At 44.5% G+C, this 57,671-nt stretch carries 45 protein-coding genes and 1 pseudogene (1 of these 46 running past the window's edge); 36 read left to right on the top strand and 10 right to left on the bottom strand.

What is annotated here, in order from left to right; translation table 11 throughout:
- The 14 genes from O3621_RS09300 to O3621_RS09365 form a co-directional block, all read left to right on the top strand.
- The coding region (locus O3621_RS09300; RefSeq protein WP_371514105.1) for an LPXTG cell wall anchor domain-containing protein at nt 1-2,295 on the top strand (2,295 nt) is incomplete at its 5' end.
- Between the two features lie 344 nt (nt 2,296-2,639).
- Nucleotides 2,640-5,864, top strand: a complete 3,225-nt coding sequence (locus tag O3621_RS09305) for an SP_1767 family glycosyltransferase (protein ID WP_371514080.1) — start codon at nt 2,640-2,642, stop codon at nt 5,862-5,864.
- A 16-nt stretch (nt 5,865-5,880) separates the two neighbouring features.
- Nucleotides 5,881-6,885, top strand: a complete 1,005-nt coding sequence (locus tag O3621_RS09310; RefSeq protein ID WP_371514081.1) for a sugar transferase — start codon at nt 5,881-5,883, stop codon at nt 6,883-6,885.
- Nucleotides 6,886-6,917: 32 nt separating this feature from the next.
- Nucleotides 6,918-8,141, top strand: coding sequence for an accessory Sec system protein translocase subunit SecY2 (gene secY2, locus O3621_RS09315; protein ID WP_371514082.1), 1,224 nt, complete (start codon nt 6,918-6,920; stop codon nt 8,139-8,141).
- Nucleotides 8,142-8,149: 8 nt separating this feature from the next.
- Entirely contained in the window at nt 8,150-9,730 is a 1,581-nt protein-coding gene (gene asp1 / locus O3621_RS09320) for an accessory Sec system protein Asp1 (protein ID WP_371514083.1), read from the top strand.
- Nucleotides 9,720-11,249: an accessory Sec system protein Asp2 gene (gene asp2, locus O3621_RS09325; protein WP_371514084.1), complete on the top strand. Its 1,530-nt coding sequence runs from the start codon at nt 9,720-9,722 to the stop codon at nt 11,247-11,249. Before asp1 ends, asp2 begins: the two co-directional genes overlap by 11 nt.
- Nucleotides 11,246-11,725: an accessory Sec system protein Asp3 gene (asp3, locus tag O3621_RS09330; protein WP_314449680.1), complete on the top strand. Its 480-nt coding sequence runs from the start codon at nt 11,246-11,248 to the stop codon at nt 11,723-11,725. The genes asp2 and asp3 overlap by 4 nt, the downstream gene beginning before the upstream one ends.
- Nucleotides 11,718-14,099 carry an accessory Sec system translocase SecA2 gene (gene secA2, locus O3621_RS09335; protein WP_314449681.1) on the top strand — a complete coding sequence of 794 codons (2,382 nt, stop codon included), beginning with the start codon at nt 11,718-11,720 and terminating at the stop codon, nt 14,097-14,099. Before asp3 ends, secA2 begins: the two co-directional genes overlap by 8 nt.
- A 12-nt stretch (nt 14,100-14,111) precedes the next feature.
- On the top strand, nt 14,112-15,632 hold the full coding sequence (gene gtfA / locus O3621_RS09340; RefSeq protein WP_371514085.1) for an accessory Sec system glycosyltransferase GtfA: 1,521 nt from the start codon (nt 14,112-14,114) through the stop codon (nt 15,630-15,632).
- Nucleotides 15,616-16,968, top strand: a complete 1,353-nt coding sequence (gene gtfB / locus O3621_RS09345) for an accessory Sec system glycosylation chaperone GtfB (RefSeq protein ID WP_371514086.1) — start codon at nt 15,616-15,618, stop codon at nt 16,966-16,968. Before gtfA ends, gtfB begins: the two co-directional genes overlap by 17 nt.
- Nucleotides 16,961-17,143, top strand: a complete 183-nt coding sequence (gene asp4 / locus O3621_RS09350) for an accessory secretory system protein Asp4 (RefSeq protein WP_002897858.1) — start codon at nt 16,961-16,963, stop codon at nt 17,141-17,143. The genes gtfB and asp4 overlap by 8 nt, the downstream gene beginning before the upstream one ends.
- Nucleotide 17,144: 1 nt before the next feature.
- On the top strand, nt 17,145-17,366 hold the full coding sequence (locus tag O3621_RS09355) for an accessory secretory protein Asp5 (RefSeq protein WP_371514087.1): 222 nt from the start codon (nt 17,145-17,147) through the stop codon (nt 17,364-17,366).
- Nucleotides 17,367-17,545: 179 nt separating this feature from the next.
- Nucleotides 17,546-17,926, top strand: coding sequence for a CidA/LrgA family protein (locus O3621_RS09360; RefSeq protein WP_371514088.1), 381 nt, complete (start codon nt 17,546-17,548; stop codon nt 17,924-17,926).
- The gene (locus O3621_RS09365; protein WP_002897855.1) at nt 17,919-18,614 is read left to right on the top strand and encodes an LrgB family protein; all 696 of its coding nucleotides are present in this window, start codon (nt 17,919-17,921) and stop codon (nt 18,612-18,614) included. Before O3621_RS09360 ends, O3621_RS09365 begins: the two co-directional genes overlap by 8 nt.
- 42 nt (nt 18,615-18,656) lie before the next feature.
- Here the strand turns inward: O3621_RS09365 and O3621_RS09370 are convergent, their stop codons facing one another.
- On the bottom strand, nt 18,657-19,490 hold the full coding sequence (locus O3621_RS09370) for a lantibiotic ABC transporter permease (RefSeq protein WP_314449686.1): 834 nt from the start codon (nt 19,488-19,490) through the stop codon (nt 18,657-18,659).
- Nucleotides 19,491-19,504: 14 nt separating this feature from the next.
- Nucleotides 19,505-20,212 (bottom strand): ABC transporter ATP-binding protein, encoded by a 708-nt coding sequence (locus tag O3621_RS09375; RefSeq protein WP_314449687.1) that lies wholly within the window; start codon nt 20,210-20,212, stop codon nt 19,505-19,507.
- Between the two features lie 180 nt (nt 20,213-20,392).
- On the opposite strand from O3621_RS09375, the gene O3621_RS09380 reads away from it, so the two are divergent.
- From O3621_RS09380 to O3621_RS09400, 5 genes are all read left to right on the top strand, one after another.
- The gene (locus tag O3621_RS09380) at nt 20,393-23,503 is read left to right on the top strand and encodes a DNA polymerase III subunit alpha (RefSeq protein WP_371514089.1); all 3,111 of its coding nucleotides are present in this window, start codon (nt 20,393-20,395) and stop codon (nt 23,501-23,503) included.
- 84 nt (nt 23,504-23,587) lie between these two features.
- Nucleotides 23,588-24,598, top strand: a complete 1,011-nt coding sequence (gene pfkA, locus O3621_RS09385; protein WP_002906871.1) for a 6-phosphofructokinase — start codon at nt 23,588-23,590, stop codon at nt 24,596-24,598.
- Between the two features lie 56 nt (nt 24,599-24,654).
- Nucleotides 24,655-26,160 carry a pyruvate kinase gene (gene pyk / locus O3621_RS09390; protein ID WP_002902760.1) on the top strand — a complete coding sequence of 502 codons (1,506 nt, stop codon included), beginning with the start codon at nt 24,655-24,657 and terminating at the stop codon, nt 26,158-26,160.
- A 182-nt stretch (nt 26,161-26,342) separates the two neighbouring features.
- Nucleotides 26,343-26,900 (top strand): signal peptidase I, encoded by a 558-nt coding sequence (gene lepB / locus O3621_RS09395; protein WP_002934435.1) that lies wholly within the window; start codon nt 26,343-26,345, stop codon nt 26,898-26,900.
- A 140-nt stretch (nt 26,901-27,040) separates the two neighbouring features.
- Nucleotides 27,041-27,778, top strand: a complete 738-nt coding sequence (locus O3621_RS09400) for a hypothetical protein (protein WP_061588935.1) — start codon at nt 27,041-27,043, stop codon at nt 27,776-27,778.
- 32 nt (nt 27,779-27,810) lie between these two features.
- Here O3621_RS09400 and O3621_RS09405 read toward each other — a convergent pair.
- Nucleotides 27,811-27,963 (bottom strand): annotated as a pseudogene (locus O3621_RS09405) (cation-efflux pump); the annotation flags it as partial.
- 143 nt (nt 27,964-28,106) lie between these two features.
- Between O3621_RS09405 and O3621_RS09410 the strand changes: the two are divergent.
- The 4 genes from O3621_RS09410 to O3621_RS09425 are packed head-to-tail and all read left to right on the top strand — an operon-like array spanning nt 28,107 to nt 30,659.
- Nucleotides 28,107-28,535 carry a hypothetical protein gene (locus tag O3621_RS09410; RefSeq protein WP_061592769.1) on the top strand — a complete coding sequence of 143 codons (429 nt, stop codon included), beginning with the start codon at nt 28,107-28,109 and terminating at the stop codon, nt 28,533-28,535.
- Nucleotides 28,532-29,932: a hypothetical protein gene (locus tag O3621_RS09415; RefSeq protein ID WP_061592770.1), complete on the top strand. Its 1,401-nt coding sequence runs from the start codon at nt 28,532-28,534 to the stop codon at nt 29,930-29,932. Before O3621_RS09410 ends, O3621_RS09415 begins: the two co-directional genes overlap by 4 nt.
- Entirely contained in the window at nt 29,914-30,327 is a 414-nt protein-coding gene (locus tag O3621_RS09420; RefSeq protein ID WP_002915515.1) for a hypothetical protein, read from the top strand. The genes O3621_RS09415 and O3621_RS09420 overlap by 19 nt, the downstream gene beginning before the upstream one ends.
- Nucleotides 30,328-30,344: 17 nt before the next feature.
- On the top strand, nt 30,345-30,659 hold the full coding sequence (locus O3621_RS09425) for a hypothetical protein (RefSeq protein ID WP_061592771.1): 315 nt from the start codon (nt 30,345-30,347) through the stop codon (nt 30,657-30,659).
- 26 nt (nt 30,660-30,685) lie between these two features.
- Here the strand turns inward: O3621_RS09425 and O3621_RS09430 are convergent, their stop codons facing one another.
- Complete coding sequence (locus O3621_RS09430) at nt 30,686-31,873, bottom strand: cation diffusion facilitator family transporter (protein ID WP_314449690.1); 1,188 nt, start codon at nt 31,871-31,873, stop codon at nt 30,686-30,688.
- A 260-nt stretch (nt 31,874-32,133) separates the two neighbouring features.
- On the opposite strand from O3621_RS09430, the gene pcrA reads away from it, so the two are divergent.
- From pcrA to O3621_RS09470, 8 genes are all read left to right on the top strand, one after another.
- Entirely contained in the window at nt 32,134-34,422 is a 2,289-nt protein-coding gene (pcrA, locus tag O3621_RS09435; protein ID WP_371514090.1) for a DNA helicase PcrA, read from the top strand.
- A complete protein-coding gene (locus O3621_RS09440; RefSeq protein WP_371514091.1) occupies nt 34,419-34,817 on the top strand; it encodes an NUDIX pyrophosphatase in 399 nt (132 codons plus the stop codon). Before pcrA ends, O3621_RS09440 begins: the two co-directional genes overlap by 4 nt.
- A 98-nt stretch (nt 34,818-34,915) precedes the next feature.
- Nucleotides 34,916-36,196 (top strand): O-acetylhomoserine aminocarboxypropyltransferase/cysteine synthase family protein, encoded by a 1,281-nt coding sequence (locus O3621_RS09445; protein WP_314449693.1) that lies wholly within the window; start codon nt 34,916-34,918, stop codon nt 36,194-36,196.
- Between the two features lie 161 nt (nt 36,197-36,357).
- Nucleotides 36,358-37,284, top strand: a complete 927-nt coding sequence (locus tag O3621_RS09450) for a glycosyltransferase family 2 protein (RefSeq protein WP_002897843.1) — start codon at nt 36,358-36,360, stop codon at nt 37,282-37,284.
- Nucleotides 37,281-38,765, top strand: a complete 1,485-nt coding sequence (locus O3621_RS09455) for a glucosyltransferase domain-containing protein (protein ID WP_111675999.1) — start codon at nt 37,281-37,283, stop codon at nt 38,763-38,765. The genes O3621_RS09450 and O3621_RS09455 overlap by 4 nt, the downstream gene beginning before the upstream one ends.
- A gap of 260 nt (nt 38,766-39,025) precedes the next feature.
- Nucleotides 39,026-39,880 (top strand): dTDP-4-dehydrorhamnose reductase, encoded by an 855-nt coding sequence (gene rfbD / locus O3621_RS09460; protein ID WP_002919290.1) that lies wholly within the window; start codon nt 39,026-39,028, stop codon nt 39,878-39,880.
- 280 nt (nt 39,881-40,160) lie between these two features.
- Entirely contained in the window at nt 40,161-40,919 is a 759-nt protein-coding gene (tpiA, locus tag O3621_RS09465) for a triose-phosphate isomerase (protein ID WP_002900651.1), read from the top strand.
- A 64-nt stretch (nt 40,920-40,983) separates the two neighbouring features.
- Nucleotides 40,984-45,165 (top strand): GBS Bsp-like repeat-containing protein, encoded by a 4,182-nt coding sequence (locus tag O3621_RS09470; protein WP_371514092.1) that lies wholly within the window; start codon nt 40,984-40,986, stop codon nt 45,163-45,165.
- Between the two features lie 33 nt (nt 45,166-45,198).
- On the opposite strand, the gene O3621_RS09475 is transcribed toward O3621_RS09470, so the two are convergent.
- The 4 genes from O3621_RS09475 to O3621_RS09490 are packed head-to-tail and all read right to left on the bottom strand — an operon-like array spanning nt 45,199 to nt 49,775.
- Nucleotides 45,199-46,434, bottom strand: a complete 1,236-nt coding sequence (locus O3621_RS09475) for an aminoacyltransferase (RefSeq protein ID WP_268689413.1) — start codon at nt 46,432-46,434, stop codon at nt 45,199-45,201.
- 14 nt (nt 46,435-46,448) lie between these two features.
- Nucleotides 46,449-47,663: an aminoacyltransferase gene (locus O3621_RS09480; RefSeq protein WP_172454743.1), complete on the bottom strand. Its 1,215-nt coding sequence runs from the start codon at nt 47,661-47,663 to the stop codon at nt 46,449-46,451.
- Nucleotides 47,663-48,472 (bottom strand): sugar-phosphatase, encoded by an 810-nt coding sequence (gene yidA, locus O3621_RS09485; RefSeq protein ID WP_111675995.1) that lies wholly within the window; start codon nt 48,470-48,472, stop codon nt 47,663-47,665. The genes O3621_RS09480 and yidA overlap by 1 nt, the downstream gene beginning before the upstream one ends.
- A 1-nt stretch (nt 48,473) precedes the next feature.
- Nucleotides 48,474-49,775, bottom strand: coding sequence for an HD domain-containing protein (locus O3621_RS09490; RefSeq protein ID WP_002915501.1), 1,302 nt, complete (start codon nt 49,773-49,775; stop codon nt 48,474-48,476).
- 115 nt (nt 49,776-49,890) lie between these two features.
- Here O3621_RS09490 and O3621_RS09495 point away from each other — a divergent pair, with 115 nt between their 5' ends.
- A complete protein-coding gene (locus O3621_RS09495) occupies nt 49,891-50,277 on the top strand; it encodes a DUF1934 domain-containing protein (RefSeq protein WP_314449826.1) in 387 nt (128 codons plus the stop codon).
- A gap of 285 nt (nt 50,278-50,562) precedes the next feature.
- Nucleotides 50,563-53,259 (top strand): cation-translocating P-type ATPase, encoded by a 2,697-nt coding sequence (locus tag O3621_RS09500; protein WP_371514093.1) that lies wholly within the window; start codon nt 50,563-50,565, stop codon nt 53,257-53,259.
- Nucleotides 53,260-53,412: 153 nt separating this feature from the next.
- Here the strand turns inward: O3621_RS09500 and O3621_RS09505 are convergent, their stop codons facing one another.
- Entirely contained in the window at nt 53,413-54,273 is an 861-nt protein-coding gene (locus tag O3621_RS09505; protein WP_032905833.1) for a metallophosphoesterase, read from the bottom strand.
- A 310-nt stretch (nt 54,274-54,583) separates the two neighbouring features.
- On the opposite strand from O3621_RS09505, the gene prfB reads away from it, so the two are divergent.
- The 3 genes from prfB (at nt 54,584) to ftsX (ending at nt 57,335) form a co-directional block, all read left to right on the top strand.
- A protein-coding gene (gene prfB, locus O3621_RS09510) for a peptide chain release factor 2 (protein WP_156788990.1) occupies nt 54,584-55,679 on the top strand; the annotation gives its coding sequence in 2 pieces (ribosomal slippage) (nt 54,584-54,655 and nt 54,657-55,679; 1,095 coding nt in all).
- 44 nt (nt 55,680-55,723) lie between these two features.
- Nucleotides 55,724-56,416 carry a cell division ATP-binding protein FtsE gene (ftsE, locus tag O3621_RS09515; protein WP_009660571.1) on the top strand — a complete coding sequence of 231 codons (693 nt, stop codon included), beginning with the start codon at nt 55,724-55,726 and terminating at the stop codon, nt 56,414-56,416.
- Nucleotides 56,409-57,335 carry a permease-like cell division protein FtsX gene (ftsX, locus tag O3621_RS09520; protein WP_009660576.1) on the top strand — a complete coding sequence of 309 codons (927 nt, stop codon included), beginning with the start codon at nt 56,409-56,411 and terminating at the stop codon, nt 57,333-57,335. Before ftsE ends, ftsX begins: the two co-directional genes overlap by 8 nt.
- A 69-nt stretch (nt 57,336-57,404) precedes the next feature.
- Here the strand turns inward: ftsX and O3621_RS09525 are convergent, their stop codons facing one another.
- Nucleotides 57,405-57,671: the 3' portion of an MBL fold metallo-hydrolase gene (locus O3621_RS09525; RefSeq protein WP_293825069.1), read on the bottom strand. It continues 372 nt past the right edge of the window; the window shows 267 of its 639 coding nt (coding positions 373-639); the start codon falls outside the window, past its right edge — the gene reads right to left on this strand; the stop codon is at nt 57,405-57,407.

Here is a 57,671-nt window from a genome sequence, read left to right on the forward strand (position 1 = left end):
AGTACGTCTGCTTCAACGAGCGCGTCCGTAAGTGCAAGTACGTCCGCTTCAACGAGCGCTTCAGTATCAGCAAGTACGTCCGCTTCAACGAGTGCATCCGTAAGTGCAAGTACGTCCGCTTCAACGAGTGCATCCGTAAGTGCAAGTACGTCAGCCTCAACAAGTGCATCCGTAAGTGCAAGCACGTCTGCATCTACTAGTGCGTCAACAAGTGCGTCAGTAAGTGCAAGCACCTCAGCCTCAACAAGTGCGTCAGCATCGACCAGTGCATCCGTAAGTGCAAGCACGTCTGCATCTACTAGTGCGTCGACGAGTGCGTCAGTAAGTGCAAGCACGTCAGCATCGACGAGTGCGTCAGTATCTGCAAGTGAATCTGCGTCCACAAGCGCGTCTGTATCCGCAAGTACCTCAGCATCTACAAGTGCATCTGTATCCGCAAGCACCTCAGCCTCAACCAGCGCGTCTGCGTCTGCAAGCACGTCTGCCTCAACGAGTGCGTCAGTAAGCGCAAGTACCTCGGCATCAACAAGTGCATCAGTAAGCGCAAGTACGTCCGCGTCCACAAGCGCGTCAATATCTGCAAGTACGTCCGCCTCAACCAGCGCCTCCGTAAGTGCAAGTACGTCTGCCTCAACGAGTGCATCAGTATCTGCAAGTACGTCAGCCTCAACCAGTGCATCCGTAAGTGCAAGCACGTCTGCGTCGACCAGCGCATCCGTAAGTGCAAGTGAATCCGCGTCTACTAGTGCGTCAGTGTCTGCAAGTACGTCGGCCTCAACCAGTGCATCCGTGAGTGCAAGTGAATCAGCCTCAACGAGTGCGTCAGTATCTGCAAGTACATCGGCCTCAACGAGTGTCTCAGTAAGCGCAAGTACGTCAGCGTCAACCAGCGCGTCCGTGAGTGCAAGTGAGTCAGCTTCAACTAGCTCATCTGCAAAAGCGAGTGAATCAGCTTCCACGAGTGCATCTGTATCTGCCAGCACGTCAGCGTCGACGAGCGCATCCGTAAGTGCAAGCACGTCCGCGTCGACGAGTGCATCAGTTTCAGCAAGCATGTCAGCGTCCACGAGCGCGTCAGTGAGCGAAAGTGAATCAGCATCAACAAGTGCATCAGTTTCTGCAAGTACGTCTGCTTCAACCAGTACGTCCGTATCAGCCAGCATGTCAGCGTCGACGAGCGCATCCGTAAGTGCAAGTGAGTCAGCTTCGACGAGCGCATCCGTAAGTGCAAGTGAATCAGCGTCGACGAGTGCGTCTGTATCTGCGAGCGAATCGGCTTCCACGAGCGCGTCTGTATCCGCAAGCGAATCGGCTTCGACGAGCGCATCCGTATCAGCCAGCACGTCAGCTTCGACGAGCGCATCCGTAAGTGCAAGTACATCCGCTTCGACGAGTGCGTCTGTATCCGCAAGTACGTCCGCTTCAACTAGCGCATCCGTATCTGCAAGTACGTCCGCGTCCACCAGCGCATCAGTGAGTGCAAGTGAGTCGGCTTCAACTAGCTCATCTGCGAAAGCGAGTGAATCAGCATCCACGAGCGCATCAGTAAGCGCAAGCACATCCGCTTCGACGAGTGCATCCGTATCTGCGAGCGAGTCCGCGTCCACCAGCGTGTCCGTAAGTGCCAGCGAATCAGCGTCAATGAGTACATCTGTATCTGCAAGTACGTCCGCTTCGACTAGTGCGTCAGTATCTGCAAGTGAATCAGCGTCAACGAGTGCATCAGTAAGTGCAAGTGATACAGCTTCAGCTAGCAGCTCTATATCCGCAAGTGAATCCGCATCAATCAGCGAATCGACTTCAGTTCAGGCTTCTGCCTTAGCGTTGGCAAGTAGATCTGCTTCAGTAAGTGCTTCAGAATCCGCAAGTACTTCGGCTAGTCTGTCTGGTTCAGAAAGTGCTTCGATTAGTGATTCTCAGTCAATCAGCGAGTCGACTTCACTGAGCACTAGCACATCAGTCTTGCATAGTCAGCTGGATCTGGTTCATGAGAAGGAATTCTACTCACTAAGCCTTTCTACAAGTGAGTCACTGTCAGCGGTAGTCAGCCTCAGCGAGCTTGCCCGTGTCAGTCAGTCTGTATCGGAAAGCCTGTCTAAGAGCCTGTCAGCTAGTCAGAGCACATCTGAAAGTCTGTCCGCTTCAGCAAGACAGTCTGAGTTGGATCTGATTTCCAGAGGTCGTCTGCCTCAGACAGGGGAGACGGAGAGCAAGGCTTCCATCCTGGCTTTAGGCTTAGGAGCATTGGGCTTGGCCTTCAAGAGACGTAAAAAGAAAAGCGACTCTGAGGAGTAGCAGTAAATAGAGCCGATCAGTTTATCTTTTAGTCCGTCGAAATTTCACTCAGTTAGTAAGTTGAGGAAGTGATGAATAGCGCAAGCCATTAAGGAAATCATGTCATGATTTCTGGTGCTTGCTTCCTAAAATCCTAGACTAGGAACTAGTAAAAAGAAACCGAGAGGCAATAGAAACAGGAAGTTTTGACAACTTCCTGTTTTTTTGACAATTTAGTAGAAAAAAGTGTTCTTTATTGTGCAGGAAAATCCTTGAGAATATAGATTTTTTGGACAATATTTTATATAATATCAAGTATAGAAATGATGTTTTAGAGTTTATGAAATGAAAGAGTAAGGGAAGAAATGAAAACGATTGTTTTGGTTGGGGATCAGGCCTATCAGGAGCAAGTTTCGACTACAATTAAGTCGATTTTATATTACAATAAAAATGTAAAAATCTATGTTTTCAATCAGGGATTGAGTGACGAATGGTTCCGTGATTTTAATGAGCTGGCCGAGCAGCTGGACAGTGAATTAGTCAATATCAGCTTGGACCAAGTGACTATCAGTCCAGAGTGGCTGACTCAGGACCATATCAGCTCAGCAGCCTATGCACGCTATTTCATTCCGCAGTTTGTAGCAGAGGAGCGCGTCCTTTATCTGGACAGCGATCTTGTGGTCAATAGAGATTTGCAGCCTTTATTTGATATTTTTCTAGAAGGCAAGCTTGTTGCAGCGGTTGGAGATGCCGGTGGTTACGGGTTTAACTCTGGAGTTCTGCTAATTGATAATCGAGCATGGAAAGAAAGGCAGCTGCAGGAGACCTTTATCAAGGAAACGGATCGCATCATGGGCTTGGTCCAGTCTGGTCAGATGGAGGATTTTAACGGCGATCAGACGGTTTTAAATCATGTGTTAGCTCAGGACTGGCTTGCCTTGGATAAGATTTACAATCTGCAGGTCGGCCATGATTTGGTGGCCTTTTACAGCGGCTGGAATAGCCATTTTGAGCTGGACCAGGAACCTCTGATTATCCACTATACCACCTTCCGCAAGCCTTGGAACTCGGAAATTAGTTATCGGTACCGTCAGCTTTGGTGGGACTTTCAGGCTTTGAGTCTGGAGGATGTTTTAGCCCATCATCGGGGAGAGTTTGAGATGCAGGACCGTTTGGAGAAGGCCGCTCTCAACTGTATGCTCCTGACAGATGTGCAAGAGCTAGAGCAGATTGAGTTTTTAGCCCAGTCCCTGCCTAGCGTTCATTTTTATATAGCCTGTTACACAGATATGGGAGATTATCTGCGTTCTTTGGATCGCTATGAAAATATCCATCTCTATCCGCAGGTTATCCATGCAGTGCTGGATGAGCTCATTGATAAGTGCCAGGTCTATTTGGATATTCACCATGGGAATGAGCACTATGAACTGAGTCGTCGTTTCAAGACGCTGGGCAAGCCAGTTCTGGCTTTTGACAATACTAAGAAAAATGAAAACGAAGAACTGGTCTATCCCCATGAGCACCCTCAGGAGATGGTGAGAAAGCTGTGCAGTCTGATGAAAAAAGAGAAGCCGCAAGCCTTTCGGGCTGTGGTGCTGGCGGCTAATGCTGCCTATAGTGAGCAGGTCTTAACCACCATTAAGTCCATCGTCTGCCACAATCGCTTTATCAAGTTTTATGTCATCAATAGTGACTTTCCGACAGAGTGGTTTGTCAGCATGCGGAAAAAGCTGGCCAAGCTGGACTGCCAGATTGTCAATGCTCGGGTATCTGCTTCGCTAGTGTCAAATTTTAAAACGGATATTAGTTATACAGTTTTCCTGCGCTATTTTGTAGCGGATTTTGTTGAGGAAGACAAGGCTTTGTATTTGGATTGCGATATCGTTGTCACGCGGGATTTAAGCTCCCTATTTGAAACAGAACTTGGAGATGCACCACTTGCTGCGGTCAAGGATCTGGGCGGGCAAGTGTATTTTCATCAGCATATCTTTAATGCTGGGTTCTTATTAATCAATAATTCCCTTTGGAAGCAGGAAAATATTCGCCAACGTTTGATTGAACTGACCAATGAATGGCATGACAAGGTACCGTCTGGTGACCAAAGCATTCTCAATATGCTTTTTGAAAATCGCTGGATGGAGCTGCCTTTTGCTTATAACTGCATTACGCTGCACACGACCTTTTCGGACTATGAGCCAGAAAAAGGTCTCTATCCGCCTGTGATTCACTATCTGACCGAGCGAAAGCCTTGGAAAGAGTATACCCAGTCCATCTATCGTGAGGTCTGGTGGTTCTATCAGGGACTGGATTGGTCGGATATGCAGGAGACAGTCGGAGCCCTGACTCAAAAGATGGTGGAAGGGGAAGAGGGCTCAAGTCTGTCCTGTTTGGTCTACACCTACTCTTGTGACCTGATGCATATCAACTATCTGATTCAAGCCCTGCCTGCCTGTCATTTCTACATCGCAGCTCCAGTAGTGGTGGCAGAGCCGATCACGCGTTTGCTCCAGTATCCTAATGTCAGCGTCAGTTCAGATATAGCGGGCATTCCGGCTCTCTTGGAGTCGCTGGAAGCCAAGTCTCAGCTGCTGCTGGATATCAATGCCGGTGATGAGGTAGGGGACATTATTGCTCGCTTTAAGTCTGCCGGCAAGCCAGTCTTTGCCTTTGACAGCACGGCCCATGGCCAGCAGGGGCAGGAAGTCTTTCCAGCTGATAATCCTGAAGCCATGGTGCAGGCTATTGAGAAACTAGCCTTGGCCGAGCCTGAGGAGCGGCAGATTTCTGTACTCTCTATTGACCAATCGCTGGATTATCTCTTGGAGAAAGGTGCTTCAGTGGTTCGTTTTGGAGATGGGGAGATGGATTTGATTGCGGGCCGTAGTATCGTCTATCAAGACTTTGATCCAGAGCTGTCATCACGCTTGAGAGAGATTATGTCTATGGAAAGCAATGAGCGTTTGATGATTTGTCTGCCCGATGTCTTTACAGGGCTAGAGCGCTATTCCATCGATGCCCAGAATTTCTGGAGTCTAAATCATTTGCCACATTTTCTTGAGAAATATAAAAATATTTGCCGAGCACCTTGGTATGGATCGACCTTTATTTCCCGTCCTTATATTGACTTGGAAGATAAGACGCCGTCTGCGGGCTATTTTGCAAAGCTTAAGCAGCTTTGGCAGGACAAGGATCTCTTGATCGTAGAGGGCTTGACTTCCCGCTCTGGTGTGGGCAATGACCTCTTTGACGGAGCTAGATCCATCAAGCGAATTATCTGTCCTTCGCGCAATGCCTACAGCAAGCTGGAGGCCATCAAGCAGGCTGTTCGAGAGCATGCGGACAATCGTCTGATTTTGACCATGCTGGGTCCAACGGCTAAGGTCTTGGTCTATGATCTAGTACAGGAAGGTTATCGGGCGCTAGATATTGGGCATATTGACTCAGAGTATGAATGGTTCCAGATGGGGGCTAGGCACAAGGTCAAGCTGTCGCACAAGCATACGGCTGAGCACAACTTTGATCAGGATATTGAGTTTAGAGATGACCAAGCTTATGACAGTCAGATTGTTGCCAATCTGGCTCAGGAATGAAGATTAGAAAAAGAATATGAAAGTTAATATTACCAATCTATACGGTATGTCTGGCCAGAGTACGGCCTTGATTGCCCAGAATGATGTAACCAAGCTAGCCAAGCAGCTGGGCTTCAATGAACTGAGTTTTTATTTTTACGATATTTACAGCGACAGCCAGTCGGAGCTCAGTCGGCGTCTGGACGGTATCATGGCTAGTGTGGGTTATGGCGATGTGGTTATCTATCAGTCTCCGACTTGGAATGGTCGAGAGTTTGACAAGGCTTTTATCAGCAAGCTCAAGATTTTGCATGCCAAGCTGATTACCTTTATCCATGATGTGCCGCCGCTGATGTTCCCGTCAAACTACTATCTGATGCCGGAGTATATCGATATGTATAATCAGTCGGATGTGGTCATCGTGCCTTCTGAGCAGATGCGAGACAAGCTTCTGGCAGAGGGGCTGACTGTGGGCAAGATTTTGGTCCAGCGCATGTGGGATCATCCCTATGATCTGCCCCTGCACCAGCCTCAGTTTGCGCCTAAGCTATATTTCGCAGGAAGTGTGGAGCGTTTTCCGCATCTGAGCAACTGGTCTTATGCAACGCCGCTGGAAATTTTTTCGCCTGAAGAAGAATCAAATCCAGAGGCCAATGTCAGCTATCGCGGCTGGGTCAGCCGGCCGGAGCTGCTCTTGGAGCTGTCCAAGGGAGGTATAGGTCTGGTCTGGGGTGTCGAGGAAAATCCAGCAGACGAGCCAGAATACTATGGTCTCAATATCTCTCATAAGTCTGCCACTTATCTAGCAGCTGGGATTCCGGTCATCGTCCCTTCTTACCTGTCCAATGCGGAGCTGATTCGCGAGCGCGGTCTGGGCTTTGTCGTAGACAGTCTGGAAGAAGCCAGTCGGATTGTAAAAGGCTTGACTGCCGAGGAGTATCAGGCTATGGTCGAGCGGGTTAGAAAGTTCTCTTTCTTGCTCAAGGAAGGTTATTTTAGCAAAAAAGTCTTAGTAGATGCGGTCATGGAAGTTTTATCATAAAGGCTTTCTAAGCATCGTCATGAGGAGTCAGTGTGAAGTCATTTTTTAAAACGATCATTATCAAGAAATTTCTGTGGACTTTATTTTTCTTATTTATCTATGTCTTGGGAACCAAGCTGACTCTGCCCTTCATCGATATGAGTAAGGCAGCTGCCATGGACGGGACCTCTGCGACCTTGAACTATGCGACAGCCCTGATGGGGGGGAATCTGCGGAGTATGTCGCTCTTTTCTGTCGGCCTGTCTCCTTGGATGTCCTCTATGCTGATCTGGCAGATGTTTGCTGTATCCAAGCGCCTAGGCTTGAGTAAGCTCCCTCTGGAAGTACAGGAAAGGCGGCGGATGCTGCTGACCTTGGTCATTGCCTTGATTCAGTCAGTGGCGCTAGTCCTAAACCTGCCACTGCAAGAAGCAGGTGGGGTGGATATGACTAAGATTATGGTCTTAGATACCTTGGTCTTGATGGCTGGGACTTACTTTCTCATCTGGCTGACGGATTTGAATGCTGCCATGGGGCTTGGTGGCTCCATCATGATTGTCATGGCCAGCATGATTGCCTACATTCCGCAGGATATTTGGAACTCTATTCAGGAGCTGAAGATTTCTTCACTTTGGTTGGCCTTGATGCTGGTTTTCAGTCTAGTCTTTCTCTATCTGGCTGTTACAGTTGAGCGGTCAAAGTACCGGATTCCGGTCAATAAAATTAATATCCATAACCGTTTCAAGAAATACTCTTATCTGGATATTCGCCTTAATCCTGCTGGTGGGATGCCGATTATGTATGCTATGACCTTGGTCAGCATTCCCCAGTACTTCCTTTTGATTATCCACTTTCTCCAGCCGGACAATCAGCTGATTGAGCAGTGGATAGAGGCGCTGTCTATGGGAAGTCCGGCTTGGTTTATCCTCTATCTGCTGACTATTTTCATCCTGGCACTGGCCTTCGCCTTTATCAATATCAGTGGCGACCAGATTGCTGAGCGGATGCAAAAGAGTGGAGAGTATATTGAAAATGTTTATCCGGGAGGGGCAACCCGCCGGTATATCAATGGTTTGGTGACCTATTTTGCACTAGTGGGGGCTTTCTATCTTATTGTGATTTCTGGCCTGCCTATGATGGTGGTCCTTCTGGACATTCGCTATCTGCGGCTCAGCATGATTCCGGGGATTTTTATGATTTTTATCGGGATGGTCTTTTCTATTAAGAACGAGGTGGAGGCCTTGACGCTTAATGACCGTTATCGTTCATTGTTGTAGGAGAAACTATGTATTACTTTATTCCTTCATGGAGTGGCAGTGGGGATCGGGTTTGGCACCGGGATATTATCCCTTGGTACCGCTCCATGCAGCGACTGGAGTTTGATGACTCAATTCATCAGATTCGGATTTTTCAAAGTGAAAATCTGCCAGTCCAGCTGCTTTTGCCAGCCTATATGCCACATGCCCGCTACCTCTTGCATCGGCAGGATATTTTTGAGACGGATTATTACTCGGTCTTTGACGAGATTCAGAGGATTGACTCTAAGGACATGCAGGTCCTGCAAATCAAGGATCTGGACTGGGAACCAGACTGCGAGTTTGTATATACTCCCTTTCTAATCATGGTCCGCAGGCAGGGACAGCTCTATGCCCATGTCGAGTTTGGAGTAGAAGGCTTTATCAGCTTCATCAAGTTTTTCAAGGATGACCAGCTGGAGAAGTTTTATATCTTTGATGATCGGGGCTTTGTCTCCAGTATCACCTACTATGAAGCAGGTCAGCCCCTTTATCAGGACTACCTGCAGCCAGATGGTGACTGGCGGATTCGTGAGCATCTGAAGCCTGACGACAGTCGGATAGAGGTCAATCCTGCTTACTTGCTGGACTTTGATAAGCTGGAGTATGAGCGGATGCCAGACTTAATCTTGGAGAAATTAGGCCACTATATCGAGTGCAATGCAGGAACGGACAGCCGTTTCGTCCTGGCAGCACATCCCTTATACACTCAAGCTATTTTGCGCTTGTTGCCCAAGAATGTTCAAATCATTCTCAGCTTTTTCCACGAGCGCAATCATACAGTTGATTGGCCAGCTTTAGAAGCAGATTTGCAGCAGGCGAATTTAGTCTTGACTGATCGTATGGACTTTAAGAAGGCTATTCAGCGCTACCTGCCTAGACAGGCTCAGAAGGTGCATTACCTGTCGCCTTTTGATACCCGTCTGCAGCTGGGCAAGAGCCAACGCCGCCGGGAATCCAAGATTTTTTATCAGGTTAATCTGGAAGAAGGGCTTAATGACTATGCCGTTTTCAAGGTTCTCCACTATGTGGCCAAGCATCCGGATACAGAGCTGACTATCGGTGTCTACAATGCTTGGCAGGAAGGAATCCAAAAGGTGGAGAACAAGGTGCAGGAGGTTATTGATGAATATCTGAATCGGTATGAATTTGTCAAGAACTACCGCCGCAGTGAGCAGGCTGAGAATGCCCTGCTGGAAAATCAGGAGCAGGATCTTCGTTTTACCATTAAGAATATCACGGACGAGCTTAGCTTGATTCAGGAGCTGGATGATACGCGGTTAATCATTGACCTGAGTGAGCAGCCCAATCTCTATACGCAGATTGCTGGGATTTCTGCCGGGATTCCGCAGATCAATCTGGTGGGCTCGGACTATGTGACCCATCTGCAAAATGGCTATATCTTGGATTCTATCTCTGATGTTCCGACTGCTGCAGATTATTACTTGGAAGGTTTGAAAAATTGGAATCAGGCCCTGATTTATTCCATTGAAAAAATCCATCATAATACTGGTCTGGAGCTGATTGGCCGTTGGGAGCAGTGGCTCAAGGAGGCTGAGAATGCAAAATAAGCTGAAAATCTTACAGATTGGCTCAAGCGACTGGAGCAAGGAGCTTACCATTCCAGACAATATGAACTGGTATTATTTCTTTCCTAACTCCAATCTAGCCATCAAAAAGGTCATGGAGATGGATAAGATTGGCAAGTTTGATGCGATTCTGGTGGACGATTTGCGTCGGATTCCAGATTTGTTTATGATTGAGTCCAAGATTATCCCTTATACAGTTTTCTATGATCAGGAACAGGAAACCCAGGAAGCGGATATTGAGTACTTCCTTAAGCGTCACTGTGCTCAGCCAACGGATATGAGCGATCGAGCTGACCTGCTCCGCAAGCTGTCTAAGGCTCTCTTTTCCGGCCAGTATGGCGATAAGATGACCCCACTTGATATGGTGGTCAGTCCCGGATTTCGGGGCAAGATTTGCTATAATGGCTATGAAAATCTAGAGCTGGAAGGTGACTTTGGTCAGGACTTTCAGCCTGTCCTCTCTTGGAAATACAATGTCGTGGCCAATGCCTTCAATCCAGTTGAGCTCTGGCTTGAGTATGAAAAGGAAGGAAACTGTGAGCTGCGGCTGCGGCTCTATAATATCCAAGAAGGTTCGACTGCAGATATTGCTCGCGAGACTATTTTCGCAGAAGAGGACATGCGGGAATCCATGGTTCTGGACAATGATTTTACTTCCTATCTGGGCGTCAGTCTGGAGGCTAGAGGTGAGGGACGGATTCAGGTCGGTGCTCTGCATCAGCGCCTGACCCGCTATGAGTTTGGCAAGTACGTCCTGGGTGGAAAGATTCTCCGCGATAGCCATCGACAAGAGATTAATTACTTCTTTTATCCAGGAGATTTGAAGCCGCCTTTGGCTGTTTATTTCTCTGGTTACCGTCGGGCGGAAGGCTTTGAGGGCTTTGGGATGATGCGCAGTTTGGGCTGTCCTTTTCTCTTGTTTTCAGATCCGCGCGTGGATGGCGGTATGTTTTATCTGGGCAGCCAGGAGCTGGAGAGCAGTATTCATAAGATTATCCAAGAGCATTTGGACTTTCTGGGCTTTACTGAGCGGGATTTGATTCTATCAGGCATGTCAATGGGGACCTATGGTGCGGTTTATTACGGTTCGGAGTTTCGTCCGCGGGCTATCGTTTTGTCCAAGCCCTTGGGAAATCTAGGCACTATTGCCCAACGTGGTCGTTTACGCTTGCCCGAGGTCTTTCCGACGGCTCTAGATGTCCTTCACCGTCACACGGGTGGCAAAGATCAGGAGCATGTAGAGGAGCTGAATCAACGCTACTGGCGTAAGTTTGAGAAGGCTGATTTCAGCCGGACGACCTTTGGTATCGCCTATATGAAAGAAGAGGACTATGATCCGACGGCCTATGAGGACCTGGTGGCAGCTCTTCATCTGACTGAGGCCAAGCTGATTAGCAGAGGTGTCCCTGGCCGCCATAATGATGACTTAGCTGTGTCTGTGTCTTGGTTCATGAATTACTATCGAATGATATTGGAAAAGGAATTTGGGAGAAAGAAATGAAGATTCAAAAAAGAAACGGCATATACTGGGGAGAGCTGAGAGGAGTTTCGGCAGCTGGTAAAATGACTGACTTTACCTATCTCTATGGAACTACCATTATCATTCATTCCCCTTCACATATATTTTTTGAAAATAAACTGATGGCCTCCGGCCAGACCATCCATGAATGGTCTTCCAAATGGAACTATCAGCGAGACCGGCAGGTGCCTGCTCTCCCCTTGCTCAAAAAGGGAGCTCGCTATTGCCTGTCTAGAGATATGACCACCTATCCTGAAGCCAGCGTCTTTCTGAACATCATCTTCTTTGACCGCTATGATAAAGAAATCAGCAATCAAGTGGAGCGCTCGGAGAGTATGATCTTTACCTACCCAAACGAAGCCTATAGCTATAAAGTTCAGCTGCTGAGTGCAGGAGTTGAGTCCTTAGAGTTTCATTGCCTAAACATTGACCAAATCATAGAGGAGTCTGATGATTAAAAATCATTTTCAAATTCAGCGCTTAAAGAAAATCTTAGCCAAAGTCAAAAGCTTTGAGTCAGAAATGGCAGGCTTGTCAGACGCTGAACTGCGGAAGAAAACACAGGAATTTAAGGAAAGACTGACCGCAGGTGAGACTTTAGATGACTTGCTGCCGGAGGCTTATGCTGTGGTGCGGGAAGCGGACAAGCGGGTGCTGGGCATGTTCCCCTACGATGTGCAGGTCATGGGAGCCATTGTTCTCCATGAAGGCAATGTCGCTGAGATGGCTACAGGCGAGGGTAAGACTCTGACGGCTACCATGCCACTCTATCTCAATGCCCTGTCTGGTCAAGGAGCTATGCTGGTGACCACCAATACCTATCTGGCTCTTCGGGATGCTCAGGAAATGGGGCAGGTCTATCGTTTTCTGGGGTTGACTATTGAGGCAGCGGTGGTAGCTGATGAGACTGAAAATTTGACGCCCAAGCAGAAGCGGCTGATTTACCAGGCGGATATTGTCTATACGACCAATAGTGCCTTGGGCTTTGACTATCTGATTGAAAATCTAGCAGAGAATAAGGATAGCCAATACCTTAGTCCTTTCAACTATGTCATCATAGACGAGATTGACTCCATTCTCTTGGATAGCGCTCAGGTACCTTTGGTTATCTCTGGTGCTCCTCGAGTTCAGTCAAACTTCTATGGTATCATGGATACCTTCATTACGACTTTGAAAGAAGACGAGGATTATCACTACGATGACGAGAAAAATGAAGTCTGGCTGACCTCGAAAGGTATTTTAGCAGCGGAGTCTTTTCTTGATTTGGAGCATCTTTTTTCCAAGGAAAATCAAGAGTTGGTCCGCCATCTCAATCTAGCCTTGCGGGCTCATAAACTCTATAAGAAGGACAAGGATTATGTTGTCCGCCAGGGTGACAAAGAGGCAGAAGTTGTGCTTCTGGATCGTTCAACCGGCCGTCTACTGGAAATGACCCGGCTTCAGGGAGGCCAGCACCAGGCCATTGAGGCCAAGGAGCATGTCAAGCTGACGGAGGAAACGCGTGCCATGGCATCCATCACTTATCAGAATCTCTTCCGGCTCTTCCGGAAAATCTCTGGTATGACCGGGACCGGCAAGGTGGTGGAGAGCGAGTTTATGGAAACTTACTCCATGTCTGTCATCAAGATTCCGACCAACCAGCCAGTTATTCGACAGGATTTGCCAGACCAGCTTTACCAAACCCTGCCAGAAAAAGTCTTTGCTTCTCTGGACGAGGTCAAGCACTACCATGCTCAAGGCAATCCACTCTTGATTTTCACCGGCTCAGTGGAGATGTCAGAGATTTACTCTTCCCTACTGCTGAGAGAAGGCATCGCCCACAATCTGCTCAATGCCAACAATGCGGCGCGTGAGGCGCAGATCATCGCAGAGTCTGGGCAGAAAGGTGCTGTGACAGTGGCTACATCCATGGCTGGCCGCGGTACGGATATAAAGCTGGGACCAGGTGTCGCAAATTTGGGTGGTCTCGTGGTGATTGGTACCGAGCGGATGGAGAATCAGCGGATTGACCTACAGATTCGTGGCCGTTCGGGTCGCCAAGGCGATCCGGGGATTAGTAAGTTTTTCATCTCGCTAGAGGATGACCTGCTCAGGAAGTGGGGACCAGACTGGCTCAAGAAGTTCTACAAGGACTACTCTACTGAAGAAGTTCAGCAGCATCCAGTCCAGTTGGGACAGCGCCGCTTTAGACGCTTAGTGGCTAAGGCTCAGAGGGCTAGCGAAAGCAGTGCCAAGATGTCCCGTCGAATGACGCTGGAATATGCCCAGTGTATGAAGATTCAGCGGGAGATTACCTATGCTGAGCGCAATCGCCTGATTCAAGCTGAGGAGCGGATTGACGAAGAAATCAGCCGTGTCCTCAGTCAGGTCATTTATCAGGCGGCCTATGAGCAGTCCTATGAGACGCGGGCCGACCTCTATCGCTTTATCTTAGACCATTTCAGCTATCATGCTGAGCGTATTCCTTATGATTTCGATATTTATTCGCCGGAGAAAATTGCAGAGCTCTTGCAGGATATTGCCGAGCAGGAATTGCAGGCAAAGAAAGCCTATCTCAAGTCTGACAAGCTCTTTACCCATTTTCAGCGGGTGTCCGTTCTCAAGGCTATTGATGAGAACTGGGTCGAGCAGGTGGACTATCTGCAGCAGCTCAAGACAGCCTTGAGCGGTCAGCATTTCTCTATGAAAAATCCTCTGGTAGAATACTACCAAGAGGCTTACGATGGCTTTGAATATATGAAGGAGCGCATGAAACAGCAGATTGTCAAGAATCTTTTGATGAGTGAATTGGCACTCAACCCTAAAGGAGAAGTCATCATGTACTTCCCGTAAGACGAGGAGAATATGACAGTATATAACATCAACTTAGGCATCGGCTGGGCCAGCAGCGGTGTAGAATATGCCCAAGCTTATCGGGCCCAGCTTCTGCGAAAGATCCAGCAGCCGGCTAAGTTTATCTTTATGGATATGATTTTAGCGGATAATATCCAGCATCTGACGGAAAATATCGGTTTTCTGGATGAGGAAGTTATCTGGTTTTATAACTATTTTACTGATATCAAGATTGCACCGACGACGGTTACGCTGGATCAGGTGCTGGCTCAAGTCGCAGGTCAGCCAGAGCGCTCGGAAAGAGAAGGTAAGATTGTCCGTTATTTCTATCCGCAGGATGATCAGTTTATCACTTGCTACCTGCGGCAGGAAGACCAAGACTTTGTGGAGCATGTGGAGTATGTCTCGCGGGGGAGATTGATTCGCAAGGATTATTTCTCCTATGTCCGCTATGCCAGCGAGTACTTTGCACCCCATAATGACGCTGCAACCCTCTACCAGCGCCGTTTTTACCATGAAGACGGCAGTGTGGCTTATGACATGCTGATAGAGGATGGTCAGGAAGAGCTCTATCGCTTTCCAGATCGGATTTTCTATTCCAAGGCTGAGCTGGTTCGTTATTTTCTTCAGTGTTTGCAGCTACAGGCAGATGATGTAGTTATCTTGGATAGGGAGACAGGGATTGGTCAGGTTGTCTTTGAGGAGAGTCAGAAAGCTAAGCTAGGAGTAGTGGTCCATGCCGAGCATTTCAGTGAAAATGCCAGCAGTGATGACTACATTCTCTGGAATAATTTCTATGACTACCAGTTTACCAATGCTGACAAGGTGGACTTTTTCATCGTGGCAACTGAGGCTCAGAAAACGATTCTAGAGAAGCAGTTCCAGCATTACTCGGACAAGCAGCCCAAGATTGTCACCATACCGGTGGGGAGTCTCGACCAGCTGACTTATCCCAAAGAGCCTCGCAAGCCTTTCTCTATGATTACGGCTTCGCGTCTCGCTACGGAAAAGCATATCGATTGGCTAGTGGCAGCGACTGTTCAAGCCCATGCCCAGCTTCCTGAGCTCACTCTTGATATTTACGGTAAGGGGGGCGAAGAGGAGAAGCTCCGCCGCAAGATTGAAGAAGCAGGTGCGCAGGACTACATTCGGCTCAAAGGCCATGCGGATCTGAGTCAGATTTATGCAGGCTATGAGCTTTATCTGACTGCTTCGACCAGTGAAGGCTTTGGCCTGACCCTTATGGAAGCAGTCGGATCAGGTCTGCCTCTCATCGGCTTTGATGTCCGCTATGGCAATCAGACTTTTATCGATGATGGTAAAAATGGCTATCTGCTGCCGGTCAGTTCCAATCAGGTCGAGGACCAAATTATTGCTGCTTTTGTGGAGAAAATAGTAGCTCTCTTTAGCCAAGGACGCCAGCAGGAGATGAGCCAACACTCTTATCAAGTGGCCGAGAATTATTTGACCAGCCGGGTTGAAGCGGCTTGGTCCCAGCTTTTAAAGGAGGTCAGAGATGATTCAGCTCTTTGATTATTACAATCAGGAAACCCAGGATCTGCATGATTCCCTCCTTGCAGCTGGCTATGACTGTCCGACCATTGTCAGTGAGGCTAATGGCTTTCTGCCGGACGACATGATCTCCCCCTATACTTACTTTCTGGGGGATGAAGAGGGAGTAGACCACCCGCTCTTTTTCAATCAAGTGCCAGTGCCGCCTTTCTGGGAAATCACAGGCGACCATCAGTCGGCGCGTGTCAGTGACATGGGAGAAGAAAGGGCACGGATTCACTATGCCAGTCAGGCCAAGGGCCGGCTGGTCAAGCAGGTGGATTGGCTGGATAAAAAAGGCCAGTTGCGACTGAGTGAGCGCTATAATAAGCAAGGCCGCTGCTTTGCCAAAACAGCTTATAAATCAGGCCAGGAGGTTTTCAACACGACCTACTACAGCACAGACGGACAGGAGCGCATCGTGGAAAATCATGCAACCGGTGATATCATCCTGACTCTGGACCAAGAGCCCTTGCGGATTTTTAAAAACCGAGTGGATTTTATCCGTTTCTTCTTAGAGCGGCTAGACTTTGACTTGGATCACATTCTCTTTAATTCGCTGGCTTATTCTTTCCTAGTTTCCCACAGCTTGACAGGCCGAGCTGGGCAGGACATTCTCTTCTGGCAGGAGCCTCTGTATGACGAGCTTCCGGGCAATATGCAGCTGATTCTGGAAAATAGTCAGCTGCGGGCGCAGACCATTGTCATTCCCGACTTGGCGACCTATGAAAAGGCCAAGAGTCTGGCAGCGACTGACCAGCAGCAGAAGTTCCTGCATCTGGGCTATCATTATGACTTCAAGCGGGACAACTTCCTACGAAAAGATGCTTTAATCCTGACCCACTCAGATCAGATTGAAGGCTTAGAGACCTTGGTTCAGGCCTTGCCGCAGATAGTTTTTCGCATTGCAGCTCTCACGGAAATGTCGCCCAAGCTCTTGTCTATGCTGTCCTACAAGAATGTCGTTCTTTATCAAAATGCCAGTCTCAAGCAAATTGAGCAGCTCTACTTGGAATCAGACATCTATCTGGATATCAATCACGGCGGACAGGTTCTGCAGGCAGTGCGCAAGGCTTTTGAGAACAATCTCTTGATCCTAGGCTTTGAGCAGACCCTGCATGACAGACACTACATTGCCCAGCAGCATATTTTCGACAGCAGCCAGTCAGATCAGTTGGCAGCCGCTCTGGAAGAAGCCTTATCTGGTGTCGAGCAGATGCGGTCAGCCTTGCAAGCACAAGGCCGACATGCCAACGATGTACCCGTCAGTCTTTATCAGGAGATTCTCCAAAGCGTATTAGGAGGTCAGCATGGCTAAAAAAGATTTATTTCATAAGGATATTGAGGGGCGGTTAGATGAGCTCAAGCATGGCAAGCCCAAGAAAGAAAAGGCCAGCTTGGGTGAAAATCTCAACAAGGCCTTTGTCATCGCCTTGGGATTGATGATCTTGATTGGCTTGATTTTTACATTGATTGGAGCCTTGAGGAAATAAAATGCAAACAATATTGATTACACTTACCATTGTAGTAGCCCTTGTCTTGATTTTGCTGGTTAGTCTTCTTCCCAGAGTGAGCCAGCAATTTTACAGGGACATCAATACATCGATCGGCAAGTCAGGCTACTGGGAAACTCACTTCGCAAAGAAAATCCTAGTTCTTTTGGCAAGCCTTGCCCTGATTGTGCTTATGATTTTCTTTATGATTCAATCCCTTTAGTATCTGTCTAGGTAGCGAAGCTGTCCTGACGGCTGCCTAAATAAGAAAGACCCTCTATTGCAGACAATGGAGGGAATTTTTATAAGCAAATTTTGGATGTAAAGGTTTTAATTTCTGAAAGCACCTTGATATTTTCCTGAAAAGGAGTAAACTGGATATACAAGTGATGGAGGTTTGGTATGAAATTATATGTTCAGTTGATGATTATTTTTATGATTTCCCTCGTTGGAGAAGGGATTTCAAGTGTTTTCCATCTGCCTGTTCCAGGTAGTATCATTGGTTTAGTCTTGCTGTTTTTGGCTCTGCAGTTCAAGCTCCTGCGTCTGCGTCATATCAGCATGGTTGGCAATTTTCTCTTGGCAAATATGACCATCCTTTTTTTGCCTCCAGCAGTTGGTATCATGGATAAGTTTCAGATCATTGCACCTTATCTGCTGCCGATTATTTTGATTGTTTTAGGAGCGATTGTGCTCAATGTCTGTGTGATCGCAGTTGTGGTGCAGCTGATTAAGACTCGTTTTGAAGGAGATTATGAGGAAGGAGACGCCAGCAATGTCTGATTTATGGAGCAACCCTCTCTTTGGCCTTGCATTGTCTATCTTGGCCTATCTATTTGGTCTATTGATTTTTCGGAGATTTCCTCATCCCTTGACAACTCCTTTGCTGATTGCAGCAGTTTTGGTTATTGCTTTTTTAAAATTAACCGGTATTTCCTACAAGGATTACTACGTCGGTGGCTCCTATTTAAACAATCTAATTGTGCCATCTACGGTTGCTTTGGGGATTCCGCTTTACAAGACTTTTCATTTGATGAAGCACCATGCGCGCAGTATTTTGATTGGGACCTTTGCGGCGGTTGTAGTCAATACTAGCTTTACTGCTCTGTTGGCTAAGTTTTTCGGCATGGATTTCTTTCTGGCTGTTTCTCTTTTTCCGAAGTCTGTCACAACGGCCATGGCTGTCGGTATCACAGACAAGCTGCAAGGGCTTGCTACAGTGACATTAGTGGTGGTGGTTGCGACGGGCATTCTGACCAGTGTCTTAGGACCAACGCTTCTTAAGCTCTTAAAAATCACAGATCCAGTAGCTATCGGTCTAGCTTTAGGGGGAACCGGCCATGCGGTAGGAACGGGGACCGCCTTTAAATACGGTCAGGTCGCAGGAGCTATGGCAGGACTTGCGATTGGCGTGACCGGCCTCATGTACGTTCTGGTCAGCCCCATCGTAGCAGCGATTATTCTGAAGTAAAAATAAACAAGGTTGAAACGTTTTGTTTCAACCTTGTTTTGCTTATTGAAGATTTAGTTTGTTTTTTACAATGGTATGGATTGTAAAATAGAAACCGAAAATTTTGACCAGTTCAAAGACGATTCGGATAATAAGAAAGACGTCTAGCATCTGTTCAAAGTCCGTAGCGGAGTTACTATAATCGTATGGAGCAAATAGGCCATACGGATTGAAGAAACTAGGTAAGAAGATTGACAAGACCGCTAAAACACTCCAAATCAAAAATCCGAAAAGCACAGCCATCATAATCCGATTCTTCTTAAATAGCTGACCGACTGAGATTGCTAGATAAAAGAAGAGGATACCAGAAAGGATTTGGAGGAGATTAAGGAAGCCGTATTTGACAATCCAAAGCCATAAATCTGGGATTTCACCAATATATTTAAAAATCTCATTAAATGAATAGCCTGTAATAGGGAGGGCAATGCCAAAAATGACAAGGCCGCTAATAAACATGGTCAGCATACACAAGAGGGTCCAAACAAATGCGGAAAGAAGCTTAGACAGAAGAATCTGATGCGGCGTAACCGGCAAGGTCCAAGTCAGGTAGCCTTCTCGCCCAAAAACATTTTTATAAAATCGACGGATGATAATGATGGTATTGGATAGAAAGACAGCGCAGGATGCAGAAAAAAGCAAGAGGAAGAGTAGGTATAAAGTGACAATAACACCACTAGTAGCCATTGGGTAGTCACTATAGCGTTCCATGACCTCAGGTCTCAAGCTGCTGCCAGTTATAAATCCCATCAAGATAGAGAGAGACAGAAGAATGGCAAATGTAATACAGTACCATTTGTAATTAGACTTAAAGTCGTATTTAAATAATTTTCCGAACATAGAGTGAGGCCCTCCTAATAAAAACGAAACTGGCTGCGGAAGAGATTATCAATAGATTGATTGTATTGTTGACGCAGCTGATTAGCATTTTCATGCAAAAGAATCTGACCTTGGTTAATCAGGATGACTTCATCCAAGATTGGCTCGATATCTGTAATCAAGTGGGTTGAAATGATGACAGAAGATTGTGGTGTACGGTTCTGGATGATGGTTTGCAAGATATAGTCGCGAGCAGCCGGATCGACACCACCGATAGGCTCGTCTAGGATATAGAGTTCTGCATGGCGGCTCATGACCAAAATGAGCTGCATTTTTTCTTTGTTCCCTTTTGACAGGCTGCCGATGCGGACTTGGGGATCGATATGAAGATCCTTTAGAAGCTGCATGGCTTTGGCGCTGTCAAAATTATCATAAAAATCTTGGAAATATTTTACAGCTTCGATTACTTTAGAGCTGTCGCTTAGATAAGTCGTATCTGGCAGATAGGAAACGATTCTTTTTGTATCAGGAGAAGGTTTAACGCCTTTGAGATAAATATGGCCAGAGGTGGGCTGCAAGAGGCCATTGATAAGCTTGATAATAGTTGTCTTGCCGCTGCCATTAGGACCTAGAAGTCCGATAATTCTGCCAGGCTGGATGTTTAAGCTCACATCATAGAGGGCGGGTGCGTCGCCATAATTTTTATGGACATGGTCAAGATAGACCAGAGGATACTGATTCATACATGTCTCCTTTATTTTCTTCAATTTACAATTATTATACCTTTTCCTTAGGAAAATGGCAAAGAAAGCCGGAAAGGGTGAATGGAATCTTTCTGTTCGGTCAAACTCCTATTTCCCTCATTCAGTGAATTGCGGTATAATAGTTATAAGAAGAAGCAAAGCATGTTCAAGGAGAAAAATGTGGTGATACAACTTGATACCAAGACTGTTTACAGTTTTATGGATAGCTTGATCCCGATAAAGAAATATGTGCAAAAAGCCAAGGAGTTAGGATACAGTCATCTGGGCATGATGGATGTGGACAATCTCTATGGGGCTTATCATTTCTTGGAGGAAGCCGAATCTGCGGGACTGCAGCCGCTTTTAGGCTTGGAGCTGAGTCTGATCAAGGCAGAGCAGGAGCTTCATTTCCGTCTGCTAGCCTTAGACAGTCAGGGCTATCGCAATCTGATGAAAGTCTCGACTCTCAAGATGATGGGACAAAAGAATTGGGAGGATTTCCAGCATCTCTTTAAGGGATTGGCTGTAATTGTTCCTGCTTTTGACGGAGTAGCAGATCTGGATTTGGGTTTGGATTTTTATGTTGGAGTTTTTCCAGCAACGCCCCAGCAGGAGTTTGGTCGACCAACCCTGCCCCTGCATACCGTCCGATATTTTGATAGGGGGGATTTGGAAACCTTGCAGATGCTCCGGGCTATTCGAGAAAATGCCAGCCTGCGGGAGATTGGCAGCCTTCCCAATCATGAGTTTTTGCTGGCACCAGATGCTCTGGCAGGAGCTTTTAAGGAAACTTTCCCAGAGAGTTTGGCTAATCTTGAGAAGCTAGTCCGTCATGTTCACTATGATATCAATAGGGAGCTGAAACTGCCCCGCTTTAATCGGGAGCGACCAGCCGTGGAAGAGTTGCGGGAGCGCTCCGAAGCTGGCTTAAAAAAACGCGGTTTAACAGGTAAACTTTATCAGGAACGGCTGGACCAGGAGCTGGCTGTCATTCATCAGATGGGCTTTGATGATTATTTTCTCATTGTCTGGGATTTGCTGCGCTTTGGTCGCAGTCAGGGCTACTATATGGGCATGGGCCGAGGATCTGCTGTTGGCAGTCTGGTGGCCTATGCTTTGGAGATTACTGGGATTGACCCAGTCAAGAACAACCTGCTCTTTGAGCGCTTTCTCAATCTAGAGCGCTATACCATGCCCGATATTGATATCGATATTCCTGATGTTTACCGGCCAGAGTTTATCCGCTATGTTCGTGACCGCTATGGCAGTATGCATGCGGCTCAGATTGTGACCTACTCGACTTTCGGAGCCAAGCAGGCCATTCGCGATGTTTTCAAGCGTTTCGGTCTGCCAGAGTATGAGCTAACCAATATCACCAAGAAAATCCGCTTCGGGGATAGTCTGACCTCTGCTTATGAGAAAAATATGGGCTTTCGTCAGATTATCAACAGTAAGCTAGAATATCAAAAGGCCTTTGATATTGCTAAAAAAATTGAAGGTCATCCCCGTCAGACTTCTATCCATGCAGCCGGCGTTGTGATGAGTGACAATGACCTGACAGACCAGATACCGCTCAAATACGGTGAGGACATGTATATCACCCAATATGATGCCCACGGTGTGGAGAGCAACGGTCTGCTTAAGATGGACTTTCTGGGCTTGCGCAATCTGACCTTTGTCCAGCGGATGAAAGAAGCAACCCTGAAAAAATATGAGGTAGATATTGAGATTGCAGAGATTGACTTGGAGGATGCAGAAACTCTGAAACTCTTTGCGGCTGGCCAGACCAAGGGCATTTTCCAGTTTGAGCAGCCGGGTGCTATCAGCCTGCTCAAGCGGGTTCAGCCAGTTTGCTTTGAAGAAGTAGTGGCCACAACCTCTCTCAATCGTCCTGGAGCCAGTGATTACATCGACAATTTTGTCAAGAGAAAGCATGGGCTGGAGCAGGTGGAGCTGATTGATGACAGTTTGGCTGATATTCTAGCTCCGACTTACGGTATCATGCTCTACCAAGAGCAGGTTATGCAGGTAGCCCAGCGTTTTGGTGGCTTTAGTCTGGGGAAAGCCGATATTTTGCGGCGGGCAATGGGTAAGAAAAGTGCTGCTGAAATGCACCGCATGCAGGAGGACTTTGTTGCAGGTGCTCTCAAGCTAGGTCACTCGGAATCCAAAGCCAAGGAAGTCTTTGCTATTATGGAGAAGTTTGCTGGTTATGGCTTCAACCGCAGCCATGCCTACGCCTACTCAGCTCTGGCCTTTCAGTTGGCTTACTTCAAGGCTCATTATCCAGATGTTTTCTTTGATGTCATGCTCAATTATTCTAGCAGCGACTATATCACCGATGCCCTGAGTTTTGACTTTGAAACAGCGCCCCTCAGTATTAACAATATCCCCTACCATGATAAGTTTCAGGATAAGAAGATTTTTTTAGGCCTGAAAAATATCAAAGGCTTGCCTAGGGATTTGGCATACTGGATTATCGAAGAGCGACAAAATGCTGCCTTTACTGGGGTAGAAGACTTTATTCTGCGCCTGCCTCAGAATTACCATAAGATTCCGCTGCTGACTCCTCTGATCCAGCTGGGGCTCTTTGACAGTTTTGAGAAAAATCGCCAAAAAATTCTAGCCAATCTGCCTAATCTATTTGTATTTGCGGATGAGCTGGGCAGTCTTTTCGCGGATACGACCTACTCTTGGACAGAGGCTCAGGATTTCAGCGATGCCGAAAAGTTTGAGCTGGAACAGAGCATTATCGGTGTGGGGCTTAGCGATCACCCCTTGGTTAAACTGGCCAAAGAAGCGGACCAGCCCTTTAACTGGATTAGTGAGCTGACGGAAAATAGCAGAGCTAGGATTCTGGCTGAAGTCCAGACTATCAAGACTATCCGGACTAAAAAGGGCGAGAATATGGCCTTCTTGCAGGTTTCAGATACGAAGAAAAAACTGGATGTCACCCTCTTTCCTGATACCTATCGCCAGCTAGGTGAACGCATTAAGGAAAAGGGCATTTACTACTTGACTGGCAAGGTGCAGGAACGGGATGGTCGTTTACAGCTGGTCTTGTCAGATATAGAAGAAGCCACTACAGAACGCTTCTGGATAAAACTTGCTGGAAATGAACATGATCGGGAAATATCTCAGATTTTGCAGAAATACCCCGGTAATATTCCGGTTGTCCTGCGCTATGAAGATGAGAAGCGCACCATGTCTGCACCGCATTTTCGAGTGGAGAAATCGGAGCAGCTGCAAGAGGAATTGAAGAATTATACTATGAAAACGATTTTTCGTTAAAAAATATGGAAAATAAGAGAATTTTCATTTTGATTGTGGTATAATCTATAAGAATGTTAAAAAGAAAAAGGAGCAAAAAGCGAAATGAAACGTATTGCTGTTTTGACTAGTGGTGGTGATGCCCCTGGAATGAATGCTGCCATCCGTGCAGTTGTTCGTAAAGCAATTTCCGAAGGAATGGAAGTTTACGGGATTTATGATGGTTACGCTGGAATGGTAGCTGGCGAGATTTACCCACTTGATGCGACATCAGTTGGTGACATTATTTCTCGCGGTGGAACCTTCCTTCACTCTGCTCGTTATCCTGAATTTGCCCAAGTTGAAGGACAGTTGAAAGGGATTGAGCAGCTTAAAAAACATGGAATCGAAGGTGTCGTTGTTATCGGTGGAGATGGATCTTACCACGGTGCGATGCGCTTGACAGAGCACGGCTTCCCCGCTGTCGGTGTTCCAGGAACCATTGACAATGATATCGTCGGAACAGACTTCACTATCGGTTTTGATACAGCTGTTACCACAGCTATGGATGCGATTGACAAGATTCGGGATACCTCATCCAGTCACCGCCGTACTTTCGTTATCGAAGTAATGGGACGTAATGCTGGTGATATTGCTCTTTGGGCAGGTATTGCATCTGGTGCGGATGAAATCATCGTTCCTGAAGAAGGTTTCAAGATCGAAGAAGTTGTTGAAAGCATTAAGAGTGGCTATGCCAAGGGTAAGAAGCACAACATCATCGTCTTGGCTGAGGGTGTCATGTCAGCAGATGAATTTGCTGAAAAGCTGAAAGAAGCTGGAGATATGAGCGATTTGCGGGTCACAGAGCTCGGACATATCCAGCGTGGAGGCTCACCTACTGCGCGTGACCGTGTTCTTGCATCTCGTATGGGAGCACATGCTGTTAAACTGCTTAAAGAAGGTATCGGCGGAGTTGCTGTTGGAATCCGCAATGAGCAGATGGTTGAAAGCCCAATTTTGGGAACTGCTGAAGAAGGAGCACTCTTTAGCTTGACTGCTGAAGGTAAGATTGTCGTCAATAATCCGCACAAGGCTGATCTGGACTTGGCTGATTTGAACCGCAGCATCAATATTTAATTATTATTTGTTATTCAGGCCAAGAGGCCAAATAGAAGAAGGAGTTTCATACAATCATGAATAAACGTGTAAAAATCGTTGCAACATTAGGTCCTGCGGTAGAAATCCGCGGTGGAAAAAAATTCGGTGATGACGGATATTGGGGAGAAAAGCTGGATGTTGAAGCATCAGCTCAAAACATTGCTAAGCTGATTGAAGCTGGCGCAAACACATTCCGTTTCAACTTCTCACATGGTGACCATGCTGAGCAAGGAGAGCGCATGGCAACTGTTAAGCGTGCAGAAGAAATTGCCGGCCAAAAAGTTGGTTTCCTTCTTGATACAAAAGGACCAGAAATTCGTACAGAATTGTTCGAAGGCGATGCAAAAGAGTATTCATACAAGACTGGTGAAAAAATCCGTGTTGCTACTAAGCAAGGTATCAAATCTACTCGTGAAGTAATTGCTTTGAACGTTGCTGGTGGATTGGACATCTACGATGATGTTGAAGTTGGCCGTCAAGTATTGGTTGATGATGGTAAACTTGGTCTTCGTGTTATCGCTAAAGACGATGCTACTCGTGAATTTGAAGTAGAAGTTGAAAATGACGGCATCATTGCTAAGCAAAAAGGTGTGAACATCCCTAACACTAAGATTCCTTTCCCAGCACTTGCTGAGCGTGACAATGACGATATACGCTTCGGTCTTGAGCAAGGAATCAACTTCATCGCGATTTCATTTGTACGTACTGCAAAAGACGTTAACGAAGTTCGTGCAATCTGTGAAGAAACTGGCAACGGCCATGTTCAATTGTTCGCGAAAATCGAAAACCAACAAGGTATCGATAACTTGGACGAAATCATTGAAGCTGCTGACGGTATCATGATTGCCCGTGGTGACATGGGTATCGAAGTACCATTTGAAATGGTTCCAGTTTACCAAAAGATGATCATCACCAAGGTAAATGCAGCTGGTAAAGTGGTTATCACAGCAACTAACATGCTTGAAACCATGACAGAAAAACCACGTGCAACTCGTTCAGAAGTATCAGACGTATTTAACGCTGTTATCGACGGAACTGATGCAACTATGCTTTCAGGCGAGTCTGCAAATGGTAAATACCCACTTGAGTCAGTAACAACAATGGCGACTATCGATAAGAATGCTCAAACCCTTCTTAACGAATATGGCCGTTTGACAACTGACAACTTTGAGCGCAACTCTAAGACTGAAGTTATGGCTTCAGCAGTTAAAGATGCTACAAATTCAATGGATATCAAGTTGGTAGTTACCCTTACTAAGACTGGTCACACAGCTCGCTTGATTTCTAAATACCGTCCAAATGCTGATATCTTGGCTATCACTTTTGACGAATTGACTCAACGTGGTCTTATGCTGAACTGGGGTGTTATTCCAGTGACTACTGAAACTCCATCTAATACAGATGATATGTTTGAAATCGCTGAAAAGATTGCGGTTGAGCAAGGATTGGTTGAATCAGGCGATGATATCGTTATCGTTGCTGGTGTGCCGCTTGGTGAAGCAGTTCGTACCAACACAATGCGTATCCGTACAGTACGTTAATCTAAGACAACAAAAAAGAACCGTTGATTGGAAAATCACCGGTTTTTTTCTTGTCTATGTGATGCCACTTATTTTATTTGAGAGGAAGGGCTAGTTTGTGAATTGGTTTTTGAAATAAAATTGTACCTTTGTCTATTTTGTTAAAAAATGATATAATGGTATAAAAGAGATGGGAGAGACGAATGTTAAAGAGAGATTTATTAAGAAATATCATTATTTTTTCAGTACTGGCAGCTATCATTATAGGGCTGAGAGTTTTTATTTATACGCCTTATCGGGTGACTGAGCAAGACAGCAATGCTTATTTGGCAAAGAATGACTTGGTCTTGGCGACGAGAAAGCAAGACATCAAGCGTGGGGATTTTGTCCTCTATGAAGTGGACGGCAAAGACTATGTCGGCCGGGTCATTGCCCAGGAAAAGGATCAGGTAACCTATATGGATGATCTTCTTTACCTGAACGGTCAGGTCATGTCGGAAGAATACATTGAGAAAATGCGCGAGAAATATCTGGCTTCAGCAGGAAGTTCGGGTTACTATACTCATGATTTCTCTGTTATGGATTTAAAAGACTCAAAGTCTGATAAAATTACTAAAGATTCTTATTTGATTCTTAATGATCGACGGGAAAATACGAAGGACAGCCGAGAATTTGGGCTCATCAAAGCCAGTCAAATCAAGGGAGTGGTGGAGTTCCGACTCTCACCGCTTAATGAATTTGGTTTTATTAAGAATAAGTAAATTGAAGTCTATTTTCAACCAAGGCAGGGCAAGCCTTGGTTTTTTTCTTTGAAAATCAACTTTAAAGTTACAAGTAAACATAAAGATACTTGTTCTGATGTGGTATACTAATATCAAAAGACCGCTAAAGGAGACTGCTCTTGAAGTCAAGAAAGAAAAAATTATTATTTTTGGCTATACTGGCTCTAAGTTTTCTGACTGCATGTAGCAGCATAGTAAATAGAGATGGTGAAAAAATATGGATGTCAGATACAGAAATGACTGAGCTTCATAAGAAAGAGCAAAAGCTTGCACTTTATATCATTAATCATTATGAAGATGTTCAAAAAATTGAATTTGATGAATTTTCTAAGGGAAAGTTCTGGGAAGCAAGTTCTGTTAGTGTGATTGTAAATGACACCAGCTATATACCACACATTTCTTTGGACTCAAAGGATAAAAACTATAATATAAATGATAGTTCTCGCACTGATTCTACAGAATTGACTTTTCGTCTGAAAAAGAAAGAGAAGGTCACAAATTTTAAAGATACAGGTGAGACGGATGTTATTTACTCTGGAGAAAATGCTTGGCTGACGACTGAGGAAAAAGTAAAGGTGCGCAACCAGGAAGAGGGGCTGGCTTTATTTATACTGAATCACTATGAAAGTGTTGAAAAAATTGAATTTACAAAGATTTCAAGAAAGCCTTTTGGACAGGCAAGATATGTTGCTTTACTTGTTAATGATAAGATAAAGATTTATACCGACCTAGATGATAGCTATGACAACTATTATTTGTCTGACAATCCTGAAAAAGACGGCCTGAAAGCTAAAGAGAAACCAACAAATTTGCAAAGTCTAGATAGTATTACTGTTATCTATTATACAGGGAAATGAAGGATGTGTTGCAATGAAAAAGCCAGACTGACTTAATCATCAGACTGGTTTTTTCGTGTCTCTTGGTGAAAGATGTTTTGCCATACTTCGTGGCGGCGCCAAAGGCTGGTATGGATAACACCGTCCATTTCATAGCGGATGAGCTTGGTTTTCTGGCTGACAGAAAGCAGTTCAACGTTTTTGATGAATAGCTTTTAGTTTGATTTATATTAAAGGGATTGCAAAAAAATGTAAACGCTTGCTAGTTTTATAATTTTTTTGCTATAATATATTAAAGTTGTATTAGTATAGTTGAAGGTTGTATGCTCTATAAAGGAAGGGAATATTTATGAAAATACTTAAATTACTTTTGATAGTATTTATTGGATTTTTGGGGTTAGGGCTTCTTAGTGCCTGCTCTCAGCAGAAAAAGACAGAACAGAAGGAGGAAGCAACATTGACAGCAGAAGAGAAAAAGATAATTAGAAAACAAGAAGAGGCTCTTGCTTTATTTTTGGTCAATAATTTTGAAGATGTTCATAAAATAGAGTTTGAAAGTATTTCAAAAGGCGGATTTGGTAGACCTAGATTCATTTATTTCTCGGTAAACGATAAAATAGAAGTTTCAACAGACTTAAAAGATAGTTACGATATACAGCATTATGGGTTAACTTATCATAATAACTCGGAGGTACTAAAACGAAAGGAAGTTCCAACTAGTTATACAAAATTATCGGAAACCCAAATAAATGTTATATATTATGGAGAGAAGAGATGAACATAACAGATGCGGATTATAATAAAATTGCAACATATGTTTATGAGATTGACCCAGTAGACAATCCTGATAAGCAATTATCGGTTGGAGAAACGATTGACATCAACGGCCGACAATTTCAAGTTATCGACGCTACGGGTAATAATGCTGAACCAACGGATAATAGTATGCAAGCGATGGCTGTTGCCCCTATTGACAGTCAAGGAAACGTAGATTACAGTCAGGTAGTAGTTTCTTATGTTGGAACCAATTTTGGAGACAAAAAAGATATTCTGAACGATCTTGAAAATCTAGGTATGGGTTTTACTGATACGATGATGGTAGGTGTTCCTTCTGGCTATGGAGTAATCAAGCGTATAATGGAGGGGGACTTTAAAAATGCAGTTCAAAAAGAATTTACAGAAAATATTGTTCCAGTTCAATCAAAGACTGCAGTAGAGTTTGCCCAGCGAGTAGAAAAAAAGGTTCGTCAAGAGAACCCCAATGCTATTATAACAACGAATGGTCATTCTTTGGGAGAGTCTATGGCTCTTTATACGGCCTTAAAAATGGGGTGGAATAATGTTGGCTTTAACGGCCCAGATATTCATAATATTATTTCAGAAGAAGAAATAGCCTATATGCAGGCTCATCCAGAGCAATTTCGTAATTTTCGTAATCCCAATGATTTGATTCTGGGAAATATTTTGGGTAATAAAACTGGGGTAGCCATCTATGTCAATGTGACGGATGCTAGGTTTATTGATGAAGCAATTGGAATATTGCAGGATAAGTCCCTGTCTTGGAAAGAAAAGGCTGATAAAATCTATAGTTTGGGTGACAAATATCATAGTTACAAAACTTGGCAATTCAATGATAAAGGTCAGCTTATTGATGAAAATGGAAATATTGTAACAAATAATGCACGAGGGAACAGGAATATTCTCCTCTTAGAAACGAAAGCCAGAATGATGCGCTACTATGGATTGAAGTCTCTGCTGACCGAAAGCGGTGGAGGTTTGAGTTCTAATGAGCAGATTTTTCTGGACAGTGAGCAAGCTACGATTGCTGCAGAATCTTTAGTAAGTTCTGCACAGCAAACACTTGATCAGATTAAGATTGAAAAGCAAAAAGGAGTAGAGGAGGCTGAGGCTCTCTTTGAAACTACTAAGTCGCCGTTCATGGTTAGCAGTCTTAGCCCTTATGAGATAGAGGAGGCTTTTGCAGATGGCGGTGTAACAAATGATAGCATTGTCGGAGATGTTGAAAGTTCATTGGAAAAAAAGGTTCAACAAGCTAGCCAGTTATTGGACGAAATGGCTCGATTAAAAGAGCAAATTGCATCCGGAATCAATAAAAAACTTGAAGAAGACACAGCTTTGGCAGGGGAGTTCAATCAATGGAGAAGTTTGAATTAGCACAACGTGAAGTTGAAAATAAAAAGCAAGAACTTGATGAATTAGAAGATTTTCACCGTACAAAGTTAAAAGAATTTAAGAAGAGAGATGATTATTTTCAAACAGCTTGGCGTGCAGTCAAAGAGCTTCTTGATGAAAAATATAAAGAAACTTTGTATTATTTAAAAACTATAGATGCTGATCAGGAATTTTATAGGATTCTCAATAGAGAAATGGAATCTTATCAAATAATGTCGGAAGAAGTATTGGTTCAAGCACAAAGAACTCTTGAGTTAGAAGTCTTAAAAGAAGAAGAAAATTTTCGGCAGGAGAGGAGATATCTAGATGAGCAGTTGGAAGAGGCATACTTACGCCGGAGAATAGCTGTAGAGGAAAATAATCAAAAGAAGAAATAGAAAGAAAGTGATACAGCATGGCAAGAACAACAATAGATACAATTACAGATGTATTTACAAAAGGAACTTTAGATGATTTAAGTGCTCGTCTTAATGAGATAAAAAAACAAATTGAAAAAAATTTGATTAGAAATGTCTATGCTCCTCAAGCTCTGAAGAAACGTGATATTATAAAGTCCAATGCTGAGAAAAAGATTAGCGAAGTTGCTAAGGAAGGCAAATCAGCTTTGACAGGCATTAACGATACTTTGGATGGAGCCATTAAAGGACAGTGGTCTACTGCGGTTAGAGATGCAGTTGTAAAAACAAGTAAAAGATATGATGAGATATAACCATAAAAAACAACCAGACTGCCTGTCTAGTTGTTTTTTCGTGTCTCTTGGTGAAAGATGTTTTGCCATACTTCGTGGCGGCGCCAAAGGCTGGTATGGATGACACCGTCCATTTCATAGCGGATGAGCTTGGTTTTCTGGCTGACAGAGAGGAGTTTAAAGTTTTTGATAGGTGTTTTTGAGGCTCTTTCTGCCTGAAACTCAGCTTTGTTCAGCTGTCGGCCATCTTGAGAAATATAAAGAAATTCAGCGGACAGAAGCGTATCCAGTTGGCTGCCTTGCTCCACGAGCTGCTCACGCATGAGCAGGTTTGGGTAAAGATTTTCCAATCTCTCATCTTCAGGAATGGGAGCAGGCTCAATATGAATGTCAATGTCAAAAACTCCGAAGCGCTCCATAAGCATATCCTCAACCTGGTCCGCAATCTCATGACTCTCATAGACAGAAAGGTCTGGATTCATTTCAAGAATAATATCTAGATAGATATTACTGCCATAGGTCCGGCCTCGCTGGGATTTAACCTGAGTGATTTTAGGAATTTCCAGGATAGCTTGCTTATAGTCTTGGAGCAGGCTCTCATCAAATCCGTCGGACAGGCTGAAGGAAGATTCCATAAAGATATCATAGGCCGTCTTGAGAATGAAGAAGGTAATGACAATGGCTGCCAGCTTATCAACGATTGGGAAGTTAAAGGCGCTGGCAATGATAGCGACTGAAGTGCCGATAGAAGTGACAGCGTCTGACAAGTTGTCCTTGGCTGCGGCATCCAGAGCCTTGGAGTGAGCTTTTTTAGCCAGTGTTTTATTGTAAAAATAAACACCCAACATAATGATTGCCGAGATGATTCCGACCACGGCACCAACAGGGTCAATCTTAGTCTCTTGGTTGGAGATGATTTTCTGAATGGTCTCAATCAGGACATCAAATCCAACGAAAAACATGATAAAAGATGTGATGAGACTGGCCAAATCTTCTATCTTCCAATGGCCGAAGCGATGGTCACGGTCGGCTGGTTTTCTAGCCATACGCAGGCCAATTAAAACGGCGATATTAGCCACGATATCAGAAACATTGTTGAAGCCATCGGCCGTCAGACTGGAGGACTGGAGAGTTGAGCCTGCGATAATCTTGACCGCGGAGAGAATCAGATAGGTAGCGATGGACAGGATGGCTCCTCTCTCCGCTAGCTTCAGATTGTTACTAGGATTTTTCATGACAGCCTTTCTTTCTAAGTGGGGCAGCAGAATGGAAAAGAGACTTGCGAAAAAATGTCATCTCTGGACGGGTACTCTAAGTCTCATATGGGCTTATTATAGCAAAAATAGACCTGATTTTCAATTTGCATCGGGCTTAGGGTACCTTAAATGACTTTGCCAAAAATCTAATCTAAAATCAGAAATTCCTCTTCTTTCTGGTTTAGCTTCATCAGGATTTTTGTTATAATAGTAGCATTGACTTTGAAAGAGGAAGAAAAATGCATCCTTTATTAAACGGTATGAATGACCGTCAGGCTGAGGCGGTTCAAACAACAGAAGGGCCTTTGCTGATTATGGCGGGAGCTGGTTCGGGTAAGACCCGTGTCCTGACCCACCGTATTGCCTATTTGATTGATGAAAAAATGGTCAATCCTTGGAATATCCTTGCCATTACCTTCACCAATAAGGCGGCGCGGGAGATGAGAGAAAGGGCTGAAAAACTTAAAACGGAAGCTCAAGATTGCTTAATCGCTACCTTCCACTCCATGTGTGTGCGTATTCTGAGACGAGAAGCAGATCATATTGGCTACAACCGCAACTTTACGATCGTTGATCCTGGCGAACAGCGGACTCTGATGAAGCGAATTCTCAAAAATCTCAATCTGGACCCTAAAAAGTGGAATGAGCGTGCCATTCTGGGAACTATTTCCAATGCTAAGAACGACCTGATTGATGAGGTGGCCTATGCAAATCTAGCTGGTGATATGTACACGGAGATTGTGGCCAAGTGTTACACGGCCTATCAAAAGGAATTACGCCAGTCTGAGGCCATGGACTTTGACGATTTGATTATGCTGACCCTGCGGCTTTTTGACCAAAATCCTGATGTCCTGACCTACTACCAGCAACGTTACCAGTATATCCATGTGGACGAGTATCAGGATACAAACCATGCCCAGTACCAGCTGGTCAAGCTCTTGGCTTCCCGCTTTAAGAATATCTGTGTGGTCGGAGACGCTGACCAGTCTATCTACGGCTGGCGGGGAGCCGATATGCAGAATATCCTGGACTTTGAAAAGGATTATCCAAAAGCTAAGGTAGTCCTGCTTGAGGAAAATTATCGCTCTACTAAGACTATCCTTCAGGCGGCTAATGAGGTTATCCGAAACAACCGCAACCGCCGTCCTAAAAACCTCTGGACTCAAAATGAAGACGGTGAGGAAATTGTCTACTATCGGGCTAATGACGAGCAGGATGAGGCTCTTTTTGTCGCCCGAACTATTGATCAGCTGAGCCGAGAAGGATACAGTCATAAGGATTTTGCAGTTCTTTACCGGACCAATGCCCAGTCACGGACAGTGGAGGAAGCCCTGCTAAAGTCCAATATTCCCTATACTATGGTCGGTGGCACCAAGTTCTACAGCCGCAAGGAAATCCGCGATGTTATTTCTTATCTCAATCTCATCGCCAATCCTAGCGATAATATCAGCTATGAGCGCGTGGTCAATGAGCCTAAGCGTGGTGTCGGACCAGGAACGGTGGAGAAAATTCGGGATTTTGCGTCCAGTCAGGAAATCTCCTTGCTAGATGCGTCGGCCAATATCCTGCTGTCTCCAGTCAAGGGCAAGGCGGCTCAGGCGGTCTATGATTTTGCTAATATGCTTCTGGATTTGAGGGAGCGCTTGGACGACTTTACAGTGACGGAGTTGGTAGAAGCCGTACTGGAAAAGACAGGTTATGCTGCGGCCTTAGCTGCCCAGGCAACCTTGGAGAGCCAAGCTCGGATTGAAAATATTGAAGAATTCCTGTCTGTAACCAAGAATTTTGACGAAAGTCCAGACAATCCTACTGATGAGTCTGGTCTTGATAAGCTCAGCCGTTTTCTCAATGACTTAGCCTTGATCGCAGACACAGATGACGGAGATACGGAGAGTTCCGAAGTGACTCTAATGACCCTCCACGCAGCCAAGGGATTGGAATTTCCGGTCGTCTTTCTGGTTGGTATGGAGGAAAATGTCTTCCCTTTAAGTCGGGCGTCTGAAGACGAAGATGAGTTGGAAGAGGAGAGGCGCCTGGCCTACGTCGGCATCACCCGAGCAGAGAAGATTCTCTATCTGACTAATGCTAATTCCCGTATGCTTTATGGTAAAACCAACTATAATCATCCTACTCGCTTCCTGAGAGAAATCAGCTCAGACCTGCTAGACTATCAGGGACTAGCTAGGCCAGCAAACAGCTCCTTTAAGGCCAGCTATACCAATAGCGATACTAGCAAATTCGGCCAGGGCATGAGTCTGGCTCAAGCCCTGCAGGAGAGGAAGCGTGAGGCGGCTCCTAGTTCCATTTCTTCAGGCAGTCTGCCTTTTGGAAAGAGCAGTCAGAGCCAGCCATCTAAGCCGGAAGTTGCTTGGGCTATCGGAGATATTGCCCACCATAAGAAATGGGGTGATGGGACAGTTCTGGCAGTCTCTGGCAGTGGAAATAATCAAGAGCTTAAGATTAATTTCCCAGAAGTGGGTCTGAAGAAAGTGCTAGCCAGCATAGCACCGATTGAGAAAAAATCATGATGAAACAGTCGATTGAAGCCTGGATCTATCATCCAGAGGATAGGGAAATCTTGCTCTTGAAAGTGGAGAATGAGAAAGTTTCCTTTTGGCAGCCCATTACTGGTGGGATTGAGAGTGGCGAGAGCCCAGAAGAGGCTTGTCTTCGTGAAATAAAGGAAGAGACCGGCTTGCTCTTAGCTTGTTCAAATCTGACTAGTCTTGGAGATTTTACGGTAAAGATTGATGAAAATCTGTCCATCCACAAAAATCTCTTTCTAGTTCTGACTGAACAGAAAGAAATCCAGATTTCTGATGAGCATGTAGGAGCTCAGTGGGTAGCTTTAGACAAAGTTTCGTCGCAGTTGTACTGGCCCAGCAATCAAGCGACTTTTGAGATGATATCTGAGAAGCTATAAGATATAGCTTCTCTTTATTTCTTTTGATAAGGAAATTCTATTAGTCAAGCGGGGCGTTTAGTGGTAGACTTATCACATAACTATAGTGAGGTGACCTTATGACACGTGAATTTAAATTTGAAACCCTGCAACTTCATGCCGGACAAACAGTGGACCCGACAACAAAGTCGCGGGCTCTGCCTATTTACCAGACAACTTCCTATGTGTTTGATGATACTCAGGAGGGAGAAGATCTCTTTGCCCTGCGCAAACCGGGCAATATCTACACTCGGATTACCAATCCGACCCTGTCTGCTTTTGAGGATCGGATTGCGGCTTTGGAGGGTGGAGTCGGAGCTCTAGCAACAGCTTCTGGTATGGCGGCCCTTACCTATACCGTTCTAGCCTTGGCGCATGCTGGCGACCATGTAGTGGCTGCCTCTACCATCTACGGCGGTACCTTTAATCTGCTCAAGGAAACCTTGCCTCGCTATGGCATTACCACGACTTTTGTCGATATTGAAAATCTAGCTGAAGTAGAAGCAGCCATTCAGGATAATACCAAACTGGTTCTGATTGAAAGTTTGGGCAATCCGCTGATTAATATCCCTGACTTTGATGCTTTGGCAGAGCTGGTTCATGCTCATAAAATTCCTCTGATTTCCGACAATACCTTTGCCACTCCTTATCTGATCAATGTCTTTTCTCATGGAGTGGACATCGCGGTGCATTCTGCGACCAAGTTTATCGGTGGTCACGGAACCAGCATTGGCGGTGTGATTGTGGACAGCGGTCGTTTTGACTGGGAAGCTTCTGGAAAGTTTCCGCAGTTTGTGGACCCGGACCCGAGCTATCATGATATCAGTTATACGCGCGATGTTGGAGCAGCAGCTTTTGTCACCGCCGTCCGGACTCAGCTCTTGCGCGATACGGGCGCAGCCATGTCTCCCTTCAATGCCTTTCTCTTCCTACAAGGATTGGAAACTCTCTCGTTGCGTGTAGAGCGCCATGTATCAAATGCTGAGAAGATTGTAGATTTCCTGGCAGAGCATCCTAAGGTTGAGCAGGTCAATTATCCCAAGCTTGCTGACAGTCCTTATCATGCTCTGGCAGAAAAATATTTTCCTAAAGGTGTGGGCTCAATCTTCACCTTTAATGTCAAAGGTGGGGAGAAAGAAGCTCGTAAGGTTATTGACAGCTTAGAGATTTTCTCTGACTTGGCCAATGTAGCAGATGCTAAGTCCCTGGTCGTCCATCCAGCTACGACGACTCACGGTCAGATGTCACCAGAGGCTCAGCTGGCAGCAGGCATCACACCAAATCAAATCCGTCTCTCTATCGGTCTGGAAAATGTGGAAGACTTGATAGAGGATCTCAAGCTAGCCTTGGAATCTATCTAATTTTCAATGCCTCTAGACTGAGCAAATAAGAATAAAACTAGGTTGGAAATAAGCTGCACCCCAAAAGCTAGATTTTTTGTGTCTAACTTTTAGGGTGCAGTGCATTTCGCCTAGTTTTTTGTTATAATAGGATGAAATATATAAAATAGTAGGAGATTAAAATGACAATTTCGGTGATTGTTCCGTGTTTCAATGAAGAAGAGTCTATTCCTCTGTTTCATGAAGCCATGGAAGCGGTCAAATACCAAATCCGTGACCAGTTTGAATATATTTTTGTCAATGACGGATCGACAGACCGGACCTTGGCTGTTTTGCGTGAGCTCAGCAGTCGCTGTCCAGATGTGCACTATCTGTCCTTTTCTCGTAATTTCGGAAAAGAAGCAGCCCTCTATGCTGGTTTGCAAGAGGCGAGTGGGGATTTTGTGACGGTCATGGATGTGGACTTGCAGGATCCGCCAGAGCTCCTGATTGAGATGAAGGCCATGCTGGACTCGAATCCTGAGCTGGACTGTGTGGGTACCCGTCGCACTACTCGCGAGGGAGAGCCGCCTATCCGAAGCTTTTTTGCCAATTTGTTCTATAAGCTGATTAACAAGATTAGTCAGGTAGAGATGGTAGATGGTGCGCGTGACTTTCGACTGATGCGCCGCCAAATGGTAGAAGCCATTCTGGAGGTTTCAGAGTACAATCGCTTCTCCAAGGGAATTTTTGCCTGGGTGGGATTCAATACCGAGTACTTAGAATACAAAAATGTTGAACGAGTAGCTGGTAAGACCTCTTGGAATTTCTGGTCCCTATTCAACTATTCTTTGGAAGGCATCGTCAATTTCTCTGATGCGCCGCTCAACATCGCCTTTTTAGGAGGTATCCTGTCTTGGATTTTAGCCTTCATCCTGATGGCAGTGATTATTATTCGCACCTTGGTTTTTGGTGATCCGACATCTGGTTGGCCGTCTCTTATGACTGTCATTCTCCTTATCGGCGGCTTCCAGCTGCTGACCATCGGCATACTGGGTAAATACATTGGTAAAATCTTTATGGAAACCAAGCATCGGCCGATTTATGTGATTAAGGAGAAAAGTAAATGATTTTCCAGAAACGTTTTTCTGATTTTAAAAACTATCTTCTTTTAAATAAATCGTCTGCCCTAGTTATTTTTATTATTTATTCAGTAGTCAATATTAATATCGGTTTAGCTGAGTATCCCTATATTGATGATATTGGAAGACAATTACAAGGCTATTCAAAATTCTCTGAACATTATTCAAGATATTTAAGTGAGTATTCTGCTCGTTTAATACAAGGTGGGGATCATCTGACAGAACTAGGCTTGACTTCAAATATTCTGTCAGCTTGTTTTTTAACTTTTGCGAGCTTAATTTTATTATTTGTTTTATATCCCAATAAAAAGATTTCTTTTATAACAGCATCTGTTTCAACTATTATAGGGATTAATCCGTGGTTTTTAGAGCCATTAAGTTTTAGGTTTGACAATCCTTTTATGACTTTAAGTATATTAGTTTCCATCATTCCATTTATTTTCTGGGATAATAAAAAAATATTTGGAGTTATGTCAGTTGTTGGTATATTCTTAATGTGCAATTCATACCAAGCTTCTTCAGGAGTGTACATTATTGTAACCATGACACTAATATTTTTAGAATTATTGCAAGGAAGTTATTTTAAAGAAAAAATTCCTAAAATTTTCATCTCAATGTTGTCATATGTAATTGGTTTGCTTTTATATCGTATACAAATTTTTATAAAGCCACCAATTTTTGCTGATCAAGCTGATATTCCAAAGGGATTAGAGATGATTAAAATAATTGGGGTGAATGCTACAGGTTATTTGAACAATATATTTTTTCAAAGTTCAACTATCTGGGTTTTATTAACAATAATTGCTATATTTCTCTTAACTATCAGTGTGATTCGCTTATCCAGAACCAAATTCCTTTTAAACTTTATTTACATGCTGATTTGGCTAAGTTTAGGAAGTGTATTTAGCTATGGAACCTATTTGATTTTGTCTAATCCTTATTATCTTATGAGACCAAGATATGAATATGGTTTCGGAATTTTTTTAGCGATTATCTTAATTGTTAACTTAGAGTGCGTTGAAAAGAGTAAAATTCTACGTAGAGGGAAGTCCTTCGTTTCGGGATTATTAGTTTTTTATTTCTTATCTTTCTCTTTTACTTATGTGAGCAGTTTAAAACAACAAAATGAAATGTTCAAAGCGCAGAGCATATTGCTAGCTTCCTCTCTAAACAAGTACATTACACCCGAAAAAACAGTTATTAATGTGAATCGCTTTCTTTCTGATTCGCCAGTATTTAGCAATACAGCTTCTGTTTATCCAATGTTAAAAAGTTTGATTATGCCAAATACGAATGTTTCTTGGGATATGACATTGAGATTTAATAGCATAACGAACTTAAACGTCGATTTCAAATTAATCGATATTGCTAATATAGATTTTAGTAGTGAAAACTATACATTACTTGAAGAAACAAAGTTATATAATATTTATCTTGAAAATAATGAATTATTTGTTATCATGAAGTAGAATCTTTCTAAGAGAGAAATAAAGAAAAGATTCATTTTAATATGATTATGCATTGTTAAAGTTTATACTGTCAATTTGAAATGATGCTAAGTTTTCTGATTATCACTTACATAATGTTGCATCATTTATATATGGAGTGTAAAAAGTATGAGATTTTTTTCCTAAAAATGACTAGAGGTATGATTCGACCAAGCAGATTTTTTCTGCTTTTTTTGTTATAATAAACTCATTGAATGTTTATGATGTGAAAGGAAAGACAAATGATTTTAATTACAGGTGCGAATGGACAGCTAGGTACAGAGCTTCGCTATCTTTTGGATGAGCGCAATGAGGAGTATGTGGCTGTTGATGTGGCAGAAATGGATATTACTAATGCCCAAATGGTGGACAAGGTCTTTGCGGAAGTCAAGCCAAGCTTGGTTTATCACTGCGCAGCCTATACCGCAGTTGATGCGGCTGAGGACGAAGGAAAAGAGCTGGACTATGCCATCAATGTGACCGGTACCGAAAATGTGGCAAAAGCAGCTGAAGCACACGGAGCAACTTTGGTCTACATCTCAACAGACTATGTCTTTGACGGACAAAAGCCTGTCGGTGAGGAGTGGGAAGTAGATGATCGGCCAGATCCGCAGACTGAGTATGGCCGTACCAAGCGCATGGGCGAGGAGCTGGTTGAGAAATATTCCAGCCGTTTCTATATAATCCGTACTGCCTGGGTCTTTGGTAACTACGGTAAAAACTTTGTCTTTACCATGCAAAATCTTGCCAAGACGCACAAAACTCTGACTGTAGTCAATGACCAACATGGCCGTCCGACTTGGACTCGTACGCTGGCTGAATTTATGACTCATCTGGCTGAAAATCAAAAGGAATTTGGTTATTACCATCTGTCTAATGATGCGGCTGAGGACACCACTTGGTATGACTTTGCAGTGGAAATTCTCAAAGATACTGATGTGGAAGTCCAGCCGGTTGATTCCAGCAAGTTCCCAGCTAAGGCTAAGCGGCCTTTCAACTCAACTATGAGCCTGACCAAGGCCAAGGCTACAGGCTTTGTCATTCCGACTTGGCAGGATGCCTTAAAAGAGTTTTACAAGCAAGAGAAGAAACAGTAATTTTCTTTGAAGTTTATAATAGCGACAGAACTTAGTCTTAGACTAGGTTCTGTTTTTTCTTATAGCAGACTGAAGAAGTGATTTTGAGGTGCGTGCTCTGGTGGAGAAAGAGCTGGCTTGAAGATGTGGGTGGGAAATGATAATGAGAAGAATTTTCCACAGATCTTATCCCCTTAAAATAAAGATGTTTCAATTTGATGAAATTCTGTGGATAACCTTTATTATTTCATTCAACTGTGTTACAATGTTACTATAAATAAAATAGAAGAGGTGTGTGAATATGTCACGTAAACCATTTATTGCTGGTAACTGGAAAATGAACAAAAATCCTGAAGAGGCAAAGGCTTTTGTAGAAGCGGTTGCTGCTAAGCTGCCTTCTTCAGATTTAGTAGAAGCTGGTATCGCTGCTCCAGCACTTGATTTGACAACTGTTTTGGCAGCAGCTAAAGGAAGCAATCTTAAGGTTGCAGCGCAAAATGCTTACTTTGAAGATGCAGGTGCCTTCACTGGTGAAAACAGCCCTAAAGTTCTTGCAGAAGTTGGAGTTGACTACATCGTTATCGGTCACTCAGAACGTCGTGATTATTTCCATGAAACAGACCAAGACATCAACAAAAAAGCGCACGCTATCTTCCGCAATGGTTTGGTGCCAATCATCTGCTGTGGTGAGTCGCTTGAAACTTACGAAGCTGGCAAAGCGGTAGATTTCGTTGGTGCTCAAGTATCAGCTGCTTTGAAAGACTTGACAGCTGAGCAAGTTGCATCATTGGTTATCGCTTATGAGCCAATCTGGGCTATTGGTACTGGTAAATCAGCAACTCAAGACGACGCTCAAAAAATGTGTAAAGCAGTTCGTGATGTTGTCGCAGCTGACTTTGGTCAAGAAGTAGCAGACAAGGTTCGTGTTCAGTACGGTGGTTCTGTAAAACCTGAAAATGTTGCGTCTTACATGGCTTGTCCAGATGTTGACGGTGCTCTTGTTGGTGGTGCATCACTTGAAGCTGAAAGCTTCTTGGCATTGCTTGATTTTGTAAAATAAAAAATGTTGAAAAAAGACTTGTCCTCCCAAAGGTGACAAGTTTTTTAAAAGTTGGAGAGAAAAGTTGAAATCGAAAGAATTAGTTTATTTAGCGAGTACGGCTATTTTGTTGGCAGCGACTGCCAATGTTGCAAAAGCCGAGGAACATACTGTCGCTGAGTCAGGAGTTTTAAAAACAGAAAGGTCTGTTAGTTCCCAGAATCAGACAGTGAATGCGGCCGCATCACAAACGTCTAATCAGCTGACTGTAGCAGTATCATCTGTAGAACAGTCAGTTCAAGCTGTTAAGCAAGAGGAGGAAGCAACGAACGCTACAGGAACAGCTATTGAGTCTGGAGGAGCAGCTCAATCAGTTCCTGTAGAAACTCAGGTAGCTTCTGCTAAGCCAGAAGGGCAAAGTCAGCCAGATGCAAATGCTTCTAATCAGAATGAAACTGCAGCTGATCAGTCAGCAAAAGCAAGTTCTTCTGTTGCAGATTCTGCTATTGCCTCAGAGCCCAAGGCTAGTCCTGCAGTAGCATCAGCACCAAAAGCTAGTAGTGCTGGAAAAACTGTATTTTATAATGCGGGGTCAAAGGCTCAGGCAGCCCGCGGGAATTCCCAAGCGGAGATTAAAGGCACATCCTTTGTAGATGTCAGCAGCCACAATGGCCATATCAGCGTAGACGACTATCGTAAATTAGCCCAGCAAGGGGTTGGCGGTGTCGTTGTCAAACTGACTGAAGGAACCCATTACACCAATCCATTTGCTGAGTCTCAAGTGAGAAATGCACAGGGAGCTGGTTTACAAGTATCGACCTATGCCTTCTCGCACTATACTAACGATGAAGAAGCGAGAGCAGAAGCTCGTTATTACGCTGCCTTTGCTAATAGACTAGGTTTGCCTAAAAACACAGTCATGGTCAACGACATGGAAGATCCCAAAATGCAAAATGGGATTAACCAGCATACCCAGGCTTGGGCGGATGAGATGCGCAGACTGGGTTATTCCAACCTGATGTATTATACCAGTGCCAGCTGGCTGGATCAAAATAATCTTCGCAGCAAGGGACCGGTTAATACATCGCAATTTGGCTATAGCAACTTCTGGGTGGCCCAGTATCCGTCTTCTAATTTAAATCTTGATGGAGCTAAATCTCTCAAATACAACAGTGGCGCTGGAGCATGGCAGTTTACAGCTCAGGCTCAGCTGTTAGCTGGCAAACATGTATTTGACCATAGCGTTGACTACTCTGGAAGATTTACCCAGCAGTCCGCTCTTGCTAAGCAGCCTTTAAAGGGTAACATCAGTATTCAGAATAAGAATAATGTCAACGGAAGCTTTGATGTTGTGATTTCAAATGTTTCTGCTCCTTATGGAGTGTCTGTTGTTAGTGTTCCGGTGTGGTCTGAAGCTAATGGTCAAGACGATATTATCTGGTACACAGCCACTCAGCAGGCCAATGGTACTTATAAAGTTTCTGTTGATTCTAGCAGACATAAAGATTCAGTTGGAAAGTACAATGTCCATCTCTACTATGTCCGCAACGACGGTCAATTAGTCGGTGTCGGCGGTACTACGACTAATGTATCTGTCATCAAGCCACAGGGCAAAATCAGCATTCAGAATCGCAACAGCGAAACTGGTGATTTCGATATTGTTGTTTCAGGCATTTCATCTCCGGGCGGTCTTAAGACTGTCTCTCTGCCGACTTGGTCAGAGGCCAACGGCCAAGATGACATCAAATGGTATACTGCTGAACCTCAGGCTGACGGCACCTATCGTAAGCGAGTACGCATAAGCGACCACAATAATGTGCAGGGCGAGTACAATGTCCATCTCTATTATGTCCAAAATGATGGTCGCTTGGTTGGTGTAAGCGGTACTAAAACGACCGTTTCTCTTGGCAAGCCTAAGGGCACCATCAGTATTCAAAATCGAAATAAAGAAACCGGCGATTTTGATATTGTAGTTTCAGGTATTTCATCTCCGGGCGGTCTGAAGGAAGTTTCCCTGCCAACTTGGTCTGAGGCAAACGGCCAAGATGATATCAAGTGGTACAACGCTGAGCGTCAAGCTGATGGCACCTATCGTAAGCGTGTCCGTCTGAGCGATCACAAAAATGTTGAGGGTGAGTACAATGTGCATCTCTACTATGTGCAAAATGATGGCAGCTTGGTAGGTGTAAATGGCACTAAAACGACTATTTCTATAGAAAAACCAAAAGTTCAAGGCAAAATCAGTATTCAGAATCGCAACAGCGAAACTGGCGATTTTGATATTGTGGTTTCAGATATCGTATCGCCAGGCGGTCTGAAGGAAGTTTCCCTACCAACTTGGTCAGAGGCCAATGGCCAAGATGATATCAAGTGGTACAATGCTGAGCGTCAGGCTGACGGTACTTATCGGAAACGAGTTCGACTGAGCGATCATAACAATGTCCAAGGCGAATATAATGTGCATCTCTACTATGTGCAAAATGATGGCAAGTTAGTAGGAGCAGGCGGTATCAAGACCAACGTTTCTATCAGCAAGCCGCAGGGCAAAATCAGCATCCAGAATCGCAACAGCGAAACCGGCGATTTTGATATTGTAGTTTCAGGTATCGTATCTCCAGGCGGTCTTAAGAATGTTTCCTTGCCAACCTGGTCTGAAGCCAACGGCCAAGATGATATCAAGTGGTACAACGCAGAACGTCAGCCGGATGGTACCTATCGTAAGCGAGTCCGTGTGAGTGATCACAAAAATGTTGAGGGCGAGTACAATATTCATCTCTACTATGTGCAAAATGATGGCAATCTGGTTGGTGCTGGTGGCGTCAAGACTAATGTTTCTCTAGGCAAGCCAAAGGGCAACATAAGTATTCAAAATAAGAATAATGTCAACGGCAGTTTTGATGTTGTGATTTCGAACGTTTCTGCCCCTTATGAAGTGTCTGCTGTCAGTGTTCCGGTTTGGTCTGAAGCTAATGGTCAAGACGATATTATCTGGTATACAGCTACTCAGCAGGCTAATGGTACCTATAAAGTTACTGTTGAATCTAGTAAACATAAAGACTCGGTTGGTAAGTATCATATCCATCTTTACTATGTCCGTAACGACGGGCAGTTAGTCGGTGTTGGCGGTACTACAACCAATGTGTCTGCAGTTAAACCACAGGGCAAAATCAGTATCCAGAATCGTAACAGCGAAAATGGCGATTTTGATATTGTGGTTTCAGATATTGTATCGCCAGGCGGTCTCAAGAATGTTTCCCTGCCAACCTGGTCAGAAGCCAATGGTCAGGATGATATCAAATGGTACAACGCGGAACGTCAGCCGGATGGTACCTATCGTAAGCGAGTTCGTGCGAGCGACCATAACAACGTTCAGGGCGAATATAATGTGCATCTCTACTATGTGCAAAATGATGGCAGGCTGGTAGGAGCAGGTGGCATCAAGACCAACGTTTCCATCAGTAAGCCGCAAGGTAAAATCAGTATTCAAAATAAGAACAACGATACTGGAGAGTTTGACATTGTAGTATCAGGCATTGTGGCACCAGAAGGTCTCAAGACAGTTTACCTGCCGACTTGGTCAGAAGCGAATGGTCAAGATGATATCCAATGGTACACAGCGGATCGTCAGGCTGATGGCACTTATCGTAAGCATGTATATGCGCGTGACCATAAGAATAATGCAGGCGAATACAATGTTCACTTGTATTACTTAAATAATCAAAATCAGCTGCAAGGAGCTGGCGGAGAAAAGACCTCTATCTCTATAAACCGTCCTCAGGCAGCTAGTCAGCGAGACCGTGTTCTTGCGGCGGCAGCTGCTATGGTAGGTGTCAGGGGAGGCAGTGCTGAGCATCAGCGCTTGGTCAACGATTATAATAGTGTCAGACCGCTGCCAGTTGGTTATGCTGTGAAAAACACAGATGACTGGTGCGACATTTTCACGACGGTTATTTTCCAAAGAGAAGGCTTGAGCGATCTTATCGGCCGTGAGTGTGGTGTAGAGCGCCATATTCATATTTTCCAAAGACTAGGTATCTGGAATGAAGATGGTAATTCGACTCCTAGCGCAGGCGATATCATCACCTTTAACTGGGACAAAGATACCCAGCAAAACGATGGCTGGGCTGATCATATCGGTATTGTCGAAAAAGTTGAAAATGGCATCATTCACACGATTGAAGGCAACAGCAATAACGTAGTTAAACGCAATACTTACCGCATCGGTCATGGAAATATCCGTGGTTTTGCGACACCGCGTTATAGATAAACATACAAAAAAACCAAGGGAAACCTTGGTTTTTTAACGTCTTAGAATTTTCTTTATGAGCTGAAGCAGCTTAAACTTGAGAGGGTTAGGGTAGTAGCGGAAAGTTCCCATTTTTCGAACGATGAAGCCGTTGAAGTTTTGTTTGAAGCGCAGAACACCGTCAGAACCGTCGAAAATTCCCATAATGCCGAGGAAATTATAAAATGGAATGCCTCTCTTGATACTTTCGGTCATAACGTATTCCTGCAGCAGGGCAGGGGCGTAGAATTTGTTAAACTCAGGATAGGAGCCGCTGAAAAGATAGGTTGCTTCCTGAGGAGTATAGATAAAGAGGCTGGCAGCCAGGACTTGGTCTTGGTCGCCGTACTTGTCAATCAGTTCTTGGGCTTCTGCTTTGCGGGTTTCAAAGCTATCAAACTGGCTGGAAAGTTCTCGCAGCTGATTTTGTTTCTTTTCAGATTGAGGATTTTTTTCCAAGTCAGCCTGCAGTTTCTGGATTTTTTGGCCCAGTTTCTCTTGGTCTTTTTGTAAGTTCTGAAGATAGTCCTTGAGGTTGAGACTGGCTGTCATAAAGTCCGCCTGCTGACCAAAGCTATCATAAAAATCTTGATAGTAGTCTAGTGGCTTGTCATCATATTCCCGCCGGTCAGAAGTAGCAGCTGTGATGTCTTTGAAAACGCTGAGTTGGTCACGTTCTAGCCTTTTTAGCTTGATGCCAAAGGTATTCGCTTTTTTGACGGTCGCCTTGCCGTTTTTACTGAAGGACTTGAGCAAGTCTTTCTCTGTCAGACCAGCTAAGTTTTTGACATAATGCCAATCAGGCTCCCCGCCTGGATAGTCTGTCTGTAGGCCGTCAAAGTCAAAGCCCAAATCAGTCAGTTGCTGGATAAGCTCGCCTTTTTCATCAGATGTGGGCTGGCCATTGCTGTCAAAGGTCTGATAAGTCTCGTAGGGCTTGATGATGAGCTCTAGAGCGCCTTCTTTTTTAGCATAAGCCTGCAAAGCTTGATAGAAGGGAGTCAGGTATTTAGCATCGGTAGAGACAGGACCGCAGTTAATTTCCATATGAAGGCCGCCAGTCATAGGCATGCTGTAGAGGACAGCTGACACCACTACCTGTCCCTGCGGGTCAGTGTAGCCGACATACTGGGTACTGAAGCCACGCTTGCTCAGCAGCTCTGCCATTTCTACGGTCTGCATGAAAGAGCGTTGGGAGCTAGCTGAGGTATGCTGGATGAATTCTTCTTGGCTGAGAAGTTTAAAGGTCATAGGCTTCCTTTCTGTTAATGCTTGCTGCGCAGTTTCTTTCTGATAGTGTAGGCCAGATTGGAGAGGTGGTAAAGAGGATTGGTTGGCAGGTTGAACTCACCAGCGAATTCCTCAATGGTTGGATTGAACTTGGATTTAAAGCTGTAGAGACCGCCCTTGAGATCGTTTTCGATTCCACCCATATTTTGCCAATCTGCTCCGCGCTCAAAAGCATGTTTGGCCGTTTCGTACCAAGTGATGATGGCAGGCTGATAACGACGGTATTCCTCGTCCATTCCGGCATAGATATTTTCAGAGGTTTTGCCATATTCTAAGACCAGTGTGCCAGAAAGGGGAACGACAGCACCCCCTTGGCTGATTTTGTCCTGCAGAAAGTCAATCTCTTCTTGGAGGCGTTTCTGTTCTTGCTGGTTATTCTCAATCTTGCCAGGCTTGGTTTTCTCGGTAAATTTCTCTGCTTCCTTGAGAGTCTTGGTCAGCTGAGCCTGCAAGTCTTCCAATCGTGCCTTTAGATCAATGCTGGACAAGGTGATGTAGGAGTGCTCAGGATAAGTGTCCAAGAGTTTTTGGTAATAATCTTTGCCGCGCAGGTGGATGTTTTTTCTGTTTTCTGTCTTTTTCATCAAGGCTGAAAAGTCATCCAGTAATTCTGCTCCGCCAAATTGGATTTGGATGCCTTTGTTACGGGCTGTGCGAATAGCCTGGCGAGTACTCTTAGAAAGCAGATCCTCGCTGAAATCTTCTTTATGGATATTGGCCTGCAAGCGAGGCTGGATGGTTTCGTCCAGAGACTCAGTCCGTCCGACCCAGACAGCTCCTGCTTCCTGTAACTGTTGAATCAGCTCAACCGTCTCTGTATTGTCTTGCAATTCAGCACCCATCTTGCTTTCTGCCAGAAAGAGGCTAGGGTCAAACTTGATAAAGAGCGCTTTTTTCTCCTTGGCAAATTTCTTGAGCGACGCCAAAACAAAGTTCAGCAGCTCCTTGTCACCATAGTCCATTATGGGACCGCGCGGAATATAAAGCATGGTCATCCCCAAGGGCAGTGGTTTAATCAGGACACTGGCTGCAGCAACCAAGTGGTCGTCTTTATAGAAGCCCAAGCGCTCATTGGCCCAGTTATCCTTGATCTGAGCCCAGGCTGAACTCTGCAGGAGATTGGCCTGTGGATGGGCTGTGACAAAATCGTCGTGTTCCTGAGCTGAAATTCCAAATTTGTAACTAAACATTATTTTAAAACCCACTCTCTAATGGCGTGTGCTACGCCGGATTCGTCATTCGATTTGGTGATATATTTGGCGATTTTCTTGAGTTCTTCCTTACCGTTTTCCATGACAACAGGAGAGCCAACAGCTTCTAGCATGGCACGGTCGTTTTCTTCATCACCGATAGCCATGGTCTGCTCCTTGCTCAAGCCCAGTTTTTCAGCTAGATGGAGGACAGCAGCACCTTTATTGACAGTCTTTTTGACAATTTCCAGATAAAAAGGAGCTGACTTAACTAGTGTATATTTTTCGGCTAATTCCGGTGGCAGCTTAGCAATGGCCGCATCCAGAATGTCCGGTTCATCAATATACATGCACTTGACGATTTCTTTATTGGCCATTTCTTCAGGAGTGCGGTAGAAGATAGGCATGCTGACCAGATTGGACTCATAAACAGTGTACTTGCCGATGTTGCGATTGGCTGTATAAATGCCGTCCTTGGTGATGGCATGCATGTGGACACCTAATTTTCGCCCGAGCAGTTCGATATCCAGATAGTCGTCATAGGTCAGTGTTTCTTTGATTAATTCTTGACCTGTAACAGTATCCTGCACCAGTCCGCCGTTGAAGGTAACGACATAGTTGTCTGGCTGATTAAGCTCTAGCTCCTCGAGAAGCTTTTGAACTCCTGCAATAGGACGGCCGGTTGCAATGACGATTTTGACACCAGCAGCCTTGGCATCCTGAACAGCGCTGAAGACTTCAGGAGTGATTTCTTTTTGGTTATTTAAAAGGGTGCCGTCAATGTCGACGGCAACTAATTTGATAGACATATTATTCTCCGTAGGTAAATTGGTCGTTTTTGATATAGTGCATAAAGGTCTGGTTTTTTTCGCTGAATAGTCCGGTCTCTGCCAGCATTTCCTTGGGGAAGTAGAAGCGATTATCGCCCTGTCTGGTCCCGGCTAGCGAATGAACGATAGGAGATAGGCTGGACAGTTCTGCTAAGCTACCATCTTTTTGCAGAATTTCTATCTGAGTCCGGGGTTTTTCAACGTCAGGCCGGTAGAAATCGTAAGGTAAATCAAAATTACGATGGATAGCAGTATAGTAATCAGGGTCAAAACCAACCTGTCCAACTAGGTCTCGCATGATATCCAAATGCGCTTCGTTTTCCTGAGAGAAGACGATAGACTTAAAGACCTTGCGGTTGATAAAACGCTGAGCCAAGTCTGATAAAATTTTGTCTGGACTAGTCATCCAAACTTGGAAATAGGTATTCATAACACCATCATCCAAGGCCAGATAATCCTGCAGGGTCACTCTGTTTTCAAAGAATGGAATGAGATTGGGCGATGACAGCGCAAAATAATCTTTCTGGGCCGGATAGAGGAACTTAGCTCGCTTGAGCAGATTTTGCAGCAGAACTTCCATAGCTCGACTGGCCGGGTGGAAATAAACCTGCATGTACATCTGGTAGCGGCTGACTACGTAGTCTTCTACCGCATGCATTCCATTGCGCTTGAAAGCAATGCCGTTTTCTACCGGACAAATCACTCGTAAAATTCTGGTTAAGTCAAATTGTCCATAGGAAGCACCAGTAAAGAAGGAATCGCGTAAGAGATAATCCATCCGGTCCACATCGATTTGGCTGGAAATCAGCTGGACCACCTGCTTATTGGGATAGGTATGGTTGATGACGCTAGCTACCTTTTCTGGGAAATCCGGCGAAACCTGCACCAGGACCTGATGAATCTCTGTTTCAGGACTAGTGATGATTTGCCGCGTAATGTCCTCGTGATTAGTGTCAAAAAGACGCTCGAAAGTGTGTGAATAAGCTCCGTGTCCCAAGTCATGCAGGAGAGCAGCTGTCATGGTCAGCAGGCTTTCGTGGCTGTCCCAGTTGGCTTGGTATTTTTCATTGAAAATCTTAGTGATGCGCCGGGCAATCTCATAAGCTCCCAGACAATGCGAAAAACGGCTGTGCTCCCCGCCGTGGAAAGTATAGCCAGAAGTACCCAGCTGTTTGATGCGGCGCAGTCGTTGAAATTCTTTAGTATTGATTAAATCATAGATAACCTGATGGTCCACATGAACATAGTTATGAACCGGGTCCCGAAATACTTTTTCAATCATGCTACCATTATACCATAAATCATAGTAGGAAAAAAATCAAAGCTGCGACTGAAAGAAGAGCAATTTTGTCCTTTTTTTGATAAAATAGGGAAAGAAAAACAGAAATGAGATGAAGATGCAAATCAGAATAAAAAATCACATCCAGCTGGACGGGCATACCGAGCTAATCGATCAGGTCTACGATACGGACTGGACGCAAAAAGGAGATTATCATTATCTGCTATACAAGAATGAAGAAGGAGAGAAAGTAGTTCTGAAGTTTCACGATAAAGAGCTGGTTATGACGCGCTTTTCTAAGCCTAAGTCCATCATGCGTTTCATCAGTCAAGGGCAGGCGCTGGTTGGCATCCATACACCTGTGGGCTTGCAGCAGTTTGTGACTGATACTCCTTTCTATAAGGTTGATTTTACCAAGCAGGTTCTGCAACTTCATTATCAGCTGAAAACAGTTGATGAAGAGCAGATTTTTGCCAGCTATGAAATGGAGATTAGCTGGGGTTAGCGGGTATTCGTCGAGAAAGCTCTTGAAAATCAGAATGTTTCCCCTTGCAAAAGCTTGAAAATTTGGTATAATAGTTTCTAACTCAAGGGAGTAGCTAACGGAATAACCGTTACAAGGTCGTCAATACGAAAGAAATTTCCGGCCTTGTATGAAATAGCGAGACTTGTTAATAAACAGGTCTCTTTTTTGTTTCTGACTTTTTGGATATGACTGATGCGGCTCAAGATGATGAGTCCTAGTGGTCAGAAAACTTCAGAAATAAAAGAGGCCAAGAGGAGGAATACATTGTCAAAAGAACAAAAGCGCCAAGCTTTTTACACCCAGAGTCCTGAGGAAATTTTCAAAACTTTGGACGCTTCAGAGCAAGGTTTGTCCAGTCAAGAAGCCGCCAAGCGTTTAGCTGATTATGGCCGCAATGAACTGGATGAAGGGGAGAAAAAATCTCTCTTAATGAAGTTTTTGGAGCAGTTTAAGGATTTGATGATTATCATCTTGTTGGTAGCAGCGGTCTTGTCTGTTGTCACATCAGGTGGTGAAGATATCGCTGATGCTTTAATCATCTTAGCTGTAGTAATCATCAATGCCATCTTCGGTGTCTATCAGGAAGGCAAGGCTGAAGAAGCGATTGCGGCTCTCAAATCGATGTCCAGCCCAGCTGCGCGTGTCCTGCGTGATGGCCATGTCACAGAAGTAGATTCTAAGGAGTTGGTACCTGGCGATATTGTTAGACTGGAAGCCGGTGATGTTGTCCCAGCAGATATGCGGCTTTTGGAAGCTAATTCACTGAAAATCGAAGAAGCGGCTCTGACAGGTGAGTCTGTGCCGGTTGAGAAAGATTTGACAGTTGAAGTGGCTGCAGATGCTGGTATTGGAGACCGTGTGAATATGGCCTTCCAAAACTCAAATGTGACCTATGGTCGTGGGGTTGGACTCGTTGTCAATACAGGGATGTATACGGAAGTAGGCCACATCGCAGGTATGTTGCAGGATGCGGATGAAACGGACACACCCCTCAAGCAAAATCTTAATAGTCTGTCTAAGGTTCTGACCTATGCTATCTTGGTGATTGCTGCAGTGACTTTTGTAGTCGGTGTCTTCATTCAAGGGAAAAATCCACTGGATGAGCTGATGACCTCTGTAGCCTTGGCGGTTGCCGCTATTCCAGAAGGTCTGCCTGCTATCGTTACCATCGTGCTGGCTTTGGGAACTCAGGTTCTGGCTAAGCGGAATTCGATTGTCCGTAAGCTTCCAGCTGTTGAGACTTTGGGATCAACTGAGATTATCGCTTCAGATAAGACTGGTACCCTGACCATGAATAAGATGACGGTCGAAAAAGTCTTTTATGACGGAGTCCTGAATGAAGCTGGACAAGATATTGAACTTGGCTTGGAGCTGCCTCTCTTACGTTCAGTTGTCTTAGCCAATGATACTAAGATTGACCAAGAAGGAAAACTGATTGGTGACCCAACAGAAACAGCCTTTATCCAATATGCTCTGGACAAGGGCTATGATGTAAAGGCCTTTTTAGAGAAATATCCTCGAGTAGCTGAGCTGCCCTTTGATTCAGATCGTAAGCTCATGTCTACCGTCCATCCATTGCCAGATGGGAAATTCCTTGTGGCAGTAAAGGGAGCACCTGATCAACTCTTGAAACGCTGTGTTGCCCGTGATAAGGCTGGAGATGTTGCAGCGATTGATGACGCTACTTCACAGCTGATTAAGTCGAACAACTCAGACATGGCTCACCAAGCTCTGCGCGTGCTGGCTGGTGCCTACAAGATTATTGATGCAGTTCCGACTGACTTGACATCTGAAAATCTAGAAAACGATTTAATCTTTACTGGTTTAATCGGTATGATTGACCCAGAACGTGCAGAAGCAGCAGAAGCTGTTCATGTAGCCAAGGAAGCCGGTATTCGTCCGATTATGATTACCGGTGACCATCAGGATACAGCTGAAGCTATCGCTAAGCGCTTGGGTATCATCGAAGAAGGAGATACTGAAGACCATGTCCTGACTGGTGCTGAGCTCAATGAGCTTTCTGATGCAGAATTCGAAAAGGTTGTTGGCCAATACTCTGTCTATGCCCGAGTTTCGCCTGAGCATAAGGTTCGGATTGTCAAAGCGTGGCAAAACCAAGGTAAGGTCGTAGCCATGACAGGTGATGGTGTCAATGACGCACCAGCTCTGAAGACAGCTGATATCGGTATTGGTATGGGCATTACCGGTACAGAAGTATCTAAGGGTGCCTCTGACATGATTCTGGCAGATGATAACTTTGCGACCATCATTGTAGCCGTGGAAGAAGGACGCAAGGTCTTCTCTAATATTCAAAAGACCATCCAGTATCTCCTTTCAGCTAATACAGCTGAGGTACTGACTATTTTCTTGGCAACCCTCTTTGGCTGGGATGTGCTGCAGCCAGTTCATCTGCTTTGGATTAACCTAGTAACGGATACCTTCCCTGCTATTGCTCTGGGAGTTGAACCAGCTGAGCCAGGTGTCATGAGTCATAAGCCTCGCGGCCGTAAGTCTAGCTTCTTCTCAGGTGGAGTGATGAGCTCTATCATCTATCAGGGTGTCCTGCAAGGGGCTTTGGTTCTGTCAGTCTATGGCTATGCTATTTCGAATCCAGTTCATCTTGGTAATCAAACTGCTATCCATGCGGATGCTCTGACAATGGCCTTTGCAACGCTTGGCCTCATCCAGCTCTTCCATGCTTACAATGTAAAATCTGTTTATCAATCTATCTTTACAGTTGGACCATTCAAGTCTAAGACCTTTAACTGGTCTATCCTGGTTTCTTTCATCCTATTGATTTCGACCATTGTCATTGATCCACTGGAAAAGATTTTCCATGTGACCAAGCTAGACTTGTCACAATGGACAGTTGTTCTGATTGGCAGCTTTGCCATGATTGTCATTGTTGAAATTGTTAAGTTCATCCAACGTAAATTAGGTATGGATAAAAATGCTATTTAAGAGCAAAAAGTCATCTGCGGATGGCTTTTTTTATAGCAACCAGGACTTCATTGCTTTTTCCAATTTTCGCTCCTGTTTATTAGAAGTCTATGTACAGTTGGACAGCAAAAAGCAGCTCTCAGATGAGCTGAGAACTGCTATTCAACATTTCCGTTACTGAACTTCAATCACCGTTAAAGCATCTCGCAGTTCAGCTGCCAGGTGTTTTTTCTTATAGTCTCGAAATTCGACTAAATCTTTAACAGCATTATAACGCTTATGCAGGCGGTACATCTGGGGGATCTTATACTGAGGAAAGTCATTAAAAAAGTTCCGAGTCAGTTCCCATTCACGGATGTAGCCCAGAGGACGCATATGGTAGCGGACCCCTTCGATAACACGGCTTTGATGGCGGTGATGGAGATGACCAAAAACCACCTCTTTCACCTTGTATTTGACAAAGAGCCGATGAAAAGCTTGGCTTCCTAGGAAGGCGTTGAAGCGCTGGAAATAGGGATGGTCGTATAGAAAGTCTTGATGGGGGACAAAATGCAGAGCAACAATAATGGGACCATCTAAAGTCGCCAGCAATTTTTCTAACTCTTGCAGTGTCTGAGCCGTAATACTGGGGTCGTCGAGTTGACGCTCCAATCTGCGGTCAAACCAGAAATTTGTCTTGGTTCTCAGATGCTCTTCCTTGCTTTTTTCTGGAAAAAAGCTGTAGTCATACCAGCCAGAAAAGCTGACGAGCTTGGTCTGGCCGAACTGCTGAACCTGAAAATCATGGTTTGAAATTTCTTGCTCAGAAAGTCCCAGCATATCGTGATTTCCTAGATTAAAAGAAAGGGGAATCTCTTGCTTCAAAGTTTCAATAAAGGGCAAACTAATCTTGGTCAGGTCGTTGGACAGGTCTCCAGCGATGTGTAGGTGGTCAATCCTTTCCTCTTTTAAAAGCTGGAGAAGAGCTTGCAGCTCAAAATCCCCAAACTGATTGGAGTCCAGATGGAGGTCGCTCATAAATCCGATTCTTGTCATGATTTTAGTCTAGCATATTTTTCAAAACTTGAAAATGCTTAAGCACCTATGGAGAGTCTCCCTTTTATCTGAACACATCATAAATTATTGTAATTTTGTATTTCGTTTATCCATGAATGAAGTCTAGGAAGGTTTGAAATAATTCTTCCAACCCCATGTCATTATATTACTTTTCTAACAATTAGGTGACAAGGAGTCGCTTGTCTTGCCTAGCTAGGGAAAATCCGATAAAATGTAAGCTGCTGAATGTGAGATTAGGCAAACTGTTTAATTTATGTTATAATTAAACGATATGTGAAAAGAGGTATTTATGGACATTTCAGAAATTCGTCAAAAGATTGACGCAAATCGTGAAAAATTAGCTTCTTTCAGGGGGTCTCTTTGACTTAGAAGGTCTGGAAGAAGAAATTGCCATCTTAGAAAATAAGATGACAGAACCCGACTTTTGGGATGACAACATTGCAGCCCAGAAGACATCTCAAGAGCTGAATGAACTCAAGCAAACCTATGAAAATTTCCATCAGATGACCGAGCTTTTTGATGAATCGGAAATCTTGCTTGATTTTCTGGCTGAAGATGAGTCGGTTCAGGGAGAGTTGGAAGAAAAGCTGGACGAACTCGAGAAAATGATGACCAGCTATGAAATGACCCTACTCCTATCTGAGCCTTACGACAATAACAATGCTATCCTTGAAATCCACCCAGGTTCTGGTGGTACAGAGGCCCAGGATTGGGGAGATATGCTGCTGCGTATGTATACGCGCTTTGGCAATGCCAAGGGCTTCAAAGTTGAGGTCTTGGACTATCAAGCTGGTGATGAAGCAGGCATCAAGTCAGTGACTCTTTCATTTGAAGGTCCGCACGCTTATGGTCTGCTCAAGTCAGAAATGGGAGTCCACCGTTTGGTTCGGATTTCACCATTTGACTCAGCTAAACGTCGCCATACTTCCTTTACCTCAGTAGAGGTCATGCCAGAGCTGGATGACACCATTGAGGTGGAAATTCGCGATGACGATATTAAGATGGACACTTTCCGCTCGGGAGGAGCCGGCGGGCAGAACGTCAATAAAGTTTCTACTGGTGTGCGGCTGACCCATATTCCTACAGGAATTGTGGTGCAGTCTACGGTTGACCGGACCCAGTATGGAAACCGTGATCGGGCGATGAAGATGCTGCAGGCCAAGCTTTATCAGCTAGAGCAAGAGAAACAAGCAGCCGAAGTCAATTCACTCAAGGGAGATAAGAAGGAAATTTCCTGGGGTAGCCAAATCCGCTCCTATGTCTTTACGCCTTATACCATGGTCAAAGACCATCGGACCAGTTACGAAGTAGCACAGGTGGACAAGGTTATGGACGGAGATTTGGATGGTTTCATCGACGCTTATTTGAAATGGCGTTTGAACTAGGAAATGTAAGAGATTAGAATTAGATTGAAAGGAAATTTCAATAGATGTCAATAATTGAAATGAAAGATGTTGTCAAGAAGTATGGCAACGGGACCACTGCTCTGCGTAGTGTGTCTATTAATGTAGAACCTGGGGAGTTTGCCTATATTGTTGGCCCTTCAGGAGCAGGAAAGTCAACCTTTATTCGTTTGCTTTACAGGGAGATAAAGCTGGATAAGGGAAGTCTGAAAGTAGCTGATTTTGACTTAGCTAGGATTAAAAAGCGCGATGTTCCAATGCTGCGCCGTCAGGTTGGAGTCGTATTCCAAGACTACAAACTTCTTCCTAAAAAGACAGTGTATGAGAATATTGCCTACGCCATGGAAGTTATCGGTGAGCGCCGCCGCAATATTAAAAAGCGGGTTATGGAAGTGCTGGACCTGGTTGGCCTTAAGCATAAGGTCCGCTCATTCCCTAATGAGCTTTCCGGTGGTGAGCAACAGCGGATTGCCATTGCGCGTGCGATTGCTAACAACCCTAAAGTCCTGATTGCGGATGAGCCGACAGGAAACTTGGACCCAGATAATTCTTGGGAGATTATGAACCTGCTGGAGCGGATTAACCTTCAGGGAACAACTGTCCTGATGGCAACCCACAACAGCCAGATTGTAAATACTCTGCGTCACCGCGTTATTGCTATTGAAAATGGCCGTGTGGTACGTGATGAAGCGGAAGGAGAATACGGATACGATGATTAGAAGATTTTTTCGTCATTTGATTGAGTCGCTTAAGAGTCTTACGCGGAATGGCTGGATGACTGTAGCGGCTGTCAGCTCGGTTATGATTACCTTGAGCTTAGTGGCTGTTTTTGCTTCAGTAATTTTAAATACAGCTAAGCTGGCAAATGATATTTCCAATAATGTCCGCGTCATGGTATACATGCGTAAGGATGTTTTCGATAATAGCGAAACGATTGTAAAAGAAGGTCAAACAGTTCAGAATGAGGACTACCACAAGGTTTATGATGCTCTGACTTCTATGAAAAATGTAGAGAAGGTTACTTTTTCTAGCAAGCAAGAGCAGTATAATAAGCTAACAGAGACCATGGGTAGTGAGTGGGATGTTTTTGATGAAGAAAATAATCCTCTTTACGATGCTTATATTGTTGAGACCAAGGCACCTAAGTATGTAGAATCTGTTACAAAAGATGCTCGTAAGATTGATGGTGTTTCTGAGGTTCAAAATGGTGGTACCAATACCAAAAATCTCTTTGCGTTTTCTAATTTCATCCAAACATGGGGATTGATTGGGACAGCGCTTCTGATTTTCATTGCTATCCTTCTCATTTCCAATACTATTCGGATTACCATTATTTCCCGAAGTCGCGAGATTCAAATCATGCGCTTGGTTGGTGCCAAGAATAGCTATATCCGCGGACCATTTCTGTTTGAAGGAGCATGGATTGGCTTGTTAGGAGCAACAGTTCCGTCACTTGTAGTGTATTTGACATATGGTATAGCCTACAAGACTATGAATAAGAGCTTGGTAGGTCAAGGACTTTCTATGATTGATCCAAAACTCTTTAGTCCGATTATGATAGCAGCACTCTTTGTGTTGGGAATTCTTATCGGATCATTGGGATCTATCATCTCTATGAGACGCTTCTTGAAGATTTAACAAATCATAAAAAAACAGAGTTTGAAATTCTTCAAACTCTGTTTTTGTTATATGTAATTGCTTAAATGATTACTGAGCTAAAAATGGGTTAAAGTTTTTTTCGTGTGAAATAGTGGTATCATGACCATGCCCAGGATAAACAGCGTAGTCTTTGGGGAGGACCAGAAGTTTCTCGCGAATGGATGTCAGCAATTGCTCCATGTTTCCAGTCGGCAGATCCGTTCGTCCGATGCTTTCCCGAAAGAGGGCATCGCCCGTCAAAACAAGGCAGTCATTAGGAAAGACTAGAGAGACACCTCCGATGGAGTGGCCAGGTGTTGCAAGCACATAGAAGTG

The organism is Streptococcus sp. 20925_1_22, assembly GCF_041431685.1.
Taxonomy (GTDB): domain Bacteria; phylum Bacillota; class Bacilli; order Lactobacillales; family Streptococcaceae; genus Streptococcus.

Coding starts and splice junctions, on each gene's coding strand:
- O3621_RS09305 (WP_371514080.1), top strand. CDS start 2,640: ATGAAAACGATTGTTTTGGTTGGGGATCAGGCCTATCAGGAGCAAGTT.
- O3621_RS09310 (WP_371514081.1), top strand. CDS start 5,881: ATGAAAGTTAATATTACCAATCTATACGGTATGTCTGGCCAGAGTACG.
- asp1 (WP_371514083.1), top strand. CDS start 8,150: ATGTATTACTTTATTCCTTCATGGAGTGGCAGTGGGGATCGGGTTTGG.
- asp2 (WP_371514084.1), top strand. CDS start 9,720: ATGCAAAATAAGCTGAAAATCTTACAGATTGGCTCAAGCGACTGGAGC.
- asp3 (WP_314449680.1), top strand. CDS start 11,246: ATGAAGATTCAAAAAAGAAACGGCATATACTGGGGAGAGCTGAGAGGA.
- secA2 (WP_314449681.1), top strand. CDS start 11,718: ATGATTAAAAATCATTTTCAAATTCAGCGCTTAAAGAAAATCTTAGCC.
- gtfA (WP_371514085.1), top strand. CDS start 14,112: ATGACAGTATATAACATCAACTTAGGCATCGGCTGGGCCAGCAGCGGT.
- gtfB (WP_371514086.1), top strand. CDS start 15,616: ATGATTCAGCTCTTTGATTATTACAATCAGGAAACCCAGGATCTGCAT.
- asp4 (WP_002897858.1), top strand. CDS start 16,961: ATGGCTAAAAAAGATTTATTTCATAAGGATATTGAGGGGCGGTTAGAT.
- O3621_RS09355 (WP_371514087.1), top strand. CDS start 17,145: ATGCAAACAATATTGATTACACTTACCATTGTAGTAGCCCTTGTCTTG.
- O3621_RS09360 (WP_371514088.1), top strand. CDS start 17,546: ATGAAATTATATGTTCAGTTGATGATTATTTTTATGATTTCCCTCGTT.
- O3621_RS09365 (WP_002897855.1), top strand. CDS start 17,919: ATGTCTGATTTATGGAGCAACCCTCTCTTTGGCCTTGCATTGTCTATC.
- O3621_RS09370 (WP_314449686.1), bottom strand. CDS start 19,490: ATGTTCGGAAAATTATTTAAATACGACTTTAAGTCTAATTACAAATGG.
- O3621_RS09375 (WP_314449687.1), bottom strand. CDS start 20,212: ATGAATCAGTATCCTCTGGTCTATCTTGACCATGTCCATAAAAATTAT.
- pfkA (WP_002906871.1), top strand. CDS start 23,588: ATGAAACGTATTGCTGTTTTGACTAGTGGTGGTGATGCCCCTGGAATG.
- pyk (WP_002902760.1), top strand. CDS start 24,655: ATGAATAAACGTGTAAAAATCGTTGCAACATTAGGTCCTGCGGTAGAA.
- lepB (WP_002934435.1), top strand. CDS start 26,343: ATGTTAAAGAGAGATTTATTAAGAAATATCATTATTTTTTCAGTACTG.
- O3621_RS09410 (WP_061592769.1), top strand. CDS start 28,107: ATGAAAATACTTAAATTACTTTTGATAGTATTTATTGGATTTTTGGGG.
- O3621_RS09415 (WP_061592770.1), top strand. CDS start 28,532: ATGAACATAACAGATGCGGATTATAATAAAATTGCAACATATGTTTAT.
- O3621_RS09420 (WP_002915515.1), top strand. CDS start 29,914: ATGGAGAAGTTTGAATTAGCACAACGTGAAGTTGAAAATAAAAAGCAA.
- O3621_RS09425 (WP_061592771.1), top strand. CDS start 30,345: ATGGCAAGAACAACAATAGATACAATTACAGATGTATTTACAAAAGGA.
- O3621_RS09430 (WP_314449690.1), bottom strand. CDS start 31,873: ATGAAAAATCCTAGTAACAATCTGAAGCTAGCGGAGAGAGGAGCCATC.
- pcrA (WP_371514090.1), top strand. CDS start 32,134: ATGCATCCTTTATTAAACGGTATGAATGACCGTCAGGCTGAGGCGGTT.
- O3621_RS09440 (WP_371514091.1), top strand. CDS start 34,419: ATGATGAAACAGTCGATTGAAGCCTGGATCTATCATCCAGAGGATAGG.
- O3621_RS09445 (WP_314449693.1), top strand. CDS start 34,916: ATGACACGTGAATTTAAATTTGAAACCCTGCAACTTCATGCCGGACAA.
- O3621_RS09450 (WP_002897843.1), top strand. CDS start 36,358: ATGACAATTTCGGTGATTGTTCCGTGTTTCAATGAAGAAGAGTCTATT.
- O3621_RS09455 (WP_111675999.1), top strand. CDS start 37,281: ATGATTTTCCAGAAACGTTTTTCTGATTTTAAAAACTATCTTCTTTTA.
- rfbD (WP_002919290.1), top strand. CDS start 39,026: ATGATTTTAATTACAGGTGCGAATGGACAGCTAGGTACAGAGCTTCGC.
- tpiA (WP_002900651.1), top strand. CDS start 40,161: ATGTCACGTAAACCATTTATTGCTGGTAACTGGAAAATGAACAAAAAT.
- O3621_RS09475 (WP_268689413.1), bottom strand. CDS start 46,434: ATGACCTTTAAACTTCTCAGCCAAGAAGAATTCATCCAGCATACCTCA.
- O3621_RS09480 (WP_172454743.1), bottom strand. CDS start 47,663: ATGTTTAGTTACAAATTTGGAATTTCAGCTCAGGAACACGACGATTTT.
- yidA (WP_111675995.1), bottom strand. CDS start 48,472: ATGTCTATCAAATTAGTTGCCGTCGACATTGACGGCACCCTTTTAAAT.
- O3621_RS09490 (WP_002915501.1), bottom strand. CDS start 49,775: ATGATTGAAAAAGTATTTCGGGACCCGGTTCATAACTATGTTCATGTG.
- O3621_RS09495 (WP_314449826.1), top strand. CDS start 49,891: ATGCAAATCAGAATAAAAAATCACATCCAGCTGGACGGGCATACCGAG.
- O3621_RS09505 (WP_032905833.1), bottom strand. CDS start 54,273: ATGACAAGAATCGGATTTATGAGCGACCTCCATCTGGACTCCAATCAG.
- ftsE (WP_009660571.1), top strand. CDS start 55,724: ATGTCAATAATTGAAATGAAAGATGTTGTCAAGAAGTATGGCAACGGG.
- ftsX (WP_009660576.1), top strand. CDS start 56,409: ATGATTAGAAGATTTTTTCGTCATTTGATTGAGTCGCTTAAGAGTCTT.